The organism is Pseudomonas spelaei (assembly GCF_009724245.1).
In the GTDB taxonomy this organism is placed as follows: Bacteria; Pseudomonadota; Gammaproteobacteria; order Pseudomonadales; family Pseudomonadaceae; genus Aquipseudomonas; species Aquipseudomonas spelaei.
The window spans coordinates 57,281-112,440 of record NZ_WNNK01000023.1 but is presented as its reverse complement, the minus strand read 5'-3'; the positions used below and the strand labels follow the sequence as shown (position 1 = coordinate 112,440).

The window sequence follows — 55,160 nt, the reverse complement described above, 5'->3', positions numbered from 1 at the left end:
AGGACTGGGGCTATTCTTCAGCCGAAACAAATACCGTCACCTGAAACCGGCACATTCTCCCCAACCATTCCTGCGTGCCGCCACCATGAAGCTCGCCCCCAACTTCCCCAATGACATCGTCATGCAGCAACTCCTGCAACTGCTGCACGAGGAAGTCGGCCTGCCCAGACACAAGACCCTCCACCTGGAAACATCCATCAACGTTGACCTGGACTGTAAGGGTGCGGATGCCAAACAACTCATGGATGCATTGGAGCAGGGCTTCGCCATCGACTTGGCCGACTATGATGCCTATCGCTACTTTGATCCCTACCGCTACTTCCAGCCAGCTGGTTACGACGTGTATTTCAACCAACGGGCCAAAGACCGCAGTAACAAAGTCCCGCTGACCATCGGCATGCTCTACAAAGCCATGAAGGACCGGCACTGGGATACACAGGCACTGGAAAACCTGGGCGAATACACAATCTAAACTGGGCGGGTGAAAAGTGCGGCATGGGTACCGGCGAATATTGAAGCCGTGCTGTGTGTTTATCGGGGGTTGGAGGCGATTTCTGAGCAGTGGATCAGTAGGCCACACCAGGATGCAGCCGCTGGTAACATTTCAACCGACATAGGCCCCATACGCAAACGCATTACGCCACAATTGAACCTCGCACCGGGAGGACGCTGTGATGAGCGAACTGACGGTTGAGCAAAAACAGGATCATTACGACAAGATCCGCCGTTCCAACTACCTGGCCAGCTTGCATCTGGAAGGGTTCAACACACGACCATCGGACGTCGACAAACCACTGCCGACCCGAGAAGCCGTCCTCGCCAAGTACCGCAACAGCCCACGCTGATGCTCGACAAATACGGGGCGGACCAGGATCCCTACTGCTACCCCGGTAGCAGCGTCCTGCGTAACCGCCTTGATCTGCACGACGAAGAAAGCCTCCACGAGGCCGAGCGGGAATTATCCGAAATTGCCGTCGGTAACCTTCGCCTCTACTCCCCTCCCTGAGTGCACAAAGCACTCAACCACAATGAAGATCAAAAACTGTGGGAGCCGGGCTTGCCCGCGATGAAGCCAGAACGGCCAACACACCTATAAACTGATACACCACAGCTCTCAAAAATAATAAGGACCTTACATGGACGTACTAATGGGCCTGCTAGCCGCTCTGCTCTGGGGTGGCACGGACTTCCTCGTCGGCCTCAACGCCCGAGCCGTAGGCGTCAAACGCGCGGTGTACTTCGGTCAGGCCTTGGGCTTCATGATCATGACTCTGCTGTTAATCATATTCCCTGCCTTCCTCATCAAATCCCTAGCAGCGCCTTTGAGTGTCTGGATTTTGGGCGCCGCAGCTGCCCTGCTGACCGTCTCCGGCGCACTTGCCCTGTCCAAGGCCTTCGCCTTAGGCAAAGCGGCCATCGTCGCGCCTCTGGTGACCTCCTACGGTGTTGTCACCACCCTTCTGTCGTGGGCCAACGGCGAGCATATCAGCCTGACCCAACTGGGCTGCATCGCCCTGTGCGTAGTCGGCGTGATCCTCTCCAGCATCCACAAGGACAACGGCGTTCCCCACAACAGCTCCAATCGCTCCATCGCCTACGCCATGCTCGCCGCGTTGCTCTACGGCACCAGCTTCTGGCTGCAAGGCCGCTACACCTTGCCGACACTGGGTCCGATCACGATGCTCTGGCTCGGCTACCTGGTGGGCCTGTGCGTGTTGGTGATGATGGTACTCAAAGTCAAAGACGGCCTGAAAATTCCACCCCTGAAAAATTGCGCGACGCTGACCAGCGCGAGCCTGATGAACCTTGGTGGTTTCTCGGCATTCTCCTGGGGTGCTATGGCGGGGTCGGTTTCGGTGGTAACCGTGATCAGCACGCTGTCCGGCGGTATTGCGGCGATTCTGGGATTTGTGTTTTTCAAGGAGCGGTTGTCAGCGGTGCAAGTGACCGGCGTTGCGCTGGTGTTGATCGGCGCGGTGGTTTTGCACTGGGTGGACTAATCCTGCGCCCACAAAAAAGCCGCCCACAAGGGGTAATGCCAGTCAGTTAAGCGAACGCGGTGCTCAAGCCAGAGAAGAACGAATGTGGGAGCTGGCTTGCCTGCGATTGGATCAACTCGATATACCTGAAGTATCGAGGTGTCTGCATCGCAGGCAAGCCAGCTCCCACACTGAATCTGCTTCGGTTGCTGGATCTCCACTCCTTAACTGATCGGCATTACCCACAAGGGGCGGCTTTTTCACAACGACCGAGTCTTACAACTTCGGACCCGCCGCCTTGATCGCGTCGCTCACTTCAAACTTCTTGAAGTTCTCAACGAACAGACCCGCCAGCGCTTTCGCCGCTTCGTCGTAGGCAGCCTTGTCAGCCCAGGTGTTACGTGGGTTCAACAGGCCAGTCTCGACGCCCGGTACAGCCAATGGCACGTCCAGGTTAACGGTATCGAGGTGTTCGGTTTCAGCACCGATCAGCGCGCCGCTCTGGATCGCTGCAATCACGCCACGGGTGGTCGGGATGTTAAAGCGTTTGCCCACGCCGTAGCCGCCGCCGGTCCAGCCGGTGTTGACCAGGTAGACCTTGGAGCCGAAACCGCGGATGCGCTTGATCAGCAGCTCGGCGTATTCGCCAGCCGGACGCGGGAAGAATGGTGCGCCGAAGCAGGTGGAGAAGGTCGACTTGATGCCGCTGCCCGAACCCATTTCAGTCGAGCCCACCAGAGCGGTGTAGCCGGACAGGAAGTGGTAGGCCGCTTGCTCTTCGCTGAGGATCGACACGGGCGGCAGTACGCCGGTCAGGTCGCAAGTCAGGAAGATCACAGCGTTTGGCTCGCCACCGAGGTTTTTCTCGGAACGCTTGGCAACATGCTCCAGCGGGTAAGCGGCGCGGCTGTTCTGGGTCAGGCTGACATCAGCGTAGTCGGCGTGTTTGGCATCGTCGATCACGACGTTTTCCAGCACCGCGCCATGCTTGATGGCTTTCCAGATAACCGGCTCGTTCTTCTCGGACAGGTCGATGCACTTGGCATAGCAACCGCCTTCGATGTTGAACACCACACCCTCGCCCCAACCGTGCTCGTCGTCACCGATCAGGTAACGGCTTTCGTCGGCGGAGAGGGTGGTCTTGCCGGTGCCGGACAGGCCAAAGAACAGGGTCACGTCGCCCGCTTCGCCAATGTTGGCGGCGCAATGCATCGGCAGGACGTCAGCGGCCGGCAGCAGGAAGTTCTGCACCGAGAACATGGCTTTCTTCATCTCACCGGCGTAACGCATGCCGGCGATCAGTACTTTTTTCTGGGCGAAGTTGAGGATCACGCAGCCATCGGAGTTGGTGCCGTCGCGCTCTGGCACGCACTCGAAGTTGGCAACGTTCAGCACTTGCCATTCTTCACGACCGGCCGGGTTGTACTGGGCCGGGTTGATGAACAGGCAACGACCGAACAGGTTCTGCCAGGCAGTCTGGGTGGTCATCTTCACGGCCAGGTAGTGCTCTTCGGCAGCACCTACGTGAACGTGGGAAACGAAATGCTCTTGCGCGTTGTTGAAAGCCTCGACGCGAGCCCACAGGGCGTCGAACTTGTCGGCCGGGAACTTGCGGTTGATCGGGCCCCAGGCGATGGCTGCCTGGGTGGAAGGCTCTTCAACGATGAAGCGGTCGACCGGCGAACGGCCGGTGCGGTGACCGGTTTCTACGACCAGCGCGCCAGTATCGGCAAGCACGCCTTCACCGCGCTGCAGGGCTTCTTTGACCAGATCGTCAACACTCAGATCGGTGTATACGGCGTTATTGGCTTGCGTCATGAGGTTCCCCGTCGGCCAGTGGCCGAGTGCTCCAAACGTTTTGTAGTAGAAAGTTGCGCACTACTACCGCGAAAAAAGTGGGCCGGATTATGCCAGAAAAGCCCAAAAAGAGTAGGGCCCTCCCGTCAGAACTGCGCTAATCCGGCGTTTGTCAGGTGAATTACCTGTGCTTAAACGTTTTAGTGGCGGGTGCCCGAAGGGGTGTCGACACCTGCCCCGGCGAACAATTGAGCGATATCAGCGGCGTCGAACAAGTAGCGCTGGTTGCAGAATTGGCAGTCGATTTCGATGTGGCCACCGTGCTCCACCACCAGATTCCTGGCATCTTCCAGACCCAGGCTCACCAAGGCATTGGCCGAACGCTCGCGCGAGCAGCTGCAACGGAAGCGCAGGCCCTGTGCGTCGAACAGGCGCACGGCCTCTTCATGGTACAGCCGATGCAGGATGGTTTCGTTGTCCAGGCCCAGCAGCTCTTCAGCGGTCAGGGTGCCGGCCAGGGCGGTCAGCTTGCGCCAGCTGTCGGTGCGTTCATCGTCGTCCTTGATACGGTCGGCCGGCAGTTGTTGCAGCAGCAGGCCGCGGGCGCGCTTGCCGTCGGCGTTGAGCCAGAACTTGGTGCCGACTTGCTGGGACATCACGAAATAGTTGGTGAAGCAGTCCGACAGGGTTTCGCCGTCGAGGTCGACGATGCCCTGGTAGCGCTGGCCTTCAGTCGGGTCGACGGTGATCGCCAGCACGCCATTGGCCATCAGGTCGGACAGGGTGGCGTCCGGGGTGATCAAGTCGGCGTCGTAACGGGCCAGGCCACGGATTTCGCGCTCACTGGAGCATTCGATCATCAGCATCGGGACCGGGCCTTCGGAACGGGCCTGCAGGATCAGCAAGCCATCGAACTTCATGGTACCGACCAGCAGCGAGGCGGCGGCCATCAGCTCACCGAGCAACTGAGCGACCGGCTCCGGATAGGGGTGCTTGGCGAGGACTTCGGCATAGCTACGCTCCAGGGCAACCAGTTCGCCGCGGGCGTCGCTGTCGTCGAAGATGAAGCGTTGGGTGAAGTCGGTATCCGGTAGATCAGTCATAGGTCTGGGTATCTGAATTGAAGAGTTTTAACGCGAAGATGCAACAGTTTATGAACAATCCGGGTTTGTTCCAAGCCAAGTGACGTCTTGGGCGATTACCGGTGACCTCAATCGTCGTTGCCACTGCCACGGAACTTGAACAGGTCCCGTCGTTGCTTCTTGCTCGGCTTGCCATCGGTACTGACGCCGAGAGATCCCGCCTTACGCATCGCCGCCGCGTTTTCGCGCTTGGCGATGCTGGCTTCGGTTTCGGCGTACAGCGCCTGGGCTTCAGGCGCCCCACGACGAACAATGGAGAGCGCCTGGACCACCACGGTCCGCTCATCAAAACCGACACGAATCTGGAACTCATCACCCAAACGGGGCTCCTTGCCCGGCTTGCAGCGCTCACCCCGGCAATGCACCTTGCCACTCTCAATAGCCGCCTTGGCCAGGGCACGTGTCTTGTAGAAGCGCGCCGCCCACAGCCACTTGTCCAAACGGACTTTTTCGTCCTCTTCCTGCTTTTGAGCCACTTGAATTCCTCGCTCTGAAAAATGCCGCAACTTTAACGTTGAAACCCTACGACGCATAAACCCTTGGGCTCACCTAAGATACGCCAGACATCACGCTGTTTCCGTGAGTTTCCCTTGAACCCACTGATTTACGAAGCCCGATAGATAACTGTCGCCATTTGCCGAATATTCTGCGTGAATACCGCGAAATCGGCGCGTCACCCTCCGTGACAGCTCAGGGATTGTCACAATCCTTGAGCAGTTGGACGTTACTGTCCTCGACGACTACGACATATTTCTGATTGCCGGTTATCCATATTGAAGACATTTGACCATTTGACCGTTGTCGGTCTGCGTGAGTGGGTGGCACTTCCCGAGTTGGGAGTGGCAGGCCTGCGCGCAAAAATCGACACCGGTGCCAGTACCTCCAGCCTGCATGCCACCGAGATCGAGCCGTTCGAGCGCAACGGTGAAAATTGGGTGCGCTTCACCGCGCACCTGGGCAGCGTGGTGCAACTGCGCCACCGGCGCTGCGAAGCGCCACTGGTAGCGATGAAAACCATCAAAAGCTCCAACGGCCAGGCGCAGGTGCGCTATGTCATCAGCACCACCCTGGCCCTGGGTGATCGGGTATGGCGGGTGGAGTTCACCCTCGCCTGCCGCAAAGCCATGCGTTATCGCCTGTTGCTCGGTTCCAAAGCCCTGATTGACGGCCAACTGGTGGTCAATCCAGGGCTCAAATACGTTCAAGACAAGCCGGTGTTCCCGGTCTCTACTACCTCTGCCACAGGTGTTGCATGAAGATCGCTGTGCTGTCGCGTAACCCGCGTCTGTATTCCACCCGTCGCCTGGTCGAGGCCGGCACCGAACGTGGCCATGAGATGGTGGTGATCGATACGTTGCGCGCCTATATGAACATTGCCAGTCATAAGCCGCAGATCCACTACCGGGGCAAGCCGCTGGAAGGCTTCGATGCGGTGATCCCGCGAATCGGCGCCTCGGTGACCTTCTATGGCTGCGCAGTGCTGCGCCAGTTTGAAATGATGGGGGTGTTTCCGCTCAACGAATCGGTAGCTATTGCCCGTTCCCGAGACAAACTGCGCTCGCTGCAGTTGCTGTCGCGGCGCGGTATTGGTTTGCCGGTGACCGGTTTTGCTCACTCCCCCGATGACATTCCCGACCTGATCGAGATGGTCAACGGTGCGCCACTGGTGATCAAGGTACTGGAAGGCACTCAGGGTATCGGTGTGGTGCTCTGCGAAACCGCCACGGCAGCCGAATCGGTGATCGAGGCGTTCATGGGCCTCAAGCAGAACATCATGGTCCAGGAATACATCAAGGAAGCCGGTGGCGCGGATATCCGCTGCTTCGTGGTAGGCGACAAGGTGATTGCGGCGATGAAACGCCAGGCCAAGCCGGGAGAGTTCCGCTCCAACCTGCACCGAGGCGGCAGCGCCAGTCTGATCAAGATCACCCCTGAAGAACGCATGACTGCACTGCGGGCCGCCAAGGTCATGGGGCTGAGTGTGGCGGGGGTGGATATCTTGCGCTCCAACCACGGGCCATTGGTGATGGAAGTGAACTCGTCACCGGGCCTGGAAGGGATTGAGACCACCACCGGCAAGGATGTGGCGGGGATCATCATTCAGCATCTGGAGAAGAATGGTGGACCGAATATGACGCGGACCAAAGGCAAGGGCTGAAAACACCCGACCTATAAAGCACCGCAAAACAAGTGTGGGAGCTGGCTTGCCTGCGATGAGGGCGGCACATTCAACAGCGTTGTTGACTGAGCCACTGTTATCGCAGGCAAGCCAGCTCCCACATTTGATTTCCGTTGTCGCTTACACCGCATCCCTCGGCAACATCAGCCCCAACGGCAAGCGCACCCGTGCCTCCAGACCGCCCTCGGTACGGTTGCGCAATTCAACATTGCCGCCGTGCATCGAAGCAATCCGCCGCACAATGGCCAGCCCCAGGCCCGTCCCCTTGCCACCTCGGGCACGGTCACCACGGGTGAAGGGGTTGAAGATGCCTTCCAGCTCATCGGGATCAATACCGGCGCCACGGTCCATGACGCTCAGCACCACATAAGGCGCGCTCGGGTCTCCTGACACGTAAGCCGCCACTTCCACGTCAGAACCCGCGTGGTGCAAGGCATTGCCGATCAGGTTGTTCAGCAGCCTTTTCATAGACACCCGACGCAACGCAAACGGCTGGATCGGTTCCAGGCGCATACGCACCTGCTCACCGTTCTGGTTGTACGGTGCCACCACTTCGCGCACCAGATCCGTCAGGTCGACCTCCTCCACTACCTCATCACGACCATCGCGGATAAAGGCCAGGAACTGGTCGAGGATCGCGTCCATGTCTTCGATATCACGAACCATGTCGTCGGTCAGGTCGGTGTGGTTGCCCATCAGCTCCAGGGAAAGCCGCAAACGTGTCAGTGGTGTACGCAGGTCATGGGACACGCCCGCAAGCATCAGCTCACGCTCACGCCCGGCCTGTTCGACGTCCTCGGCCATCTGGTTGAAAGCGCTGTACACCTCCGTCATTTCACTCGGCGTATCACTGATGGGCAGGCGCACACTGCGCCCCTGACCCAATTGGCGCGCCGCAAACACCAAGCGCTTGAGCGGTTGATTGAGCTGGCGCACAAAAATCCACGCCGATGCAGTTGAGAGCAAACCAATAGCCAGGAACCAGCCCAGCACGTTCCAGATCTTCTGCCCACGCAACGGATGCGGATACAGCGGCACTTTCAGCCAGCCATCCCCCAGGCTTGGCGCTCGGACCCACAATGCCGGCGACACATGCATACGCAGCCGTACCTCGGTGTCGTCACCCAGTTCGGCCTGCATCTGACGTTGGTAAATCTCACTGTAGGGCCAATGCTGTTCGCCTTCGGGCACACCAGCACCCACCACCCGGACAAGCGTCGCCGCCTTGGCGATCTTCTCACGGTTCTCGGGGTCCGCAGCCCAATAGGCGCGTAACGTCAGGGCGACGCCGTGGCTGTACTGTCGATCCACCAGCACGTCTTCGTTCATCAATAGATAAACCAGGGTCAGTGCCTTTGAAAAAAGAACGACGATCAGCACCAACCAAAGGGTGCGGGAGAAGAAGCTTTGCGGGAACCAGAGCGGGGTTTTCATAGAAGACAGCTAGACACCTTGCAGGAGCGAGCGGCGCTCGCAGAATTGCAGACGCCGGGCATCCAGTCGCCCCCAAGGGGCGAGCTTCAGAATACCCGGGTCTGCAAATCATCGATCACTTGGTCGCAGTGCCATCCGGCACAAATACATAACCCACACCCCACACCGTCTGGATATAGCGCGGTTTGGATGGATCCGGCTCGATCATCCGGCGCAGACGGGAAATCTGCACATCGATGGAGCGCTCCAGAGCGTCCCATTCGCGACCACGGGCCAGGTTCATCAGCTTGTCACGGGTCAACGGCTGGCGAGCGTTCATCACCAGGGCCTTGAGCACCGCGAACTCGCCGGTAGTCAGCATGTGGACTTCATCACCACGCTTCAGCTCACGGGTGGCCAGCGACAGCTCGTAGTCGCCGAAGGTCACGCTTTCGTCTTCGCTACCCGGAGCGCCCGGCACCGGAGCAGCCTGACGACGCAACACCGCCTTGACCCGAGCCATCAGCTCATCGGGGTTGAACGGCTTGGCCAGGTAATCGTCGGCGCCCAGTTCGAGCCCCTTGATACGACTCAGCTCATCGCCCTTGGCGGTCAGCATGATGATTGGAATCTGGTTGTTCGCGCCACGCAGGCGCTTGCAGGCGGTCAGGCCGTCTTCGCCGGGCAACATCAGGTCGAGTACGACCAGATTGAATACTTCGCGCCCCAGGAGGCGGTCCATTTGCTCGGTGTTCGGCACCGCGCGGGCACGATAGCCCTTGGAGTTGAAAAACCGTTCCAGCAGGCTGCTCAGCCCCGGATCGTCGTCAACGATGAGAATTTTTTCGCCTTCAGCAGTTTGTGCAGTGCTGCTCATTAGATGCTCCTCTTATCTCGGCGCGCATTATGGCGTAGCTGCCGTTATACGCACCGAGTGCATTGTTAGCAGATTTTTCCTCTACCGCCAGCGAACCCGAGCCCTACAACCAGCGGCGCAATCCCCCCAAGAGTAGAACGCTGGTTATAATGCGCCGCCTTTGTGCAGGGCAACGTCAGATCATTACTGTTTACTGCAGGGCATCTTTTTTTCGCGCCCTTGCAGTGATTTTCCGATTTCGAGGGTCAATAGGCAGCCTCTTGACCCAGGTAGCGGCGCCAGTCGGGCCGCTCAACCAGCCTCGCAGGGCCTTGTTTTCCGGGCCCGCGAGCTGCTTTCAGAATTTCAGGTGGTTTTATGGACAGCATCAACAGCCGCATCGCCGAGGAACTCGGTGTACGCCCACAACAGGTCGAAGCGGCCGTCGCCCTTCTGGATGAAGGCTCCACGGTGCCCTTCATCGCCCGTTACCGAAAAGAAGTGACCGGCAGCCTCGACGACATCCAGCTACGACATCTGGAAGAACGCCTGCGCTACCTGCGAGAACTCGACGAACGGCGCATCAGCATCCTCGCCAGCATCGAGGAACAGGGCAAGTTGACTCCACAACTTGAACGCGACATCAAGCTCGCCGACACCAAGACCCGCCTCGAAGACTTGTACCTGCCGTACAAGCAGAAGCGCCGCACCAAGGGCCAGATCGCCCTGGAAGCCGGCCTCGGCGAGCTGGCCGACGGCCTCTTCAACGACCCGTCCCTGGCCCCGGAAAGCGAAGCGGCACGTTTTGTCGATGCCGAAAAAGGCGTCGCCGACGTCAAGGCGGCCCTCGAAGGCGCCAAGTACATCCTCATGGAGCGTTTTGCCGAAGACGCCAACCTGCTGGAAAAACTGCGCAACTACCTGAAGCAGGAAGCCACCCTCAGTGCCCGCGTGATCGCCGGCAAGGAAGAGGAAGGCGCCAAGTTCCGCGACTACTTCGAACACGACGAACCGCTCAAGAGCATGCCGTCCCACCGCGCGCTGGCGATTTTCCGCGGGCGCAACGAAGGCATTCTCAGTTCCGCACTGAAAGTCGGCGACGAACTGCCGGGCACCATGCACCCGTGCGAAGGCATGATCGGTCAACAATTCGGCATCCAGAACCAGAACCGTGCGGCGGACAAGTGGCTGGGTGAAGTCGTACGCTGGACCTGGAAGGTCAAGCTCTACACCCACCTGGAAACCGACCTGCTGGGCGAGTTGCGCGACGGCGCCGAGACCGAGGCCATCAACGTCTTCGCCCATAACCTGCACGACTTGCTGCTGGCTGCGCCAGCTGGCCCACGCGCTACCTTGGGCCTGGACCCGGGCCTGCGCACCGGTTGCAAGGTTGCGGTGGTCGACGCCACCGGCAAGATGCTCGACCACGCCACGGTTTACCCGCACGTGCCCCACAACAAGTGGGACCAGACCATCGCCATCCTGGCCGCCCTGTGTGCCAAGCACTCGGTAGACCTGATCGCCATCGGCAACGGTACCGCCAGCCGCGAAACCGACAAGTTGGCTGCCGAGCTGATCAAAAAGTACCCAGGCATGCAGATGACCAAGGTTATGGTCTCCGAGGCCGGTGCTTCGGTGTACTCGGCGTCGGAACTGGCCTCCAAGGAGTTCCCGGACCTCGACGTGTCGATCCGTGGCGCGGTCTCCATCGCACGTCGCCTGCAGGATCCACTGGCAGAGCTGGTGAAGATCGACCCAAAATCCATTGGTGTCGGCCAGTACCAGCACGACGTGTCACAGCTGAAACTGGCACGCGGCCTGGACGCGGTGGTGGAAGACTGCGTGAACGCCGTGGGCGTCGACGTGAACACCGCCTCTGTCGCGCTGCTGGCGCGGATTTCCGGCCTCAACGCTACGCTGGCGCAGAACATCGTGACCCACCGCGATGAAAACGGTGCGTTCAAGACCCGTGCAGCGCTGAAAAAAGTCGCACGCCTGGGCGAAAAAACCTTCGAGCAAGCTGCCGGCTTCCTGCGGGTCATGAACGGCGACAACCCGCTGGATGCCTCGGCGGTTCACCCGGAAGCCTATCCGCTGGTGCAACGCATTGCCGCTGAAACCGACCGCGATATCCGCTCGCTGATCGGCGACGCGGCGTTCCTCAAGCGCCTGGACCCGAAAAAGTACACCGACGAAACCTTCGGCGTACCCACCATCACCGACATCCTGCAAGAGCTGGAAAAGCCTGGCCGTGACCCACGTCCCGAGTTCAAGACCGCCGAGTTCCAGGAAGGCGTCGAAGACCTCAAGGACCTGCAACCGGGGATGATCCTCGAAGGCGTGGTGACCAACGTGACCAACTTCGGCGCGTTTGTGGACATCGGCGTGCATCAGGACGGTTTGGTGCACATCTCTGCGCTTTCGGAGAAGTTCATCAAGGACCCACGGGAAGCGGTGAAGGCCGGTGACGTGGTCAAAGTCAAGGTCATGGAAATCGACATCCCGCGCAAACGCGTTGGCCTGTCGATGCGCATGAGCGACACCCCCGGCGAGAAAATCGACGGTGCCCGTGGCGCACGTCCAGGCTCGGCACCGCGCCAGTCGCAAAATACCGCACCACGCAAGGAAACCACCGCCGCAGCCCCGGCCAATAACGCCATGGCTTCGCTGTTCGCCAACGCCAAACAACTGAAGAAGCGCTAATGGAACTGCCAGCCGGCTTGACCCGCAGTGCTTTCAGCGACCTGATTGGCTGCCGCCTGCAAAGCCTTGAGCAAGGCGTTGCCGAGGTAGCCCTGACCCTGGAACCGCAGTTGCGCAACCGCGCTGGCAAACTCCACGGCGGGGCGATTTTCAGCCTGGTGGACATCACCATGGGCCTGGCGTGCTCCAGTTCCCATGGTTTCGACCAGCAGAGCGCGACCATCGAGTGCAAAATCAACTACATCCGCGCCGTTTCAGACGGTGACGTGCTGTGCACCGCCCGGGTGATTCACCCGGGCCGGCGCACCCTGGTAGTCGAGGCGGACGTGTACCAGGACGAAAAACTCGTCGCAAAAGCACAAGGGACCTTCGCTGTCCTATAGCTCCCCGTCATCAAATTGAGTTAATTTCGGCGCTGCGAAAGCGGCGTCGGAGTTTTCTTCCTGCGCGATAGCCAGATTCAAGGACTGAAGTCGGCACTTTCAGAACGAGCCAATTCGGCTCGAAAACCAGGCGATAACGCCAGTTTCAACTTCACCCTTGTAGACCGTCCTGCCCACCCCCATATTGGGGCGACTGACGCGTGAAGGAATCCAACTTGAGCGAACTTCTCAACCGCCGCCTGGCTCTGCTTGGCAAGCGCGAACACCTCTCCCTGCTGGAGCAGTGCCTGCATGGCATCGAGCGTGAATGCCTGCGTGTCACCGATGAAGGCCGACTGGCACAAACGCCGCACCCAGAAGCATTGGGCTCCGCGCTGACCAATGAACAGATCACCACCGATTACTCCGAGTCGCTGCTGGAGTTCATCACTCCGGCCCTGCCCAATCCGGCAGATACCCTGGGCAGCCTCGACAAGATCCACCGTTTTGCCTACAGCAAGCTCGGCAACGAGTACCTGTGGAGTCCATCGATGCCGTGCCCGTTGCCGGCCGAGGAAGATATTCCGATTGCCTACTACGGCACCTCCAACATCGGTCAGCTCAAGTACGTATACCGCAAGGGCCTGGCCCTGCGTTACGGCAAGACCATGCAGTGCATCGCCGGCATCCACTACAACTTTTCCCTGCCGGAAGCGTTGTGGCCATTGCTCAAGGAAAGTGAAGGCTTTGTCGGTACCGACCGTGACTATCAGTCGACGGCCTATATCGCACTGATCCGTAATTTCCGCCGCTACAGCTGGTTGTTGATGTACCTGTTCGGCGCCTCCCCGGCCCTGGACGCAGGCTTCCTGCGTGGCCGCTCCCACCAGCTGGAGCAACTCGACGCCGACACCCTGTACCTACCCTACGCCACCAGCCTGCGCATGAGCGACCTGGGTTACCAGAGTAACGCCCAGGCCGGCCTGACCCCTTGCTACAACGATCTGGCCAGCTACACCGACAGCCTGCGCGAAGCGGTAGCAACGCCTTACGCGCCTTACGTCGAAGTCGGTACCCATAAGGACGGTGAGTGGGTACAGCTCAACACCAACATCCTGCAGATCGAAAACGAGTACTACTCCAACATTCGCCCCAAGCGTGTGACCTATACCGGCGAGCGTCCGATCCAGGCGTTGATGGCCCGTGGCATCCAGTACATCGAAGTACGTTGCCTGGACATCAATCCGTTCCTGCCGATGGGCATCGACTTGCCGGAATCGCGCTTCCTCGACGCGTTCCTGCTGTATTGCGCGTTGAACGACAGCCCGCTGTTTGAAAACAACGAATGCGGCAACGCCACTTCCAACTTCCTCAGCGTGGTCAAGGAAGGTCGCCGTCCGGGCCTGACATTGCAGCGACGCGGTGAGACGGTGGACATGAAGAAATGGGCGGCCGAGTTGCTGGAGAAAATTGCTCCGTTGGCGGCGCTGCTGGACCAGAGCCACGGCATCACCGAGCACAGCCACGCGCTGGACGCCCAGTTGGCGAAGATCAAGGACCCGTCCCTGACGCCGTCGGCCCAGGTGTTGGCGGCCATGAGCGAGCGCAAGGAGAGTTTTGCGCAGTTCTCCCTGCGCCAGAGCCAGGTACACGCCGAGTTCTTCCGCAGCGAGCCGCTGACGGCTGACGACCAAGCACGCTTTGAGGAACTGGCGCGTCACTCGCTGGTGCAGCAGGCGGAGCTGGAGCAGAACGAAGTGGGGGATTTCGACGTGTTTGTCGGGTCGTACCAGGCGAGTATTCTGGCGATCAGTAACTAACCCCTGTGGGAGCTGGCTTGCCTGCGATGCAAACGACTCGGTATTTCAGGAATACCGGGTAGACGCTATCGCAGGCAAGCCAGCTCCCACATTTGATTTGTGCAGCGGCTACTTTTTGCATTCACACAACATCGCTTTCTGCTCATAAGCTAATGCGAAAATGTTATTTATTTTCGGATTCTTAGATCATTTAGTCTCCTCACACGCCGACCCTCGGCCGCCTGATGAGGAGCTATTTTTTAATGAAGCTGCATTTCCCCCTACGCCTCCTGGCGGCGCTTTCCCTGGCCGGTGCCAGCCTGTTTGCCCAGGCAGCCGACGTCACGATCGCCTACCAAACCACCGTTGACCCGGCGAAAGTCGCCCAGGCCGACGGCGCTTATGAAAAAGCCACCAACGCCAAGATCGACTGGCGCAAATTCGACAACGGTGCCGACATCATCGCCGCCATCGCTTCCGGCGACGTGCAGATCGGCTACCTCGGTTCCAGCCCGCTGACCGCTGCGGTCACCCGCAAAGTCCCAGTGGAAACCTTCCTCATTGCCACCCAGATCGGCGGTGCCGAAGCCCTGGTGGCGCGTAACGGTTCCGGGATCAACAGCCCGCAGGACCTGGTCGGCAAGAAAATCGCCGTGCCTTTTGTTTCCACCGGCCACTACAGCCTGCTGGCGGCGTTGAAGCACTGGAACATCGACCCCTCGAAAGTCACCATCCTCAACCTTGCGCCACCGGCCATCATTGCCGCCTGGAAACGCGGGGATATCGACGCCACCTACGTGTGGGACCCCGCCCTGGGCGTGGCCAAGGAAAACGGCAAGGTACTGATCACCTCCGGCGAGCTGGCCAAGTTCGGCGCGCCGACCTTCGATGCCTGGATCGTGCGTAAAGACTTCGCGGAAAAACACCCGGAGATCGTCACCGCGTTCGCCAAGGTCACTCTCGACGCCTACGCCGCCTACCGCAAAGACCCACAAGCCTGGCTCGCCGACAAAGGCAACGTCGACAAGCTGGTGAAACTCTCCGGCGCCAAGGCCACTGACATTCCTTTGCTGCTGCAAGGCAACGTCTACCCGCTGGCGGCCGACCAGGTCACCCTCCTCGGCGCACCGACCACCAAAGCCGTGACCGACACCGCTGCGTTCCTCAAGGAACAAGGCAAGGTCGACGCGGTGCTGCCGGACTACGCCCCGTACGTCAGCCCCAAGTTCATCACTAACTGATACCAGGAGTTAACCGCGATGGCCTTGCTACAACTGGAGCGCATCAGCGCACAGTACCCAGGCGCCACAACGCCCGTGCTGGCGGATATTTCCCTGAGCCTTGGGCCACAGCAATTGCTGGTCGCCCTCGGCCCTTCCGGCAGTGGCAAGACTTCGCTGTTGAACCTGATTGCCGGTTTCGTCGAACCCAGCGCCGGGCGCATCACCCTCGACGGTGTGCCGGTCCAGGGCCCGAGTGCCGAACGCGGCGTGGTGTTCCAGGACGACGCGCTGCTGCCCTGGCAGGACGTGCTGGCCAACGTCGGCTTCGGCCTGGAGTTGGCGGGTGTGCCCAAGGCCAAGCGCGAAATCCGCGCAAAAGAAATGCTCACACTGGTCGACCTGGCAGGCTTTGACAGCCGCCGCATCTGGCAACTGTCCGGTGGCCAGAAGCAGCGTGTCGGCCTGGCCCGTGCACTGGCCGCAGACCCTCGCGTATTGCTGATGGATGAACCCTTCGGCGCCCTCGATGCGTTCACCCGCGAACAGATGCAAGAGTTGCTGCTGCAAGTCTGGCAGCGTACGGCCAAACCGGTTTTCCTGATTACCCACGACATCGAAGAGGCGGTATTCCTCGCCACCGATTTGATTCTGCTGGCACCCAACCCGGGCCAGATCGTTGAACGCCTGAGCCTGGACTTCGGCCAGCGCTACGCCGCCGGTGAATCGGCGCGGGCGATCAAGTCCGACCCACGCTTTATCGAAACCCGCGAACACGTGCTGGGCAAAGTGTTCTCCCAACGGCAGGTGTGCGCATGAGCAGTTATGAACTACCGGCCACGGCCACCAAGCCAGTCGCCAACACCACAGCGCCCGTGCGCCGCAGCTTGAGCACCCGCTGGATCAGCGTGCTGACCCTGGTTACCTTGTTGGCCATCTGGTGGGCCGTCACCGCCAGCGGCCTGATCGAACCCCTATTCCTGCCACCGCCCTCCGCCGTCCTGCAAAAAGGCTGGCTGCTGGCGACCACCGGCTACATGGACTCCACCTTGTGGCAGCACTTGGGCGCAAGCCTCGGTCGAATCGGCCTGGGCCTCGGTTTTGCGGTGCTGACGGCGGTGCCGGTGGGCATCGCCATCGGTTCCAATCGCATCGCCCGTGGAATTCTCGATCCGCTGATCGAGTTCTACCGCCCGATTCCGCCGCTGGCCTACCTGCCGCTGATCGTGATCTGGTGCGGCATCGGCGAGCTGTCCAAGGTACTGCTGATCTACCTGGCGATTTTCGCGCCGATTGCCATTGCTACCGCTACCGGCGTGCGCACGGTTGACCCGGCCAAATTGCGCGCGGCGCAATCCCTGGGCGCGACTCGGGCACAACTGATTCGCCATGTGATTTTGCCGAACGCCCTGCCGGACATCCTCACCGGGGTGCGGATTGGCCTGGGTGTCGGCTGGTCGACGCTGGTGGCCGCCGAGCTGATCGCTGCCACCAGCGGCCTGGGTTTCATGGTGCAGTCGGCCGCGCAGTTCCTGGTCACCGACGTGGTGATACTGGGGATCCTGGTCATCGCCCTGATCGCCTTCGCCATGGAAATGGGCTTGCGTGCCCTGCAACGCAAACTGGTCCCGTGGCACGGCCAGGCGCACTAAGCACAACAGCACTGACCACGCCGACAACTCGGCGCCCAACACTCGCGAGAACAGCATGAGCAGCCTGACCGTAACGCCCCTCAGCACCGCCCTCGGCGCCCAGATCAGCGGCGTCGACATCACCCAACCGCTGAACATCGAACAACGTGACGCCATCGAGCAGGCGTTGCTCAAGCACTCGGTGCTGTTCTTTCGCGGCCAACCGATCACCCCACAACAACAAGCGCGGTTTGCGGCGAATTTCGGTGACCTGCACATTCACCCGATCTACCCCAACGTGCCGGAACAGCCTGAAGTACTGATCCTCGATACTGCCGTCACCGACGTGCGTGATAACGCGATCTGGCATACCGACGTAACCTTCCTGCCCACGCCTGCCCTCGGCGCGATACTCAGCGCCAAGCTGTTGCCGGAGTTTGGTGGCGATACCTTGTGGGCCAGCGGCATTGCGGCGTATGAAGCGTTATCGGAACCTTTGAAAGCCTTGCTCAATGGCCTGACTGCCACCCACGACTTCACCAAATCCTTCCCGCTGGAGCGCTTTGGCAATACGCCTGAAGACCTGGCCCGATGGGAAGAGGCCCGCCGGAAGAACCCACCGCTGTCCCACCCGGTGATCCGTACCCACCCGATGAGCGGGCGCAAATCACTGTTCGTCAGCGACGGTTTTACCACCAGGATCAACGAGCTGGAGCCTGCCGAAAGCGAGGCCATTCTTAAACTACTGTTCGCCCACTCCACCCGCCCGGAATTCACCATCCGCTGGCGCTGGCAGCAAAACGACGTGGCGTTCTGGGACAACCGCGTGACCCAGCATTACGCCGTCGACGATTACCGGCCGCAAAGGCGAGTGATGCATCGAGCGACGATATTAGGGGATGTACCTTTCTGATTGAACACCGCGAAACAACTGTGGGAGCGGGCTTGCCCGCGATAGCGGCGGGCCTGCCAATCAATAGGCCGCTGACCCACCGCTATCGCAGGCAAGCCAGCTCCCACAGTTGATGGTGTTGATTCAGAGACCGAGCACCTACCACTTACTCAGCCATCGACGGCTTCTCCCACAAGTTGATCCCACCCTCCTGGGCAAACCGATCAATCTCCGCCAGTTCCTGGGCACTGAAACTCAAGTTCTTCAACGCCCCGACGTTTTCAATGATCTGCTCCGGCCGGCTCGCACCGATCAGCGCACTGGTCACCCGCGGGTCACGCAACGTCCAGGCCAGGGCCATTTGCGCCAGGCTCTGGCCACGGCGCTTGGCGATCTCATTGAGGGCACGCGCGTGGTCGATGTTAGCGTCGGACAAATGCTTGGCCTGCAACGAACCACCCCCCGGACGATTCACCCGCGCGTCAGCCGGCACGCCGTTGAGGTACTTATCGGTCAGCAAACCCTGGGCCAGCGGCGTGAAGGCAATCACCCCGGCGCCGAGTTCGTCGGTGGTGTCCAACAGGTCTTTTTCCACCCAGCGATTGAGCAGGTTGTAGGCCGGCTGATGGATCAATAGCGGGACTTTCCACTCCTTGAGCAACGCCGCCATTTCCCGAGTCTTGGCCCCGGAGTAGGACGAGATGCCGATATACAGCGCCTTGCCCTGTTGCACGGCAGTGGCGAGGGCGCTGGCGGTTTCTTCCAGCGGGGTGTCGGCATCAAAACGGTGGGAGTAGAAAATATCCACATAGTCGACACCCAGGCGTTGCAGGCTCTGGTCGAGGCTCGCCAACACGTATTTGCGCGAACCACCGCCCTGGCCGTAAGGGCCCGGCCACATGTCCCAGCCGGCCTTGCTGGAGATGATCAGTTCGTCGCGGTAGTGCTTGAAGTCTTCGCGCAGCAAACGACCGAAATTGATCTCGGCGCTGCCATAGGGCGGGCCATAGTTGTTGGCCAGGTCGAAGTGATTGATCCCCAGGTCAAACGCTGTGCGCAGCAAGGCGCGCTGGGTGTCGATGGGGGTGCTGTCGCCAAAGTTGTGCCACAGCCCCAGGGACAGTGCCGGCAGCACCAATCCGCTGCGACCTACGCGGCGATAAGGAATAGATTCATAGCGGTTTTCGGCAGCAATGTAAGTCATCGAATCCTCTCTGGACTTGGGGCAAATAAGGCCTGGAAATAAGCATATTCCCAAGCCTTTTAAGCAGCTGAATCGCTTAAGTGTGCCCGTCCTTTTTACAGCAAAGACCTACCAGAGTGGAACGACATAGCTCACATAGAAGCGGTTTTCATCCTGGACGGTCGCACCGGTGATGTCCGGGCTGGCGTGGGCGTTTTTCCAGGTGACGCCCAGGCCCTTGAGTTTGCCGGTGGGCACTTCGTAGGCCAGGGAAATATCACGTTCCCATTCCTTGGCGCTGCTGTCCTGGGGAGTGCGGATCTGATCGCCATGAGCGTAAGTGGCGGCGAATTTCAGGCCGTCGAGGCCGACCTTGCCGAAGTCATATTTGTACTGCGCCAGCCAGGTACGCTCGCCGGCGTGCTGGAACTTGTTCAACTGCAGGTTGGTCAGCGCCGGTGTGTCGGCACCCGAGCCTGGGCCTTGGCGAGCGTCGCCGCTGTTGAGGCCGGAATCGAGGTATGGGAAGTCGCTGTTGCCGCTGTTCTTCTGCGCGCCGATGCCAACGGTGTGGCCGTCGAGGCTGTAGCTTTCCATCAGGCTGATGGTCGACTGGTTGATCCGGCCTTTGGTGCCGCCATCACCGTAAAAACCGGACGCTGCAAAGTCCTTGTTGCCGTCAGCGTTTTCGCCGGTGCCAAGGCTGCGGAACATGCGCAGGTCGCTGTCTATCGCGCCCACCGTCAAGCTGTCATGACGCTTGGCGCCAAGGAAGGCCTGCTGGTAGTAATCCTCAAGGTTGGAGTACCACAGGCTGACGGTGGTGTTCGGCAAACCGGTGTAGTCGGCGCCGCCGAAGAGGAAACGATCACTCTCCTTGGTACCGCCGGCGGTGATCATGCCGGTGTCGCCCGTTTCGTTGCGGATCTTGGTCTTGAAAATATCGCCGGCGGTGAAGGTGAAATCGGTCAGGTCCTTGGAGACCAGTTGCACGCCGGTGTTGGTCTGCTGGTACAGACGCCCGTCGGTGTTGGCCAGCACCGGGTTGTTCCCGTAGAGGGTGCCGACCCGCAATTCGTCCTTGAGGAAGCGCATCTTGAAGGTCGGGCTGAGCACACCAAACTGATCAGCTGATTTGCCGTTATCCAGCGGGAACATACTGCCGGGGTAGCGGCCCTGATGATCCTTGTCGTTGAGGTCGCCACCGGAGTCCAGCTTCAAACCGTAAAACGCCTGCAGGTCCAGGCCAAAGCCCACGGTGCCTTCGGTGTAGCCGGACTTGAAGTTGAACTCAAAACCCTGGCCCCAATCGCGGTAGCTCTTGGCCTTGGCACTGCTGCCGGCCACATCCCGTCCCTGCTGGTTGAGATAGCGGTTGAGCAGGGTCACATCGGCGTGGCTGTCGTCGATAAAGTCGGCATGGGCGGACAGCATAAAGCTCGCCATGGCGGCACCCACCATGGGGCTTAATAACGTCTTCATTGGTACCGGTCTCCGTCACTGTTCTGAAATGAAAGCGTCAAACGCTTCACACAATTAGGGAGTGGCCAGATGACAGTTACGCGTCAAACCGGGGGGTTGACGGATGAAATTAAATTTAAGAAAGCCCCGGTTCAGAGGCCTCGGCAAACACTTCGGCCAGCCAATCGACAAACACTCGTACCCTCGGCGACATGTGCCGGTTGTGCGGATAAAGCACCGAAACCGGCATCGGCGGCGGTGGCATATCGGTGAGGATTTCTTGCATCACGCCCTGAGTAATCAGGTCGGCCATCCGATAGTGCGGGCACTGGATGATCCCCAATCCCGCCACCGCGCTGGCGGAGTAAATTTCCGCGCCAAACACCGATAGCGCTCCTTCGATCGGCACCTCCTGCAACTGCCCATCAACCATAAATTCGAAGGGACACAACTTGTTGGTGACGCGGGAAATGTAATTCACCGCACGGTGTTCACGCAGGTCGGCAAGGGTTTTCGGCTCGCCATATTTGCGCAAATAAGCGGGGCTCGCACAGGTCACCTGTCGTAATGTCGCGACCCGCCTGCCGATCAGTGCAGAGTCCCCCAGGTTGCCGGCCCGCAGCACGCAATCCACACCCTCGGCGATCAGGTCGACAAAGCGGTCCGCCTCACTGATGGACAGCTCGATCTCCGGATAGCGCGCCATGAACTGCGGCAACGCCGGGACCACAAAGTACTTGCCCAAAGTGCCGTGCAAGTCCACCCGCAAGCGCCCCTTGGGTGCCACTGAACGAAAGGCCAGCTCTGCCTCTTCCAGCTCCGCCAGCAGTTGCACACAGCGCAGGTAATAGGCTTCGCCATCCAGGGTCGGGCGGACCCGTCGGGTGCTGCGTTCCAGCAAACGGGTGCCAAGCCAGGCTTCAAACTGGTTGAGGGTGTGAGTCAGGGTTGCCCGAGGCAGATTCAAGTCATCGGCGGCCTGGGTGAAGCTGCTGCGCTCGTAGATTCGTACGAAAACCCGCATCGCTTTGACTTGATCCACGCAGCACTCCTGGGCACCGATTGTTGGAGATTATTGAACAGTCAAGCCAACTCTGGCGTATTTATCGACCTGGGTAAACATGTGAATCTGCCGTCACACCCAACCACTTCCCCAAGGAAACCCCACATGACGACTCAAGTTGCCATCGTTACCGGCGCCTCCCGTGGCATCGGTGCAGTCATCGCCCGACAGCTGGCCGCTGACGGTTATGCCGTTGCCGTCAACTATGCCAACAGCGCCACCGAAGCCTCGAAACTGGTAGACGAACTTCACCAGGCGGGGCACCAGGCCATAGCGATCCAGGGCGACGTCGCCAGCCCCACCGACATCAAGCGCCTGTTCGACGAGACCGAAGCGCAACTGGGCAAGGTCGATGTGCTGATCAACAACGCCGGGATTCTCAAGATGCTGCCATTGGCCCAGCACAGCGATGAGCTGTACGACCAGACGTTCAACATCCACACCCGTGGCACCTTCAACGCCCTGCGTGAAGCCGCCACCCGCATGAACGACGGCGGACGCATCGTCAATTTCTCCAGCAGTACGGTTGGCCTCAACTTCCCGGGCTATGCGGTGTACATCGCCAGCAAGGCGGCGGTGGAATCCCTGACCCAAGTGTTCGCCAAGGAAATGCGCGGTCGGCGCATCACCGTCAATGCCGTCGCGCCGGGCCCGGTTGCCACCGAGCTGTTCCTTCATGGCAAGAGCGAAGAGCAGATTCAGACCCTCGCCAAAATGCCGCCCCTGGAACGTCTCGGCCAACCGGAAGATATCGCCCGCGTGGTGTCGTTCCTGGTGAGCCCGGCGGGCGCCTGGGTCAATGGGCAAATCCTGCGGGCCAATGGTGGGCTCGTCTGAAACGCGACTGAAAACAGCCCTGCCGGAACAAGCATGCTCGCTCCCGCAGGGTTTACGACAAGCGCCGCCGCTAGCGAACCAGATGCAGGAACTGCAAGTGCCGCTCGTACTGGTCGAGGATGTCGTTGATGATCTGCTCCTTGGTGTAGCCCACCAGGTCGTAGTCCTGGCTACCTTCACTCAGGTGCACTTCCGCCCGATAATAGCGACGGTTGTTGATCTCTTTGGAACCCATGCCACCGCGGGCAAACGACGGCGTGAAGTAGCCGCGCATCTGCACCTGATAAATAAACGGATGCTCTTCACCATGGCCGATCTCCAGGCTGACGCTGTCATTGACCGGGTCAGGCTGGGTGACCACGTTCAGGCCCTTCTCGACGAACACCGCCGTCACTTCTTCAATGGCTGGGCGCACGGTGGTTTCGAGGAAGCGGTACACCTCATCCCGTGACGGGAAGTGCACGGCCTGGCTCAAGCGCTGGCGCCAACCGCCACGCCCCTTGCGTGAGGCCGAGACCGGCGCCAGGGAATGCAGTTGCGCGATCTGCTTCTGGGATTCGAGGTGGAAGGCCTTGTGCAGCCCCCACATCATCAGCAGCAGAATCATCGAGAACGGTAGCGAGGTCAGCACGACCGCTGACTTCAGCGAATCAATACTGCCGGCAAACAGCAAGGCACTGGTAACCAGTGCGGTCATCGCGCCCCAGAACACCCGCAGCCACTTCGGTCCGTCTTCATCGGCGTTGCCGCCCTTGGCCGACAGGGTGGACAGCACCACGGTGCCGGAGTCGGCGGAGGTGACGAAGAACACGAAGCTGATAAACACCGTGACCGCGATCACCGTCTTGCTCCACGGGTAGGTTTCCAGCAGCAGGTAGAGGCTCATTGACGGGTCATCGATGGCCGACTGACCAAGGGCCGCCATGCCGTGATTGAGCACTTGGTCGATGGCGCTGTTACCGAAGATCGACATCCAGGCCAGGGTGAAACCCAACGGGATCAACAGCACGCCGAAGACAAATTCGCGGATGGTGCGACCACGGGAAATACGCGCGATAAACAGACCCACGAACGGCGACCATGCGATCCACCAGGCCCAATAGAACACGGTCCAGCCGCCCAGCCAGTCGCTGGGTTTGTCATACGCGTAGAGGTCGAAACTCTTGGTCGGCAAAGCGCCAAGGTAGTCGCCGACGTTCTGGATCAGGGTGTTGAGCAGGTGCTGGGTGGGACCGGCGAACAACACGAACAACAACAGCGCACAGGCCAGCAGCATGTTGATGTCGGACATCACCCGCACACCCTTGTCGACGCCGGCCACGGCCACCAGGATCGCCGCGCCCATCATCAGCGTGATCAGGCCGACCTGAACCCACTGGGTGTGAGCCACGCCGAACAAGTAGTCGAGCCCGGAGTTGAGGTGCAGCACGCCAAAGCCCATGTCGGCACCGAGGCCAAACACCGTGGCAATGATGCCGAAGCCGTCCACCGCGTAGCCGATGGGGCCGTTGATGCGCTTGCCGATCAGCGGGTACAGCGCTGAACGCAAGGCGAGCGGCAAGTTATGCCGGTAGGCGAAATAGGCCAGGGCCATGCCGACAAAAGCGAACACGCCCCAACCGTGCAAGCCCCAGTGCAGAAACAGGATCTGCATGGCCTGGCGCGCGGCCTCTGCCGTGCCGGCTTCACCCTGGGGCGGTTGCATCAGGTGCGTCAAAGGCTCCGAGACGCAGAAGAAAAACAGCGTGATGCTGATCCCGGCGGCGAACAGCATGCCGGCCCAGGACAGGTAACTGAATTCGGGCTCGTCGTGGTCGGCACCGAGTTTGATCTTGCCGTAGCCAGACAACGCGGTGACCACCACGAAGACCAGATACAGGGTCATCGCCAGCATGTAGTACCAGCCGACCGTGTTGGCCGCCCAGTTTTGTGCAGCCAATAGCCAGGCGCCGGCTTGTTCGGGAATGGCGATAACGGTCAGGCCGAACAACAGAATGAAGCTCGCGGCGAAGTAAAACACCGGCGGGTTCATGCGGATCAAGCCACTGGAAGGTGTGGACGATGCACTCATGAAAGGCGCACCTCAAGGGTGTGGGATGTGGCTGTAAAAAACGGACTCAGCAAAGGTAAGCCTCCTGTTGTGAGCGGGCAGCGAACCACCGGTTTAACTTGAACGAACAGTCAAGTTAAACATGGATAGGCGTTTTTGGACTAATCGCAGGGCCGAGTGGTAGGTTGTTCCTACACTAGCTCAAGGAAAGGTATGACGGGTGAGGATGGCAAAACGTTCAGCGATGGCTGAGCGAAAGAATGGCTAAATCCCCTGTGGGAGCTGGCTTGCCAGCTCCCACATTTAATCTGTGTTGCCTTGATATTCAGGTTCGCAAGCTACTTCTGCGTCCCATCATCATGCTGCAAGTTCGCCTGGGTCAGGTTCGCCCCCGCCGGCACGCTGCGGGTCAGCCACACATTACCGCCAATGGTCGAGCCCTTGCCGATGGTAATTCGCCCCAAAATCGTCGCCCCGGCGTAGATCACCACGTCATCCTCGACAATCGGATGACGCGGATGACCTTTCTGCAATTGTCCATCTTCATCCGCGGGGAAGCGCTTGGCCCCCAGGGTCACGGCCTGGTAGATGCGCACCCGCTCACCGATGATTGCCGTCTCACCGATCACCACACCCGTCCCGTGGTCGATAAAGAAACTCGGGCCAATCTGCGCGCCAGGGTGGATATCGATGCCGGTGGCCGAGTGGGCGATTTCCGCACTGATCCGCGCCAGCAGCGGCAGCCCGGCACGATAAAGATGGTGAGCCAGACGATGGTGAATCACCGCCAGGATGCCCGGGTAACACAGCAACACCTCATCAACACTGCGCGCCGCCGGATCGCCGTGATACGCGGCCAGCACGTCGGTGTCCAGCAGGCTGCGCAGCGCAGGCAATGCGAGGGCGAAATCCTGGATCAGGCGGATGGCCTTGGCATCGACCTCGATGTCCTGTTGCCCGCCTTGGCGTGCCGCATAACGCAGCTCCAGCCGCGCCTGGGCCAACAAGGCATTCAATGCCACATCCAGGGTGTGGCCGACGTAGAAATCTTCACTCTCCTCGCGTAAATCCACCGGCCCCAGGCGCATCGGGAACAACGCCCCACACAAGGCTTCGAGAATCTGCGCCACGGCGTCCCGCGACGGCAGCTCGCGCCCGCCTTGCTCACCGCTGACTCGGCCATTACGGGTGCGCCACTGGTCCCGGGCGCTGCGCAACTGGCTGACGATAGTCTGTAACTGCCAATGACTGGAACGATCACTCACGGTCTTCACTCCTGACGAAATGGCCATCACTTTACGGCATGAAACCTGAGCGTTCTTAAGAACCATTAGTGCGATGATAATAACTATTAGGAATAAGTGATTGACGGTTGCCCGATGAAAAGTGCCTGCCTATAGTCCCTCAATCTCTGACCATCCGTGCGTAGCCATGATCAAACAACAGCTCGACCGTTTTAACCGTCTGGAACTGCTGGGCGGCGCCACCGCCCTGGAAAAACTCGAGCGCCTGTCGGCTTGGCTGGGCCGTGATATCTACGTCAAGCGCGACGACACCACACCGCTGGCCATGGGCGGCAACAAGCTGCGCAAACTCGAATACCTCGCCGCCGATGCCCTCGCCCAAGGTGCCGACACCCTGGTGACCGCCGGCGCCATCCAGTCCAACCATGTACGCCAGACTGCTGCTTTGGCGGCCAAGCTGGGCCTGGGCTGCGTGGCCCTGCTGGAAAACCCCACCGGCACCGAAGACCCCAACTACCTGGGTAACGGCAACCGTCTGTTGCTGGAGCTGTTCGACGCCAAGGTCGAGCGGGTGGAAAACCTGGATAACGTCGACCAGCAGCTCAACGCCTTGGCCGACCGCTTGCGCAGTAATGGCAAGAAGCCCTACCTGGTGCCTATCGGCGGCTCCAACGCCCTCGGCGCCCTGGGTTATGTGCGTGCCGGGCTGGAGCTGGCCGGGCAGATTGAAGACAGCGGCATTCAATTCGCCGCCGTGGTCCTGGCATCCGGCAGCGCCGGCACCCACAGCGGCCTGGCGTTGGCGCTGAGTGAAGTATTGCCGGACTTGCCGGTGATCGGCGTCACCGTCTCGCGTACCGACGAGGCCCAGCGGCCCAAGGTACAAGGCCTGGCTGAACGCACCGCCGAACTGCTCGGCGTGGCTATCCCGCCAAGCTTCAAGGTGATCTTGTGGGACGAGTACTTCGCCCCCCGTTATGGCGAGCCAAACGCCGGCACCCTGGCGGCGATCAAACTGCTGGCGAGCCAGGAAGGCTTGTTGCTGGATCCGGTCTACACCGGCAAGGCCATGGCCGGACTGCTGGATGGCATTGGCCGCCAGCGTTTCGAGGACGGCCCGATCATCTTCCTGCACACGGGCGGCGCACCGGCGTTGTTTGCTTATGATTCGATGTTCTGAAAGTTCTCTGTATATTCCATAAGTGAATATCAGGGTTCTTTTATATTATTTTCAAGTCTTAAAACCCCGTTTTATAGTCACGCCGCAGGCGCAGACGCACACGGTGCTTTAAGGCAGGATACGTTTACTGCTGTCACCTGCTTCGCTCACATAAAAAACACAGGGGCTTGTCATGACTATTTCTGTATTCCGTCGCACGTTACTGGTCGGCACATTGGGGCTGGCACTGGGGGCTGGCTGGCTGGGCCAGGCGGTTGCTGGCGAGCAACTGGCTGATATCAAGAAAGCCGGCGTGCTCAAAGTCGGTGTGGAAGGCACCTACCCGCCGTTCAGCTTCGTTGACGAGAGTGGCAAACTCACCGGTTTTGAAGTGGAGCTTTCCGAAGCCCTGGCCAAAGAGCTGGGCGTGACGGTCAAGTTGCAGGCCACCCCATGGGACGGCATCCTCGCAGCACTGGAATCCAAGCGCCTGGACGCCGTGATCAACCAGGTGACCATCTCCGAAGAGCGCAAGAAAAAATACGACTTCTCCAAGCCCTACACCGTCTCCGGTATCCAGGCGCTGACCCTGACGAAGAACGTCGACACCATCAAGACCGCCGCCGACCTGGCCGGCAAGAAAGTCGGCGTAGGCCTGGGCACCAACTACGAACAATGGCTCAAGGACAACGCCCCCAAAGCCATCATCAAGACCTATAACGATGACCCAACCAAGTTCCAGGACCTGCGCATCGGCCGCATCGACGCCATTCTGATCGACCGTCTGGCGGCTCTGGAATACGCCAGGAAAGCCAAGGACACCTCTGCGGCAGGCGCTGCTTTCTCCCGCCAGGAAGCCGGTGTGGCGCTGCGCAAAGGCGAACCTGAATTGCTCGCCGCCGTGAACCAGGCCCTCGACAAACTGCGCGCCGACGGCACCTTGAAGAAGCTGTCCGAAAAGTACTTCAACGCTGACGTCACTCAATAATGGAAGCAGGTTTCCAACTCGCGCTGGACTCCGCGCCCTTTCTGCTCAAGGGCGCGTACTACACGGTGATTCTTAGCCTCGGCGGAATGTTTTTCGGTTTGCTGCTGGGCTTCGGCCTGGCCTTGATGCGCCTGTCGCGCTTCAAGCTGGTGAGCTGGACTGCCCGGGTCTACGTGTCATTCTTTCGCGGCACGCCACTGCTGGTGCAGCTGTTCCTGATCTATTACGGCTTGCCGCAGGTGGGTATCGAGCTGGACCCGATACCCGCGGCGCTGATCGGTTTCTCGTTGAACATGGCGGCCTACGCCTGTGAAATCCTGCGCGCCGCCATCAGTTCAATCGAGCGTGGCCAGTGGGAGGCCGCTGCCAGTATTGGCATGACCCGCGCGCAAACCCTGCGCAGGGCTATCCTGCCGCAAGCCATGCGCACGGCCTTGCCGCCGTTGGGCAACAGCTTTATTTCGCTGGTCAAGGACACCGCGCTCGCCGCCACCATCCAGGTGCCCGAGCTCTTCCGCCAGGCGCAATTGGTCTCTGCCCGCACCTTCGAAATTTTCACCATGTATCTGTCCGCCGCCTTGATCTACTGGATTCTTGCCAGTGTGCTCGCACACGTGCAGAACCGTATGGAAGCGCGGGTCAATCGGCATGACCAGGAGTCTTGAAGCATGATCGTGGTTGAAAAACTGACCAAACAATTCAAGGGTCAGGTGGTGCTCAATGGTATCGATCTGGAGGTCAAGGAAGGCGAAGTCATCGCCATCATCGGCCCCAGTGGTTCCGGCAAGACCACCTTCCTGCGCTGCCTGAACTTCCTCGAGGAACCCACCAGCGGCAGGATCAAGGTCGGTGATATTGAGATCGACAGCAGCCGCCCGCTCAACCAGCAACAGAGCCTGGTGCGGCGCCTGCGCCAACACGTCGGTTTTGTGTTCCAGAACTTCAACCTGTTCCCCCACCGCACCGCGCTGGAAAACGTCATCGAAGGCCCCTTGGTGGTCAAGAAGATGCCCAGGGAAGCGGCTGACGCCCTCGGCCGCAAGCTGTTGGCCAAGGTCGGCCTGGCGGGCAAGGAAGACGCCTACCCACGGCGTCTGTCCGGTGGGCAGCAGCAACGGGTGGCGATTGCCCGGGCGCTGGCCATGGAGCCGGAAGTGATCCTGTTCGACGAACCCACGTCAGCCCTTGACCCGGAACTGGTGGGTGAGGTGCTGGCAACCATCCGTAGCCTAGCGGAAGAAAACCGCACCATGGTGATCGTCACCCACGAGATGAGTTTTGCCCGGGATGTGGCCAACCGCGTGGTGTTTTTCGACAAGGGCGTCATTGTCGAGCAAGGCGAAGCCAAGGCACTGTTTGCCAACCCCAAGGAAGAACGCACACGGCAGTTTCTCAGCAAGTTTCGCAACAACTAACACACTGCAGGAGCGAGATTTCTCGCTCCTGCATTTCATAAGAAATTTCGCGTTATAAAGTGCCCACTCGATAACTTCCAGCCAAAGCCTCCTTTAGGAAAACCCCAACATTCATTGGGTAAAAATCGCCAAAAACCGCCCCAAACAAGCGCCCCACCAGTAAGAATATTCTGAATAAATCGTAACTTCTCCTTTAGCCATTTCGCCCCCTTGACGCCAACTAACCAACCCTCTTATCTAACGCCAAGAGGATTGGATCCTATTCTGGCTTTTCATTAAATCGTTCCTTTCGGACTACCGCGCCCACCCGCGCTTAACGTTCGGAACGCTGGCTGCTGGCTGCATCAAGGAGAGTACTTATGACGTGTATTTCAAACCGGGCCACGCTCGCCGCCCCGACCTTGCCCCAGGCACATCGACAAGGCATCAATGCCCTTGCGGCCACGCAGTTGCAGGTCGACATCGCGCCCTACCCCGGCATGGACGAAGGCGACCTGATCGAGTTGTTCTGGAACGATTGCTTTGCAGCCTCCCGGCGTATAACCGCCGGAAAAATCGGCACGCCGACTCGCTTGCGAGTCCCGCAAAGCTTTATCCACAGCGGGATGGCGCGCGTTCATTATCAAGTCATGCAGATCGGACAGGGTCCCGCCCGATCGGTAACCGCCCACGTGCGGGTGAAGACCGACTACCCAGGCGGCGAACCCAAGGCCATGTGCAACGATGAAAACCAGAACCTGGCACCGGTGAACCTGCCTGAAACGATCCGCCGTTACGGCGTCAACAGCAGCCAGATTCGGCGCGGCATACCGCTGGCCATCGAGCCGTACCTGAACATGGCGGCCGGCGATGAAATTACCCTGCGCTGGGGCGATGCACGTCTGGACCTGCCCGCTATCCACGCATGCGACGTCGGTCAACCGATACAGGTCTGGGTGCCCTCCGCGCTGATTCAGGACGCCGGGGACGATCACCGTCTGGAAGTCACCTATTGCATTCTCGACCGGGTCGGCAACAACTCACGCTGGGCACCCACCCGAACGTTGCGGATCGCCGCTGCCAATCCTCTGGCATCAACACGAACCGTGTTGACCTATCAACCCCGTCGCCCAGGTTCGCCCTGTGAGCCTGGGTAACAGACCTTCTATGCATATTCCTAAAAGTTAGTTTATTTAAAGAATTAACACGCTTAGGGTATATGTACCGGACCACCGGACATTCCTGATTCTTTTTTGTTTTTTCAACGGATGCGAGGTCGGTATGGTCAGAATTACCCCGGTGCGTAACGCCAGGGCATTGCGTGCAGCCAAGGAGCGGCACTGATGTCTAACTTGGCAGAAACACCCTTCCAGAGTGATCTGGACATTGCCCCGTTGTTGTTGCCGGCCAAGGTGCTGCGCAACAACGCCGAGGCCCTCGACGCGGCCCACACGCTGGCTCAGGCGGCGCGCCTGCAAGCAGCGCGGCGCGATCAGCAACGCAAATTACCCTGGGCCGAAATCGAACAGTTCACCGCCAGCGGCTTGGGCAGTATTTCCATTCCTCGTGAGTACGGCGGCCCACAGGTGTCCTTCGAGACCCTCGCCGAAGTATTCGCCATCATCAGCGCCGCAGACCCGGCCCTGGGGCAAATCCCTCAGAACCACTTCGGCATCCTCCACCTGCTGCAAGGTGTCGCCAGCGAACAGCAAAAAAAGCAGCTGTTCCAAAGCGTGCTGGACGGCTGGCGCATTGGTAATGGCGGCCCGGAACGCGGTACTAAAAACACCCTGGAACTCAAGACCCGCCTCACCGCCAACGGTGACGGTTTTTCCATCAGCGGCCAGAAGTTCTACTCCACCGGTGCACTGTTTGCCCATTGGGTGGCGGTCAAGGCACTGAACGATAACGGCCAACAAGTCATGGCCTTCGTGCGTCGCGGCACACCGGGGCTGCGCATCGTTGACGACTGGTCGGGCTTCGGCCAGCGCACCACGGCCAGCGGCACCTTGCTGCTGAACCACGTCCCGGTCGACGCCGAACTGGTGGTGGAGAACTGGCGCCTGGGGGAAACCCCGAATGTTCAGGGTGCCGTCTCGCAGTTGATCCAGGCCGCCATCGATGCCGGCATTGCCCGTGGCGCCCTCGACGACACCATCAGTTTTGTACGCGAACGCTCGCGGCCATGGATCGACGCCAAGGTCGAACGGGCCAGCGACGACCTCTACGTAATCGCCGATATCGGCAAGCTGAAAATCGAACTGCACGCGGCCGAAGCACTGCTGCGCAAAGCCGGCCAAGTGCTGGACCAAGTCAGCGCCGCACCGATCACTGCGCAATCAGCTGCAAGGGCGTCAATCGCCGTGGCTGAAGCCAAAGTGCTGACCACCGAGATCTCACTGCTGGCCAGCGAGAAGCTGTTCGAACTGGCCGGCAGCCGCGCCACCCTCGCCGAATTCAACCTCGACCGCCACTGGCGCAACGCCCGGGTGCACACCCTGCATGACCCGGTGCGCTGGAAGTATCACGCGGTGGGCGCCTATCACTTGAACGGCACTTTGCCTTCTCGCCACTCCTGGATTTAACCGACCAGACCTCTGGAGAAGTACATGACCCTTTCTCACCACGTCGCGGTTATCACCAGCGATGAACAAGCCCTTATTGTCGCCAGCGATCTGGCTGAAGACTTCCGCCGAGACAGCGCCCAGCGTGACCGCGAGCGCCGCCTGCCCCTGCCCGAACTCGATGTATTTTCCCGCTCCGGTTTGTGGGGCATCAGCGTGCCCAGGGAATACGGCGGCGCGGGGGTTTCCAATGTCACCCTGGCCAAGGTCACGGCACTGATTGCCCAGGCTGACGCTTCGTTAGGCCAGATCCCGCAAAACCATTTTTACGCCCTGGAAGTACTGCGGGTAAATGGCAGTCAGGAGCAGAAGAAACGTCTCTACGCCGAAGTACTGGACGGCCAACGCTTCGGCAATGCATTGGCGGAACTGGGCACCAAGACGGCCCATGACCGCGTCACCCAACTGACCCGCGACGGCGACGGATTTCGCATCACCGGCCGCAAGTTTTACTCGACAGGTGCGATCTACGCCCAACGCATCCCCACCTCGGTGGTGGATGAAAATGGCATTCAGCAACTGGCCTTCGTCCCTCGGGACAGCGAGGGCTTGACGGTGATCGACGACTGGAGCGGCTTCGGCCAACGCACCACCGGTAGCGGTTCGGTGGTGTTCGATAACGTGTGGGTCGCCGCTGGCGACGTACTGCCGTTTCAAAGCGCCTTTGAACGCCCAACCACGGTTGGCCCGCTGGCGCAGATCCTGCACGCCGCCATCGACACCGGTATCGCCCGCGCCGCCTTCGAAGATGCGCTGCACTTTGTGCGCACCAAGACCCGCCCATGGATTGATTCCGGCAGCGACAAGGCCACCGAAGACCCGCTGACGCTGAAGAGCTTTGGCCACTTGAGTATTCGCCTGCACGCCACCGAGGCCTTGCTGGAACGCTCCGGCGAATTCCTCGACCGCGCCCAGGCCGACAGCACAGCCGAGACCGTCGCAGCAGCCTCCATTGCGGTCGCCGAAGTGCGCGCCCTGAGCACCGAGATTTCCCTCGCCGCCGGCAGCGTGCTGTTTGAACTGGCCGGCAGCCAGGCGACCCTGGCCGAGCATGGCCTGGACCGTCACTGGCGCAACGCCCGGGTGCACACCCTGCACGACCCGGTGCGCTGGAAGTACCACGCGGTGGGCAATTACTACCTCAACGATGAAAACCCGCCACTGCGGGGGACGATCTAGTGAGCAAAAAGAAAATCCTGCTCAATGCCTTCAACATGAACTGCATCGGGCATATCAACCATGGCCTGTGGACTCATCCACGGGACAATTCAACTCAATACAAAACCATCGAATACTGGACCGAACTGGCACAACTGCTGGAGCGCGGGCTGTTCGACGGATTGTTCATCGCCGACATCGTCGGGGTGTACGACGTCTACCAGAACTCGGTAGACGTGCCTCTCAAGGAGTCGATCCAGCTACCGGTCAATGACCCCCTGCTGCTGGTCTCAGCCATGGCCGCTGTCACCAGGAACCTCGGTTTCGGCCTGACGGCCAACCTCACCTACGAGCCGCCGTACCTGTTCGCCCGGCGCATGTCCACGCTCGACCACCTGAGTCGCGGCCGGGTGGGCTGGAACATCGTCACCGGCTACCTGGACAGCGCCGCCAAGGCCATGGGCCTGCGCGAGCAAGTCGAGCATGACCGCCGCTACGACCAGGCCGACGAGTACCTGGAAGTGCTCTACAAGCTCTGGGAAGGCAGTTGGGAAGACGACGCGGTGCTCAACGATCCAAAGGCGCGGGTCTATGCCCAACCGGGCAAGGTGCACAAGGTCGAGCATCAGGGCGAGTTCTATCAGGTGGAGGGCTATCACCTCTGCGAACCGTCGCCGCAACGTACGCCGGTGCTGTTCCAGGCCGGCAGTTCGGAGCGCGGCTTGCTGTTTGCCGGGCGCCATGCCGAGTGCGTGTTTATCAGCGGGCAAAACAAGGCCTCAACCAAGGTTCAGGTCGACAAGGTGCGCGCCAGTGCGGTGGAAGCCGGACGCAACCCCGATGACATCAAGGTGTTCATGGGCCTGAACGTGATCGTCGGCGCCACCGAAGAAGCCGCCTGGGCCAAGCACGCCGAGTACCTGAGTTACGCCAGTGCCGAAGCCGGCGTGGCGCATTTTTCAGCGTCCACGGCGATCGACTTTTCCCAGTACGAACTGGATGAGCCGATCCAGTACGTGAAAAGCAACGCCATCCAGTCGGCCACCAAAAACCTGCAAAACAACGACTGGACCCGACGCAAGTTGCTGGAGCAACACGCCCTCGGCGGTCGCTACATCACGCTGGTGGGCTCGCCTGCTCAGGTGGCCGATGAACTGGAATCGTGGATCAGCGAAACCGGCCTGGACGGTTTCAACCTGACGCGCATCGTCACGCCGGAGAGCTATGTGGACTTCATTGAGCTGGTGATTCCGGAGTTACAGCGACGCGGGTCGTACAAGACCGCGTATGAGCCAGGGACGCTGCGGGAAAAAATTTTCCACAACTCAGCTCACTTACCCGAGCAACACACCGGCTCGACCTACCGCCACTGACCCCTGTGGGAGCTCTCGAGCCCTGGCGAGGCAGCGATGCAGGCGTCCGGCACACCGAGGTGATCCCATCGCAGCCTCGCCAGGGCTCGACAGCTCCCACATTAATTTGCGTCGCTCACCCCAATACTTATGACTGGAAATTCGATATGAAAACCACACACCTCACCCACCCAGTCAAAGCACTGGCCCTCGCCCTCGGGTTGTTCAGCTCGGCCGTGTTCGCCGCCGATGCACCGCTGAAAGTCGGCACCACCGCCGCCTTCGCCATTCCCCTGGAAGCAGCCGTCGAGGAAGCCGGCAAGCAAGGCCTGAAAGTCGAACTGGTGGAGTTCACCGACTGGATAGCCCCCAACGTCAGCCTCGCCGCCGGCGACATCGACGTGAACTACTTCCAGCACATCCCGTTCCTGGAAAACGCCAAGGCCGCCGCCGGGTTTGACCTCGTGCCGTTCGCCCCGGGGATCATCAACAACGTCGGTCTTTACTCGAAAAAATACAAAAGCTTCGACGAGCTGCCTCAGGGCGCCACCGTGGCGATTGCCAATGACCCGATCAACAGCGGCCGTGGCCTGCAACTGCTGGCCAAGGCCGGTTTGATTACCCTCAAGCCCGGCGTTGGCTACAAAGCCACCGAAGAAGACATCATCGCCAACCCGAAGAAACTGAAGATCCTGCAAGTGGAAGCCGTACAACTGGTGCGCGCCTATGACGACGCCGATCTGGTGCAGGGCTACCCGGCCTATATCCGCCTGTCCAAGACCTTCGATGCCGAGTCGGCGCTGCTGTTCGACGGCCTTGACCACAAGGAATACGTGATTCAGTTCGTGATCCGGCCGAAAAGCAAAAACGATCCGCGCCTGATCAAATTCGTCGACATCTACCAACACTCGCCGGCCGTACGCGCCGCCCTGGATAAAGCCCACGGCAAGCTGTATCAAGCCGGCTGGGAAGGTTAAGCATGAGCGCCGCCAATGCCCAATTGCGTCCCCTCGACACGCAGCCTGAGGACGCCGAACAGACCGAGTTGCACCCCGACCTGAATCGCGCCCATGTGCGGTTTATCAACCTGGGCAAGACCTACGACGGTCAAGCCGTGCCGGCACTGCAAGGCATTGACCTGGCGATCCAGCGCGGTGAAGTGTTCGGCATCATCGGCCGCAGCGGTGCTGGCAAGTCGTCGTTGATCCGTACCATCAACCGCCTGGAACAACCCAGCAGCGGTCGGGTGTTGATTGATCAGGTGGACATCGGTGACTTCGACGAAGACCACCTGGTGGCGCTGCGGCGGCGTATCGGCATGATCTTCCAGCACTTCAACCTGATGTCGGCCAAGACCGTGTGGCAGAACGTTGAGTTGCCGCTGAGAGTGGCCGGTGTGCCCAAGGTGCAGCGCGAAAAAAAGGTGCGTGAACTGCTGGAGCTGGTGGGCCTGCAAGACAAGCACACGGCCTATCCGGCGCAGTTGTCCGGGGGGCAAAAGCAGCGAGTGGGCATCGCCCGTTCGCTGGTGCATGACCCACAGATCCTGCTGTGCGATGAAGCCACATCGGCCCTCGACCCAGAAACCACGCAATCGATCCTCGGCCTGCTGCGCGAGATCAACAAACGCCTGGGCCTGACCATCGTTTTGATCACCCATGAAATGGCGGTGATCCGCGAAATCTGCGACCGGGTGGTGGTGCTGGAGCACGGCAAGATCGTCGAGCAAGGCCCGGTGTGGGAAGTGTTTGGCAACCCGCAGCACGAGGTCAGCAAAACCTTGCTCGCACCCTTGCAACACGGGCTGCCGGAGGAGTTGCAAAGCCGTTTGCAAGCCAAACCAACGTCCGCAGAAGCAGCGGTGGTGCTGCGCTTGCAATTTACCGGCGCCAGCCACGATGAACCGGACCTGGCCGCGTTGTTCAGCGCCCTCGGTGGCCGGGTGCGGCTGCTGCAAGGCGGGGTAGAAAGAATCCAGGGCCATGCCCTTGGGCAATTGCTGTTGGCAGTGACCGGTTCATCCCTGGGCGCCGAAGAACTGCGCACCCGCGCAGGGCGTTGGGCACAACAGGTGGAGGTGCTGGGCTATGTGGTTTGATCGTTTATTGCAGGGCGTCATCGACACGTTGTTGATGGTCGGTGTGTCGTCGCTGATCGCGCTGCTGGTGGGCATTCCGCTGGCGGTGTTCCTGGTGACCAGCGACAAGGGCGGCATCTACCAGGCTCCGGCCTTGAACCGGGTGCTGGGGGCGTTCGTCAATCTGTTCCGCTCCATTCCGTTTCTGATTTTGATGGTGGCGTTGATTCCGTTCACACGGCTGATCGTCGGCACCACTTACGGTGTGTGGGCCGCCGTGGTGCCGCTGACCATTGCCGCGACGCCCTTCTTTGCGCGAATAGCCGAAGTCAGCCTGCGTGAGGTCGACCATGGGTTGATTGAGGCTGCACAGGCCATGGGCTGCCGGCGCTGGCATATTGTCTGGCATGTGTTGTTGCCTGAGGCGCTGCCGGGGATTGTCGGGGGGTTCACCATTACGCTGGTGACGATGATCAATTCTTCGGCCATGGCCGGGGCGATTGGCGCGGGCGGGCTGGGGGATATTGCCTATCGGTATGGGTACCAGCGCTTTGACAGCCAGATCATGCTGACGGTGATCGTGCTGTTGGTGATGCTGGTGGCGGTGATTCAGTTGGGCGGGGATCGGTTAGCGCGGGGGTTGAATAAGCGTTGATGTATAGTCGGGCAATCTCTCTTTGCGGTGCCGCTTGCCATGAAACTCGCCCCCGACGACCTCGACCAGATCACCTCCACCACCCTCGGCCATTACAACCAGGTGGCCGAGGATTTCCGTGAAGGCACCCGCGATCATGATGTCAGCCAGAACATCGACGCGCTGTTGCGGCATATTCAGGGTGACGCACCCTTCACCGTGCTGGATTTCGGCTGCGGGCCGGGGCGGGATTTGCAGACTTTTACTCGCATGGGCCATATCGCTGTCGGCCTCGATGGCTCGGAGCGCTTCGCCCAGATGGCCCGGGACGACAGCGGCTGCGAGGTGTTGCAACAGGACTTCTTGAAGCTCGACCTGCCCGCCGAACGCTTTGACGGGATCTTCGCCAATGCGGTGCTGTTCCATATTCCCAAGCAGGAGCTGCCGCGCATTCTCGGGCAGTTGCAGGGCGCGTTGAAAGCGGGCGGGGTGTTGTTCAGCTCCAACCCACGGGGTGAAAACCAGGAAGGCTGGAATGGGCCGCGTTATGGCGCCTACCATGACCTGCAAGCCTGGCAAGGCTTGCTGACGGCGGCGGGCTTTGTGGAGCTGGAGCATTACTATCGTCCGGCCGGGTTGCCTCGGGAACAGCAGCCTTGGCTGGCCAGTGTGTGGCGCAAGGTTTAGCCTCCCATTGCCTGGCCTGATGCCATCGCGGGCAAGCCCGGCTCCCACATTTGACTGCATTCGGTCCAAACAACTCGGTCAAGTGTGGGAGCTGGCTTGCCTGCGATGACGGACTCAAAGCCACCGCTAATCCACCTGATACACCACCGGCGCCTCCCCCACCACCAACGCCGTCACACTGCGCGCCGCATACCCCTCTCGCACCTGCCCGGCAAAGTTCGCCACCAACCGCGTGCCATCGGCAAACGTGGTCTGCTGCACCTGCCGATCCGCCGTCAGCCAACGAAAATCCGTCATGGCCTGGGTCGCCAAACGCTGGTGCAACGGCCGGAAAAACCCGTCCTGGCGCTGGATCAGCGGCAAGCGCTGCTTAAGCGTCGCCGCACTCAAGTGATACAGCGGCGGCACGTTGTACAGCAGTTGGGTCAGTTCATTTTCGGCCTGCACATTGCTCAGTTTCAGGCTGTCGAACAACCAATGATGAGTGGTGATGACCGAGCCATGGAACACCGTCTGGTACAACGGCAGACGCATCGCCGGGTCGAAGTAGACCGTGCGAAACGGCTCTTTTAAAGGAACGGACTTGAAGAACACCGCAGGCTGTTCCGGCGGGTACCATGCGCCCACGTAGTAGGGCGATTGCTTGTCCTGGGTCATGTCCCGATCGCCCCACCCCATCACAGGTGTCTGCATGCCATGGGCAAACAGAACGCCTTGGGCGGTGACGGCGTTACCGTCTTCTGAACCTGCCGGCACTTTGAGCACGGTGTTGATCCAACGAGCGGCGTCGATATTGCCTTCGGCGTTCTGCGCCTGGGTCATGTTGAGGACGGAGCGGTAACTGTCGAACAGCATGCCGGTGGCGTAAGCATCGAGGAACCAGGCATTGAAGCCGGCCTTGGCCTGTACCGCCTTCACCCGTGCCTCCAATAGCGGTCGCACGCAGCGCGGGTCGGTGTAGTAACCGGACTTCTGGAAGCCGGTTTTGAGCTGGCCGTTTTTCAGCAGGATTCCACAGTCGCGATGAGCGTTGCTGCCCAGGTGCGCGGTAGTCCAGTCCGGGTTTTCCTTGGCGGATAACGCCGTTTCATAGGAGTCATAAGGCGCCATCAAGTAACCGGCATCAACGCCAGCACGTACCGCTTCCGGGTGCCAGAGCCCGCCTTCCCAGCCTTCGCCCAGGGTCAGCAGCAGGCGTTTGAGCCCGGCATCCTGCAAGGACTTGATGGTCGTTGCGGACAAGGTACTGCCCCAGGTTTGTGGGGTTTCAGTCAGGGCATTGGAAAACGCCGAAGCCAAGTCACCGCGTAACACACCATAGCCGTCGGCGAGTTTTTCCATGTCCGGTTCGGCAACGGCTTGCCAACTCTGACGCGCCTTTTTATTGATCGCTGCATTCAAACCGCGCAACAAGGTGGCTTGCTGATAGCAATCAAGAAACGGTTGAGTGACCTGCAGGACCTGCAGCGACTCCTTGTCCAGCAGGCCTCTCAGCTCCCCCGCCAGGCCGTGATCGCTGCGTAGCACCTTGCGTAATTGCGACCAGTCGCGCACATCGCCTGCGCCCAGCAAGTCATTGCCCCACAGGTAGATATGGCTGGCGCCCAGCAACTTCTCGGCGTCCGGCGTCTGCCGCAGCTTATCCGCCAGCGGCTCGTACTGCCCTTGCTCCACCAGCCACCCTCGGTAGCGCTTGGCCGCAGCCAACGGATCGGCATCGCCCAGGTGTAAAAGCAGTGTCATCGGTGCAGTGGGGTCCAGCGCCGTGAACTCGTGACGGGCGGACAACGCCAGCTGCTTACCCTCGGCTTGCCAGTGCAGGCGGTTGTTGTAGGGGTTGGTCAGCAGCCAGTTGAGGGTGAACGTGCCGTGATCAACACCCCACAACGGCAGGCTGAGGTCCTGCGTGGTGTTCACATCACCCTGTTCCAGCAAGAAGTCCTGCCAAAGCCTGTTGCCGGCGGGCACGTAATGCCCCTCGGCCAGAGGCCAGATCAGGCCTTTGCCCATCGCGCTGGCCGGTTGCTGGAGGATATCCAGTTCACTCGCTTCCCGGGCGGTGATGGTCAGGGCCAGGTCACGTTGGTCGAGGCTGGCGCTCAGGCGATAGGCACCGTCATTCCATTGCCAAGAGGCCTGCTGGGCGCTTTGAGTGAGTTGGCTGACAGAGTGAGCAGCGACACCCGTGGAGGCCTGCACAGGTTGCTTATCGGCGGGGATCACACGAATCGCCAGGGTTGCCGGGTCAAGCTCGACGCGCCACAGGGCGTTTTCCAACACGGCCCCTGCGTGAGCCATCGACGACAGCAACAGAGCGTAAACCAACAGGGTGTGGCGCAGACAACGGATCATGACACGGGCCTTGGGCAAATGAGATCAGGCCCGGAGGTTAACCCAATTGAGCCGAAGCCTGGCGCAAACCGACACTCTCAGGAGTATTCCCACATCCCTGTGGGAACGCATCAGGTCTATTCTTTCTTCGGCTCGCGAATCTTGTACCAGGCCACATACAGCGCCGGCAAAAACAGCAGCGTCAGCAAGGTGGCGATAATGATCCCGCCGATCATCGCGTAGGCCATCGGCCCCCAGAACACTTCCCGGGCGATGGGGATCATGCCCAGGCTGGCTGCCGCCGCCGTGAGCAGGATCGGCCGGCGCCGGTGTTCAGTGGCTTCCACCACCGCGTCCCACGGCGTGTAGCCGTCGCGCTCATAGTCGTCGATCTGGGTCACCAGGATCACCGAGTTACGGATGATAATGCCGATCAGCGCAAGGATCCCCAGGATCGCCACAAACCCCATGGGCGTGCCCGTGGGAATCAGCGCCAACACCACGCCAATCAGCCCCAGCGGCGCGACACTGGCCACCAGGAACATCTTCTGCACGCTGTGCAGCTGGATCATCAGGAAGGTCGCCATCAGGAACAGCATCAGCGGCACCACCTTGGCAATCGGGCCCTGGGCCTTGCCGCTTTCCTCTACGGTACCGCCGGTGGCGACCTTGTAGCCCACCGGCAAGTTGGCGCTGAATTTTTCGATATCCGGTGCCAGTTGCTTGACCAGATCCGTCGGCTGCATCTCGTCGCGCACCGCCGCCTTGATGGTGATGGTCGGTTTGCGGTCCCGACGCCACACCAGCGGTTGCTCCAGCTCGTAACGCACCGTGGCAAACGCCAACAGCGGAATCGAGGTGCCGCTGGGCGTGACAATCTGCAGGTTCTGCAAGGTCTCCGGTGTGCCGCGCTCGGCATCTTCGGCGCGACCGACCACATTGATCAGGTAGATATCGTCATGCACCTGAGTCACCGAGGCCCCGCTGACCACGCTGTTCATCAGTTGCGCCACGTCTTCGGAAGACAAGCCCAACTGGCGCGCCTTGTCCTGGGCGATGTCGATACGCAGGACTTTGCCCGGCTCGTTCCAGTCATAGATGATTTCGCCGAGGTGGGTGTTCTTGTCGAGCATCGTCGCCAGTTCGATCGCGTGTTTACGCACCTGGTCGATGTCCTTGCCGGACACCCGATACTGAATCGGCCGGCCCACCGGCGGGCCCATTTCCAAGGGCTGCACGAAGCTGCCCACACCGACAAAATCCTCCCGCAGGCGTTTCTGCAGCCGCTCAATCAACGCGCCACGCTCCTTCAGGCCCTTGCTGACAATCACCAGCTGCGCGTAGTACGGGTTCTCCAACTGCTGGTCCAGCGGCAGGTAGAAACGAATCGCGCCTTGGCCTATATAGGTGCTCCAGCGGGCGATATCAGGATCATCCTTGATGATCGCTTCCAGACGGTCCACGGCCTTGCGGGTCTCATTGATCGAGGCGTTTTGCGGCAGGTTGAGGTCGACGAGGATTTCCGGGCGGTCCGAGGACGGGAAAAACTGGTTCTGCACAAACTGCATGGAAAACACCGAGGCCACGAACAACGCCACGGTGATGCCGATGGCCCACCAACGATTGCGCATGGCCCAGAGCATGCCGCCATTGAACACCCGGCCAATGCGCCCAGGCTCGGCGCTGTGAGGTTTGACGTTGCGGCTGAGGATATGCACGCCGATCACCGGCGCGAACAGCACCGCCACCACCCACGACACCAGCATCGCCACGGCAATCACCGCGAACAAGGTGAAGGTGTACTCACCCGCCGAACTGGCGTTGAGGCCAATGGGCACGAAGCCGGCCACGGTCACCAGGGTGCCGGTCAACATCGGGAACGCGGTGGAGGTGTAGGCATAGGTCGCCGCCTGCTCCTTGGTCTCACCTTTTTCCAGCCGTGTGATCATCATCTCCACGGTGATCATCGCGTCGTCCACCAACAGGCCGAGGGCGATAATCAGTGCGCCCAACGACACCCGCTGCATGGTGATGCCGCTGTATTCCATGAACACAAACACCAGCGCCAACACCAGCGGAATCGAGCACGCCACCACCAGCCCGGCGCGCATGCCGAGGCTGATAAAACTCACCACCAGCACGATGATCACCGCCTCGAACAGCGCGCTGGTGAAACCGCCGACAGCCGCCTCTACCACTTCGGCCTGGTCGGAAACCTTGTGCACACCGACGCCCACCGGCAGGTCAGCGGTCGCCTCGTCCATGCGCTGGTGCAGGGCCTTACCGAAGGACTGGATATTGCCGCCCTTCTGCATGGCGATGGCCAAGCCGATGGCCGGCTTGCCGTTAAAACGAAACATCGGTGTCGATGGATCGACATAGCCGCGAGTGATTTCAGCCACGTCCGCCAGCCGATAGAACCGGTCATTGAGCCGCAGGTTGACGTTGGCCAGATCCTTTTCCGAGGCAAACTGCCCGGAGGTACGCACGGAAATCCGCTCCGGTCCCGCCTCGATCACCCCAGCCGGGGTCACCGCATTCTGCGATTGCAGGCTCTGCACTACCTGGCGCTGATCAATGCCCAGGGCCGCCAGTTTACGAGTGGAGAAATTCAGGTAAATCACTTCGTCCTGCTGGCCGATCATTTCGACCTTGCCCAGCCCCGGCACCGAGCGGATCTCGGTGCGTACCTGCTCAACGTAGTCCCGCAGTTGACGCATCGACAAACCATCGGCGGTAAAGGCATACACCGAACCAAACACGTCACCGAACTCGTCGTTGAATGCCGGCCCCTGCAACCCTTGGGGGAAGCTGCCGCGAATGTCGTTGATCTTCTTGCGTACCTGGTACCAGATCTCGGGGATGTCCTTGGCACTGGTGGTGTCCCGCAGGAACACGAATACCGTGGACTCGCCGGGCCGGGTGTAGCTTTTCACGTAGTCGAGGGAGTCGAGCTCTTCGAGTTTTTTCTCGATGCGGTCGGTAACCTGCTTGAGGGTTTCTTCCTGGGTCGCGCCGGGCCAACGGGTCTGGATCACCATGGTCTTGATGGTGAACGAGGGGTCTTCTTCGCGGCCAAGGTTCATGTATGAGAACACGCCCATCAGCAGCGCGACGAACATCAGGTACCAGACGAAGGACTGATGCTTGAGGGCCCAGTCGGATAAGTTGAAGCTCCCTTTCATCGCGGGCTGTCCTCGTCGATTTTGACTTTTTGCCCTGGCTTCAGGCTATTGACGCCGGCGCTGACCACCCGCTCACCGGGTTTGACGCTGCCGTCGAGCAACGCGCTGTCGGTGGTACGGCTGATGATCGTCACGTCTCGCGGCTGCACGGTCTGGCTTTGGGTGTCGATCACCCAGATGCGGGTTTTGCCATCGGCGTCCTGCAAAGCGCTCAGGGGCAGTTCGATACGCGGCGCGATGGCCGAACTCAAAGTCACGCTGATGGCGGTGCCCAGGCGAAAGGCCGCAGGCGTCTCGGCCAGGGTCAGGCGTGCGCGACGGGTGCGGGTGGCGCTTTGGGCCTGGGGCTCGATCTCGCGCACAATGGCGGTGGTGTTGACGCTCGGGTCCAGTTGCCCGGCGACGCGGAACACTACGTCCGGCGGCAAGCGCTCGGCCAGGCCGGCAGGCAGGTCGATCACCGCCTCCTTGATATCGGGACGGGCCAGGGTCACCACTTGTTGGCCGGCGCTGACCACTTGGCCAGCCTCGGCGTTCCAGGCAGTGATAATGCCAGCGTGGTCAGTGCGTAACTCGCTGTAGTTGAGCTGATCCTTGGCCTGGTTGACCGAAGCCTTGGCCTGGTCGAGAGAGGCCTGGGTGGTTTTCAGGTCGGTCTGGGCGACGTCCAGTTGCGCCTGCGCACCGACGCCACGGTTGAACAGTTCCTGCTGGCGCCGGGCATTCGCCTGGGCGTTGATCCACTGGGCCTCAACCCGGGCCAGATCACCTTGGGCAGCGCGTAACTGGTTCTGTTGATCCGTCGGATCGAGGACAGCCAGCAGAGCACCCTTCTCCACTTCACTGCCAACGTCAACGGCGCGCCGCGCGATGCGGCCAGGCACACGAAAGCCCAAATTGCTTTCGTAGCGCGCCTGGATGGTGCCGGCGAATCGGCCGAGGCTTTCCTGGTCTTCGGACTTCACTTCAATCGACAGCACCGGGCGTACCGGTTCGGGCGTCGGTTCTTCCTTGGAACAAGCCATCAGCAACACGCTGGACGCCACTAATACAGTCAGCCGCTTCATGGCTGAACTCCCTGCGCCTGGGCCTGATCCGGCGGCTGGGCGATTTCCACGATCATGCCGGGGTGCAACAACTGCCCCCCGGCCACCACCACTTTTTCGCCGCCCTTGAGGCCGTCGCCGATGATCACCTTGCCCGTGAGGTAACGGGCGACCGTGACCTTGTGCAATTGCACCTTGCCGTCGTCATCCACCCGCCACACGGCCGGCTCGTCGAGGTCTTTGGTCAACGCCGCCCAAGGCAACTCGACGCTGGCCTTGGCCGGTGCATTGGCCGTCGCGCTGACCACCGAGCCCAGTTGCATGCCTGCCGGCAACGCGCTCAGCGCGATCTTCACTTGCACGGTGCCGCTGTTGGCGGCCACGGCCGGCGTGACTTCACGGACCTTGCCCACGGCCTTGATGTCCGGATTGTCCAACAGGCTGACGGTAATCGGCGCGTCAGCCGGCGGCTCTACCAGCAAGGATTCATAGACGTTGAACACCGCATCGCGTTCACCGTCCCGGGCCAGGCTGAAAATCGGCACCGTGGCCTGCACCACTTGGCCGACTTCAGCCTGGCGTGCAGTGATCACCCCCGGCGCATCGGCGACCAACGCGGTATAGCCCAATTGCTCGCGAGCGTTGGCCAACTGCGCCTGGGCAGCGGTCAGCGCGCTCTGGCTGCTGCGCAAAGCGGCCTGGGCCGCATCGTATTCGCTGCGGCTGGTGTAGCCCTTCGGTAAAAGTTTTTCCTGGCGCACAAAGGCGGCGGCGGTCTGTTTGACCCGAGCCTGTTCGGCCACCACCTGAGCCTGGGCGGAATCGACATTAGTCTGCAAATCCTTGGGGTCCAGCTTGGCCAGCACTTGCCTGGCCGTCACCCGGTCGCCGACATCGACCATGCGCTGGATGATCTTGCCACCGACGCGGAACGACAGGTCGGTCTGCACCCGGGCCTGAATGTCGCCGGTCAAGGTTACGGCTGCGGCAAAATCGGCCGACTTCACGGTTTGCACAAAGACCCGGGAATGCTCCTTGGGCACGGCCTTTTCCTGGCCGCAACCGGTCAGCAATGCCAGGAGAGCAAGGCTGAAAATGAATGTCGAGGTGGGACCGCCCATGCAGGCTCCTTGCTTGGTTGACGCGTCGGTGATCATGCGACTGTGAGCTTAGATCAGGGTTCCTTATCTGCACCAAGGATCCCATACTCCAGGGGTTCCCCAGTAGACAAGATGACCATGCTCAAGACCCTCGCGGTGGCCAATTACCGCTCGATCAATAAATTGGTGGTGCCGCTGGATCGCTTGAACCTGATCACCGGCCCCAACGGCAGTGGTAAATCCAACTTGTATCGCGCCCTGCGCCTGTTGGCGGAAACCGCCCAGGGCGGGGTGATCAATGCACTGGCGCGGGAGGGTGGGCTGGATTCGACCTTCTGGGCCGGGCCGGAAAATATCAGCCGGCGCATGCTCAGTGGTGAGGTGCCGGTAGAGCTGGCTGTGCGGCAAACCGCCAAACGCTTGCGCCTGGGGTTTGCCGGGGAGGATTTCAGCTACGCGATCTCCCTGGGATTGCCGGAACCCAGTAGCTCATTTTTCTCTCTGGACCCTGAGGTCAAAAAGGAATGCATCTGGGCTGGTCACGTGTACCGCCCGGCAAGCCTGCTGGTGCAGCGCTCGGGGCCAATGGTCCGTGCCCGCGATGGTCGCGCCTGGGACGTACTGGCCCAGCACACACCGAACTACAACAGCCTGTTCGATCAGGTCGGCAGCCTGCGCGGTTCGCCGGAGGTGTTGCTGTTGCGCGAGAGTATTCGCGGCTGGCGCTTTTATGATCACTTTCGCAGCGACGTCGACGCGCCCGTGCGCCAACCGCAACTGGGGACGCGCACGCCCGTGCTGCATCACGATGGCCGGGATCTGGCGGCGGCGTTACAGACCATTCGCGAAATTGGCGACCCCGAGGCGTTGCAACAGGCGGTCAGTGATGCGTTCCCCGGTGCGCGATTGCATATCGAGCCGTTGCAAGGCGGACGCTTTGCCATCGAGTTTTATCAGGAAGGACTGCTGCGGCCATTATCAGCAGCGGAGTTGTCGGACGGTACCTTGCGCTACTTGCTGCTGGTGGCAGCGTTATTGACGCCACGGCCACCGACGATGATGGTGCTGAACGAACCGGAAACCAGCCTGCATCCGGACCTGTTACCGGCGCTGGCACGGTTGATCATCAAGGTGTCGCAGCAGTGTCAGGTATGGGTGGTGTCCCATGCCAGCCGCTTGATTGCGGCGTTGCAGCAGGATGAAGGGTGCAACTCGATCGTGCTGGAGAAGGTGATGGGGCAGACGCAGATTGTGGGGCAGAAGGTGTTGGATGAGCCGGCTTGGCATTGGCCGAGCTAAGCGGCGCCTGACAATGCCAATCGCAGGCAAGCCAGCTCCCACACTTGGAATGCATTTCCCTGTGGGAGCTGGCTTGCCTGCGATGACGCCAGCGCAGTCACTCCATAATTAACCCTGCCACTTACCCCCTTCCACAATCACACTCTCAGGCTTGGTGTCATCGCTCAGTTCCTTGCGCACATACTGGTCATACAGCTTGAGCAGATACTTCTCCTCACCCAGCTTCGCCAACTCGGCATTCACCCAATCACGCAGTTCGATATTGCCCTTCTTTACCGCCGGCGCAATCGGTGCCTCATCGCCCAACTTCTGCTCCAGCACCCGATAACCAGGGTTCTGCTTGGCCCAGCTGAACAGCACCAGGTTGTCTTGCGCGTAAGCATCACCACGGCCACCGGCCAAGGCTTGCAGCGACTCGGAGTTTTTCTCGAACTTGAGCAGCTTCCAATCCGGGTGATTCTTGGTCAGCCAGATATCAGCAGTAGTACCGGTCGTCACGATGGTGGTGCGGCTGGCCAGGTCGTCCAGGTTTTTCACTTCGCTGCCTTGGGGCACCAGCGCCTGTACCGCGACTTTCAGGTTGGGGTTGGTGAACTCCACCGCTTCCTTGCGCTCCGGCGTCACGGTCATGTTGGCGAGGATCAAGTCGACCTTGTCGCTTTGCAGGAACGGAATACGGCTCGCCGGCTCCACCGCAACGAATTCGACCTTGTTCTCGTCGCCCAGCAAGTCCTTGGCAAAACGACGGCCGATGTCGGTATCAAAGCCGACGTAGCGACCAGCTTCGTCGACAAAACCGAACGGCGGCTTGTCGGTGAACACACCCACAATCAGCTTGTCCCGGGCCTTGATCTTGTCGATGTAGCTCACCGCTGCCGGCGCTGCGGCCGCAGGTTTGGCGGGTTCTTCGGACTTGTTGCAGCCGGCCAGCAACGCGAGGCCGAACAATGGCAATAACAGCAGTGAAGACTTGGCAGTTTTCATAACAGCTCCAGTTCCTTGGTTTTTTTGGGCAGTGTTGAAACGAAGGAGAACTTCTCCAGGAACTGCTGCGCGCGTGCGGTTTGCGGGTTCGTAAAGAATGCCTCGGGGGTGTTCTGTTCGAGGATGCGGCCAGCCTCCATAAACACCACGCGGTCGGCGACGGCGCGGGCGAAGGCCATTTCGTGGGTGACAATCAGCAGCGTCATGCCGTCCCGGGCCAGGCCCTGGATCACCTCCAGCACCTCCTTGACCATCTCCGGGTCGAGGGCGGCGGTGACTTCGTCAAACAGCATGACCTGCGGGTTCATGCACAGCGAACGGACGATGGCGATGCGTTGTTGCTGACCACCCGAAAGCTGGCGCGGATAGGCGTCGCGCTTGTCGGCCAGGCCGACTCGCTCCAGCAGTTGCTCTGCCTGGGCACGGGCTTCACGCGGGGCACGCTTTTGCACTTTCAGCGGGCCCAACAGGATGTTGTCGAGCACGCTCATGTGGGGAAACAGGTGATAACTCTGGAACACCATGCCCACGTCCTGACGCACCTGGCGCCAGTCGGTGGCCTTGTTCAGCAGCTCTTTACCTGCGAAACGCAGATGCCCGCTGTGGGCCATTTCCAGGCCGTTGAGGCAACGCAATAACGTGCTTTTGCCACAGCCGCTGGGGCCGAGGATCACCACCACTTCGCCGCTTTCGACACTCAGGTTGATGCCCTTGAGCACCTGCTGCTCGCCGAAGAATTTGTTGAAACCCTGGAACTCGATCAATGCACTCATGCTTGGGCCCAGCGCCGTTCCAGCACCTTGGAGGCGGCTGACAACGGGTAGCAGATAAAGAAGAAAAACAGGAACAGCGCGCCGTAGATCAATACCGACTCGTAGGTGCGCTCGATGATTTGCTGGCCGACCTTGATCACATCCACCACACCGATCAGCACCGCCAACGAACTGGTCTTGATGATGCGGGTGTAGACGTTGATGGTCGGCGGGGTCATGCGTTTCAGGGCCTGGGGCAGCAGCACATAGCTGTAGAGTTGCGGATCAGACAAGCCAATCGACAAGCCCGCTTCGCGCTGGCCACGCGGCAAGGAATGCAACGCACCACGCACCACTTCGCCGACTTCACTGGCGCCCCACAGGGACAACACCAGCACCGCGCACCAGAAACTGGGAATGCTCAGGCCAAAGAAAATCGGCATGCCGAAAAACAGCAGGTACAACCAGACCAGCACCGGAATCGCGCGAAACAGTTCCAGGTAGATCCGCAGCGCTACGTCGATGGTTTTCACGTTCAGGGTACGCAATACGCCATACAACACGCCGCCGACGGTACTGAAGGCAATGCTCAAGAATGAAATCGACAGGGTTTGTGCAGCGCCCTTGCCCAGTTGCGGCAACGACACCCACAACAACTCAAGACCCGAACTGGCCATGCTGGAGCCTCCTTTCCAGGCGGCTGAGCAACAGCGACAGCGGCAGGAACAACAGCACGCAGATCAAGGTCAGCACCGCGAGCATTTCGTAGGTTTTGTAGTAAAGGGCGATGTAGCTTTTGGTGGTGTAGAGAATCTCCGGCACCGCCACCGCCGAGACCACAGTAGTCTCCTTGAGCAAGAAGATGAAGTTGGCAAACAGCGCCGGCAGGCTGAGGATCCCGGCCTGGGGCAGGATCACATGGCGCAACAGCTGCCAGTGGGACAAGCCGATGGATTTGCCAGACTCAATCTGTGCCAGCGGCACGGCCTCAACACCGGCGCGCAGTACTTCGGTGAGGTAGGCGCCACCGAGAAATGTCATGGTGATAATCGCCGCCCAGAATCCGGAAATATTCACGCCCAGGGCCGGCAAGGCGAAGTAGACGAAGAACAGTTGAATCAGCAACGGTGTGTTGCGGGCCAACTCCACATACAGCGCCACCAGGCGCCACAGGTATGGCGTGCGAAATACCAACAGCGTGGCGTTGATCAACGCCACCAGCAGCGACGTGCCGATGGCGATCAAGCCCACTTGCAGGGTCACGCCCACGGCCTTGAGAAACGCCGGTAGGGTGCTGAGGATAAAAGCGTAATCGAAGGTCATCTGAAAATCCCTGACGCCGCAGGGGTAATGCGGCGTTGGCGCGGTCCGAATCGACGTGGGTAACGTCGAGTAGCGCCGACTTTAAAGGTATAAAAAGTAAAATTTAAATACCTAAATAGCATATTGATATCACCCAAACAGCTAACCTGCAGATTCGCGGGATAAGCGGGTGACAGCTATCGCTCTCGGAGTTGTAGGAGCGTTCTTTTTATCGGCGCTGCACTACAGGGATGGGCAGCGGTTGGCCAGACTGACGGCCACTTAACAGGCGAGGGAATGACTGATGGCAGAGACTAAACCGATTGATCCGCAAGATTTGGTGAAGTGGTTGGTGGCGCTGCGACGGGCGATCAATAGCCGGGATCTCTGAAACCCAAAAAGATCTAATGTTGGAATGGGCTTGTGAGCGGGCTTGCCCCCACACTTGATCGTATTCCAACCATAAAAAACGCCGACGCTATTCAAGCCGTCGGCGTTTAAACCTTGAAGGGGTTTTGGGGTTCGATCAGAACGCCGGCACGACTGCGCCGTTGTACTTCTTCTCGATGAAAGCTTTGACTTCCGGGCTGGTCAGGGCCTTGGCCAGTTTCTGGATGGCGACGCTGTCCTTGTTGTCCGGACGGGCTACCAGGAAGTTCACGTACGGCGACTTGGCGTCTTCGATGATCAGCGCATCCTTGGCCGGGTTCAGGCCGGCTTCCAGGGCGTAGTTGGTGTTGATCAGGTCCAGGTCAACCTGGTCCAGAACCCGTGGCAGCAAGGCCGATTCCAGCTCTTTGAACTTCAGGTTTTTCGGGTTGCTGGCAATGTCTTTTGGCGTAGCCAGGGCATTGGTCGGGTCTTTCAGGGTGATCACGCCCGCCTTCTGCAGCAGCAAGAGTGCACGGCCGCTGTTGCTGCCTTCGTTCGGGATGGCCACGGTGGCGCCGTCTTTCAGCTCTGAAATATTTTTAATCTTTTTCGAATAACCACCGAAGGGTTCAACGTGCACACCGACCACGGTGACCAGGTTGGTGCCTTTGCCCTTGTTGAAGTTTTCCAGGTACGGCAGGGTCTGGAAGTAGTTGGCGTCCAGACGCTTCTCGGCCACTTGCACGTTCGGCTGTACGTAGTCGGTGAAGACCTTGATTTCCAGGTCCACGCCTTCTTTGGCCAGGGTCGGTTTGACCAGTTCAAGGATCTCCGCGTGCGGGATCGGAGTGGCCGCGACGACCAGTTTCTCGTTGGCCTGGGCAATGCCAGCAGTCAGGGCAGCCGCCAGTGCGGTGAACAACAGAACCTTTTTCATGCAGTGTCCTTATCGAAAATCCGGGTCGTCAGCGACGGCCGCTTCTTATGTGGTGTGCCAGCGAAATGCTATCGCGGCGTGGAACGGACAATACCGAGATTTTTTATTCCCGAACAATATCTTTTATTCACTTTGATATTCCATTTTGTTCATACAGACGCCAGCCCTTCCAATAGACGCTTCAACGCGCTGCGCTCGGCCTCGGTGCCGTGATTGAGGATCTGCCGGGCCTGGTGTTCGATCTGCGCCAGCGACGGTGGACTCACCGGCAAATTCAAATGCTCCGGCAAGATTTCATCGCCGCTGCTGACCAGCAACGCAAAGTGAATGACGTTTTCCAGCTCGCGGGTGTTGCCCGGCCAACTGTGGTGCTCCAGCACTCGCTGAGCCGCATCGCTGATCAGCGGCACAGGTAAATCCAGGCGCTGGCTGTAGATGCCGAGGAAGTACTCGGCCAGGGACAAAATGTCGCCCACTCGCTCGCGCAAGGCGGGCAATTCAAGCTGGCCTTCGTTGAGGTAATGGAACAGACGCTCGTGAAATTTACCCACCGCCACGGCCTGGGCCAGGTCGATGCTGGTGGCCGCCACCAACCGCACATCCACCGGGCTTGGCTGATGAGCACCAACGCGAGTGACTTCGTGATTCTCCAGGGCAGCCAACAGCTTGATCTGGATCGGCAGCGGCAAGTCGCCGATTTCATCCAGGTATAACGTGCCGCCATTGGCCGAACCGAACCAACCAGCACGACTACTGGCCGCGCCACTGTGGGCACCGGCGGCATAGCCAAACAACTCAGCGTCGGCGTAGGTGGGGCTGATGGCGCCGCAATTGACCGAGACGAACAAGCCGGTGCGATCACTGCCACGATGGATATGCCGCGCCAACAATTCCTTGCCGCTGCCGGTTTCGCCGCGAATCAGCACCGGTAACGCACGCGGGGCCAGGTTTTCCAGGTCTTCGCGCAGTTGCCGGGAACGTGGGTCGACAAATACCAGGGCCTTGGCACGAATGCTCAGGGGGCTTTTATCGGCGTCGGGAAAGGTCAGCAGTGGCTGACCATAGGTTTCATGCAAGCTCATGGCAGGCTCCCGCCCACATCCGCGCTGGGACGAGGCGTTGAAGAAAATTTATGCACGCCGCCGGAAGTGCTGTTCCAGGCGATTTTGCAGGCGATAGAGATAGGCAAATCCCTGTTCCCAGCGCTGGTGTCCGGACTTCACATTGATGTGCCCTGCACCCGCCAGAATCCCGACTTCGGCACCCCAGTTACGTGCCAGTTCCACCGCCCGAGAGGCGCTGACGGCGCTGTCGTTGTCGGAGCTGACGACTTGGGATGGAAATGGCAGCAGGGCAGCAGGAATCGGCGCAAAGTTACGCAAGGCCGGCGCGCAGGCAGGTCGTTCGACGTCAGCCGGCGCCACCAGCAAAGCGCCACGCACCTGGCGCAGAAACTCCACCGGCGCGGTGGCCGCCCAGTGGGCAACGGTGATGCAGCCCAGGCTATGGGCAATCAGGATCACCGGCGTGCTGTCGGCGGCGATGGCTTCGGCCAGTGCCGCTACCCAGTCTTCGCGACGCGGAGCCAGCCAGTCGGCCTGTTCCACACGGGCGCTGTTGGGCAGGCTGTTCTGCCAGTGACTTTGCCAATGATCTTCTGGCGATCCTTGCCAGCCCGGCACGATCAGGTAACGAATCGACTCGCTGTGCATGGGTGTGCCCTCCTGCAGCGTTTAACGTTGCTGGTCAGTATAGGGACGGGTTATATATTCGTTAAGGAATAAGAAGCTATTTATTAATAACCAAAAACTCAAAACACCACTCAACCAAATGTGGGAACTGGCTCCCACAGGGTCCTTCAGTGGTTTGTAAAATGTGTTCATTTCAGGCAAAAAAAAGGCCGCACCCTGCCAAGGAGACGGCCAAAAAATTGTCGCGGCTTTTGAAACTAACGTGCCGTAATCACCGACAGCTTGGTGATGCCCGCGCGCTCGATAGACGCCATGGCCCGGGCCACTTCGCCGTAATTCACACCATCATCGGCCTGCAGTTGCACCCGCACCTCCGGGTCCTTGGCCTTGGCCGCCTGCAAGTTGAACTCCAGCAAATTCGGCTGGATTTCATCCTTGTTGATAAACAGTTTGCCGGCCGCATCGATGCTCACCACCAGCGGATCTTTCTGCTCCACCGGCGCCACAGCTTCGGTCTTGGGCAAGTTGATCGGGATCGCGTTGGTCAGCAGCGGCGCGGTGACGATAAACACCACCAGCAGCACCAGCATCACGTCTACCAGCGGTGTGACGTTGATCTCGCTCAGCACCTCATCGGTGTCTTGTGTGGAGAAGGCCATATCAGGACGCCTCCTTCACTTTCTGCGTGCCGCCCTGGGTTGCGTTCTTGTGCAGCGCCGGATGGATCAGCACGCGGAACGCGTTCTTCTGCGCCAGGCTGTAGAAGTCGTGGGCGAAGTCGTCCAGGTCGGCGGCAGTCAGCTTCAGGCGGCGCAGGAAGTAGTTGTAGACCAGCACCGCCGGCACCGCGACGGCGATCCCCACGCCGGTCGCGACCAATGCAGCACCGATAGGTCCGGCCACGGTTTCCAGGCTGGCAGAACCGGCGGCACTGATGCCTTTCAACGCTTCCATGATCCCCCACACAGTGCCGAACAGACCGATAAACGGCGAGGTGCTGCCGATACTGGCGACCACAGCCAGGCCGGTTTCCAGGGAGCGGCGCTCACGCACGATCTGCTGGCGCAAGGCGCGCTCCAGACGGTCTTGATGATTGATCGCCTGGCTCAGGTCGGCGGCGTGAGGCGCCTCACCCACCTGAATCGCGGCGTAACCGGCCTGGGCCACACGAGCGGCGGCGCCGGGCTGGGTTTCGCTCAATTCAGCGGCCGAGTCGAGGCTCGATGCCGCCCAGAACTGTTTGTGGAATTTGCGATCCTGGGCCTTGAGGCGGCCGAATTGCACACCCTTGAGCAGGGCCAAACCCCAAGTGGCGACAGAAAAAACCACCAGCAGCCAGATCACCGCGCTTTCGATGGATTCAAGTGGAGATGCCAATAACGTCATGATGTGTTCCCTCGGTGTAAGCGATGTGGTGTTGAGCCCGTGCTCAATGAATCTTGAAGTCGATCGGTACGCTGACCCAGCCATCCTGGGCGACGTCGCCTTGCTTGGCCGGCACGAAGCTCCAACGCTTCACGGCGGTCAATGCGGCGTCATCGAGTTGCTGGCGACCGCTGCTCTTCTGAATCTGGATCTCCCCCGGCTTGCCGCTGGCCAGCACATGCACCCGCAACAGCACCGTGCCTTCCCACCCCCGGCGCTGGGCCAGTGACGGGTACTCGGGCGCCGGGTTCTTCAGGTACGCGGCGTTAGCCGAGGCCGGTGTGACCGGAGCCGGCGCGGCGGGTGCCGGCGCAGGAGCAGGCGGTGCCGGTTGCGGTGGCGCGGGCGGTTGCTCGACGGCTTTGGGTGCAGGCTTGGGCTCGGGTTTTGGTACCGGCTTGGGCTCGGGTTTTGGTACCGGCTTGGGCTTGGGTTTCGGAATCGGTTTGGGTGGAGCCGGTTTGGCTGCCAACTCATCCACCACCGGCGGCGGCGGCTCGACCACAGGGGGAGGCGGTGGTGGCGGCACCGGCGGTGGCGGCTCCACAACCGGGGGTGCCGGTTGAGAAAACTCAATGGTCATCGGTGGAATTTCCGGCGGCACAATCGGCAGCACCGGCGTTTCTTTCTGGCTGACCCAATAGATCACCGCGCCATGCAGCGCGAGTACGAGAATCCCCAGCAGAATCCCTTCACGCCGGCTCAGGATGCGCTTGGGGGTTCTCTGCAAACGCAACTGCCCCAACGGTACGCGGTGCGGCCGGCCAAGGTCGACCAACTCACCACCCGGTGCCTGGCGCCATAGCGCCTCTTGTGCACTGGCGGCGGTCTGGACATTGCCCATTGATTAAC

At 60.3% G+C, this 55,160-nt stretch carries 50 protein-coding genes and 1 pseudogene; 27 read left to right on the top strand and 24 right to left on the bottom strand.

The annotated features are described in order from the left end of the window. From GNF76_RS23665 to GNF76_RS23655, 4 genes and pseudogenes are all read left to right on the top strand, one after another. Positions 1–472: DUF1493 family protein (locus GNF76_RS23665; protein ID WP_246211968.1), on the top strand; the 472-nt coding region annotated here is incomplete at its 5' end. Between the two features lie 202 nt (positions 473–674). Beyond that, the gene (locus GNF76_RS23660; protein WP_155585497.1) at positions 675–845 is read left to right on the top strand and encodes a YhfG family protein; all 171 of its coding nucleotides are present in this window, start codon (positions 675–677) and stop codon (positions 843–845) included. After that, a pseudogene (locus GNF76_RS29675) lies at positions 845–1,003 on the top strand (cell filamentation protein Fic); the annotation flags it as partial. The gene GNF76_RS23660 and the pseudogene GNF76_RS29675, both read left to right, overlap by 1 nt. A gap of 145 nt (positions 1,004–1,148) precedes the next feature. Beyond that, positions 1,149–2,000, top strand: coding sequence for a DMT family transporter (locus GNF76_RS23655; RefSeq protein WP_155585503.1), 852 nt, complete (start codon positions 1,149–1,151; stop codon positions 1,998–2,000). A 255-nt stretch (positions 2,001–2,255) separates the two neighbouring features. Here the strand turns inward: GNF76_RS23655 and GNF76_RS23650 are convergent, their stop codons facing one another. The 3 genes from GNF76_RS23650 to GNF76_RS23640 form a co-directional block, all read right to left on the bottom strand. Then, positions 2,256–3,797 (bottom strand): phosphoenolpyruvate carboxykinase, encoded by a 1,542-nt coding sequence (locus tag GNF76_RS23650; RefSeq protein ID WP_155585496.1) that lies wholly within the window; start codon positions 3,795–3,797, stop codon positions 2,256–2,258. Positions 3,798–3,976: 179 nt separating this feature from the next. Continuing rightward, a complete protein-coding gene (gene hslO, locus GNF76_RS23645; RefSeq protein ID WP_155585495.1) occupies positions 3,977–4,879 on the bottom strand; it encodes an Hsp33 family molecular chaperone HslO in 903 nt (300 codons plus the stop codon). Between the two features lie 107 nt (positions 4,880–4,986). Further along, positions 4,987–5,394 (bottom strand): RNA-binding S4 domain-containing protein, encoded by a 408-nt coding sequence (locus tag GNF76_RS23640; protein WP_178123521.1) that lies wholly within the window; start codon positions 5,392–5,394, stop codon positions 4,987–4,989. 297 nt (positions 5,395–5,691) lie between these two features. Between GNF76_RS23640 and rimB the strand changes: the two genes are divergently transcribed. Next, positions 5,692–6,174: a retropepsin-like aspartic endopeptidase RimB gene (rimB, locus tag GNF76_RS23635; protein ID WP_155585493.1), complete on the top strand. Its 483-nt coding sequence runs from the start codon at positions 5,692–5,694 to the stop codon at positions 6,172–6,174. Next, a complete protein-coding gene (gene rimK / locus GNF76_RS23630) occupies positions 6,171–7,076 on the top strand; it encodes a 30S ribosomal protein S6--L-glutamate ligase (protein ID WP_003187674.1) in 906 nt (301 codons plus the stop codon). Before rimB ends, rimK begins: the two co-directional genes overlap by 4 nt. Positions 7,077–7,217: 141 nt before the next feature. Here the strand turns inward: rimK and GNF76_RS23625 are convergent, their stop codons facing one another. Continuing rightward, a complete protein-coding gene (locus GNF76_RS23625) occupies positions 7,218–8,531 on the bottom strand; it encodes an ATP-binding protein (RefSeq protein ID WP_155585492.1) in 1,314 nt (437 codons plus the stop codon). Between the two features lie 115 nt (positions 8,532–8,646). Further along, entirely contained in the window at positions 8,647–9,387 is a 741-nt protein-coding gene (gene ompR / locus GNF76_RS23620; protein ID WP_003213175.1) for an osmolarity response regulator transcription factor OmpR, read from the bottom strand. A gap of 357 nt (positions 9,388–9,744) precedes the next feature. On the opposite strand from ompR, the gene GNF76_RS23615 reads away from it, so the two are divergent. The 7 genes from GNF76_RS23615 to tauD all read left to right on the top strand — a co-directional run bounded on the left by GNF76_RS23615 (position 9,745) and on the right by tauD (position 17,994). Then, entirely contained in the window at positions 9,745–12,069 is a 2,325-nt protein-coding gene (locus GNF76_RS23615; RefSeq protein ID WP_155585491.1) for a Tex family protein, read from the top strand. Further along, on the top strand, positions 12,069–12,452 hold the full coding sequence (locus GNF76_RS23610) for a PaaI family thioesterase (RefSeq protein ID WP_155585490.1): 384 nt from the start codon (positions 12,069–12,071) through the stop codon (positions 12,450–12,452). The genes GNF76_RS23615 and GNF76_RS23610 overlap by 1 nt, the downstream gene beginning before the upstream one ends. 215 nt (positions 12,453–12,667) lie before the next feature. After that, entirely contained in the window at positions 12,668–14,251 is a 1,584-nt protein-coding gene (gene gshA / locus GNF76_RS23605) for a glutamate--cysteine ligase (RefSeq protein WP_155585489.1), read from the top strand. A 242-nt stretch (positions 14,252–14,493) separates the two neighbouring features. Further along, positions 14,494–15,471, top strand: a complete 978-nt coding sequence (gene tauA / locus GNF76_RS23600; protein ID WP_155585488.1) for a taurine ABC transporter substrate-binding protein — start codon at positions 14,494–14,496, stop codon at positions 15,469–15,471. Between the two features lie 18 nt (positions 15,472–15,489). Then, positions 15,490–16,269, top strand: coding sequence for a taurine ABC transporter ATP-binding subunit (gene tauB, locus GNF76_RS23595; RefSeq protein WP_155585487.1), 780 nt, complete (start codon positions 15,490–15,492; stop codon positions 16,267–16,269). Then, positions 16,266–17,102: a taurine ABC transporter permease TauC gene (tauC, locus tag GNF76_RS23590; RefSeq protein WP_155585486.1), complete on the top strand. Its 837-nt coding sequence runs from the start codon at positions 16,266–16,268 to the stop codon at positions 17,100–17,102. Before tauB ends, tauC begins: the two co-directional genes overlap by 4 nt. 55 nt (positions 17,103–17,157) lie before the next feature. After that, positions 17,158–17,994 (top strand): taurine dioxygenase, encoded by an 837-nt coding sequence (gene tauD / locus GNF76_RS23585; RefSeq protein WP_155585485.1) that lies wholly within the window; start codon positions 17,158–17,160, stop codon positions 17,992–17,994. Positions 17,995–18,139: 145 nt separating this feature from the next. Here the strand turns inward: tauD and mgrA are convergent, their stop codons facing one another. The 3 genes from mgrA to GNF76_RS23570 all read right to left on the bottom strand — a co-directional run bounded on the left by mgrA (position 18,140) and on the right by GNF76_RS23570 (position 21,659). After that, on the bottom strand, positions 18,140–19,177 hold the full coding sequence (gene mgrA, locus GNF76_RS23580) for an L-glyceraldehyde 3-phosphate reductase (RefSeq protein WP_155585484.1): 1,038 nt from the start codon (positions 19,175–19,177) through the stop codon (positions 18,140–18,142). A gap of 108 nt (positions 19,178–19,285) precedes the next feature. Next, on the bottom strand, positions 19,286–20,617 hold the full coding sequence (locus tag GNF76_RS23575; protein ID WP_155585502.1) for an OprD family outer membrane porin: 1,332 nt from the start codon (positions 20,615–20,617) through the stop codon (positions 19,286–19,288). 136 nt (positions 20,618–20,753) lie between these two features. Beyond that, positions 20,754–21,659 carry a LysR family transcriptional regulator gene (locus GNF76_RS23570; protein WP_178123520.1) on the bottom strand — a complete coding sequence of 302 codons (906 nt, stop codon included), beginning with the start codon at positions 21,657–21,659 and terminating at the stop codon, positions 20,754–20,756. A gap of 126 nt (positions 21,660–21,785) precedes the next feature. Here GNF76_RS23570 and GNF76_RS23565 point away from each other — a divergent pair, with 126 nt between their 5' ends. Continuing rightward, a complete protein-coding gene (locus GNF76_RS23565) occupies positions 21,786–22,517 on the top strand; it encodes an SDR family oxidoreductase (RefSeq protein ID WP_155585483.1) in 732 nt (243 codons plus the stop codon). Between the two features lie 70 nt (positions 22,518–22,587). Here the strand turns inward: GNF76_RS23565 and betT are convergent, their stop codons facing one another. Together betT and epsC are read right to left on the bottom strand one after the other, a co-directional pair. Beyond that, positions 22,588–24,549 carry a choline transporter BetT gene (gene betT, locus GNF76_RS23560; RefSeq protein ID WP_178123523.1) on the bottom strand — a complete coding sequence of 654 codons (1,962 nt, stop codon included), beginning with the start codon at positions 24,547–24,549 and terminating at the stop codon, positions 22,588–22,590. Between the two features lie 356 nt (positions 24,550–24,905). Beyond that, complete coding sequence (gene epsC, locus GNF76_RS23555) at positions 24,906–25,832, bottom strand: serine O-acetyltransferase EpsC (RefSeq protein WP_169357350.1); 927 nt, start codon at positions 25,830–25,832, stop codon at positions 24,906–24,908. A 166-nt stretch (positions 25,833–25,998) separates the two neighbouring features. Here epsC and GNF76_RS23550 point away from each other — a divergent pair, with 166 nt between their 5' ends. The 12 genes from GNF76_RS23550 (at position 25,999) to GNF76_RS23495 (ending at position 37,884) form a co-directional block, all read left to right on the top strand. Then, complete coding sequence (locus GNF76_RS23550) at positions 25,999–26,991, top strand: D-cysteine desulfhydrase (RefSeq protein ID WP_155585480.1); 993 nt, start codon at positions 25,999–26,001, stop codon at positions 26,989–26,991. A gap of 172 nt (positions 26,992–27,163) precedes the next feature. Further along, positions 27,164–27,958, top strand: coding sequence for a cystine ABC transporter substrate-binding protein (gene tcyJ / locus GNF76_RS23545; protein ID WP_155585479.1), 795 nt, complete (start codon positions 27,164–27,166; stop codon positions 27,956–27,958). Beyond that, complete coding sequence (gene tcyL, locus GNF76_RS23540; RefSeq protein WP_155585478.1) at positions 27,958–28,623, top strand: cystine ABC transporter permease; 666 nt, start codon at positions 27,958–27,960, stop codon at positions 28,621–28,623. The genes tcyJ and tcyL overlap by 1 nt, the downstream gene beginning before the upstream one ends. A gap of 3 nt (positions 28,624–28,626) precedes the next feature. Next, entirely contained in the window at positions 28,627–29,373 is a 747-nt protein-coding gene (gene tcyN, locus GNF76_RS23535; protein ID WP_155585477.1) for an L-cystine ABC transporter ATP-binding protein TcyN, read from the top strand. Between the two features lie 359 nt (positions 29,374–29,732). After that, positions 29,733–30,509, top strand: a complete 777-nt coding sequence (locus tag GNF76_RS23530) for a hypothetical protein (protein WP_155585476.1) — start codon at positions 29,733–29,735, stop codon at positions 30,507–30,509. Positions 30,510–30,695: 186 nt separating this feature from the next. Then, on the top strand, positions 30,696–31,937 hold the full coding sequence (locus GNF76_RS23525) for an SfnB family sulfur acquisition oxidoreductase (protein WP_155585475.1): 1,242 nt from the start codon (positions 30,696–30,698) through the stop codon (positions 31,935–31,937). 24 nt (positions 31,938–31,961) lie between these two features. Next, complete coding sequence (locus tag GNF76_RS23520; RefSeq protein WP_155585474.1) at positions 31,962–33,155, top strand: SfnB family sulfur acquisition oxidoreductase; 1,194 nt, start codon at positions 31,962–31,964, stop codon at positions 33,153–33,155. Beyond that, on the top strand, positions 33,155–34,507 hold the full coding sequence (locus GNF76_RS23515; RefSeq protein ID WP_178123518.1) for an LLM class flavin-dependent oxidoreductase: 1,353 nt from the start codon (positions 33,155–33,157) through the stop codon (positions 34,505–34,507). The genes GNF76_RS23520 and GNF76_RS23515 overlap by 1 nt, the downstream gene beginning before the upstream one ends. Positions 34,508–34,653: 146 nt before the next feature. After that, the gene (locus tag GNF76_RS23510; RefSeq protein WP_155585473.1) at positions 34,654–35,463 is read left to right on the top strand and encodes a MetQ/NlpA family ABC transporter substrate-binding protein; all 810 of its coding nucleotides are present in this window, start codon (positions 34,654–34,656) and stop codon (positions 35,461–35,463) included. Between the two features lie 2 nt (positions 35,464–35,465). After that, positions 35,466–36,584: a methionine ABC transporter ATP-binding protein gene (locus tag GNF76_RS23505; RefSeq protein ID WP_155585472.1), complete on the top strand. Its 1,119-nt coding sequence runs from the start codon at positions 35,466–35,468 to the stop codon at positions 36,582–36,584. Next, a complete protein-coding gene (locus tag GNF76_RS23500) occupies positions 36,574–37,218 on the top strand; it encodes a methionine ABC transporter permease (protein ID WP_155585471.1) in 645 nt (214 codons plus the stop codon). The genes GNF76_RS23505 and GNF76_RS23500 overlap by 11 nt, the downstream gene beginning before the upstream one ends. Positions 37,219–37,257: 39 nt before the next feature. Next, on the top strand, positions 37,258–37,884 hold the full coding sequence (locus GNF76_RS23495) for a class I SAM-dependent methyltransferase (protein ID WP_155585470.1): 627 nt from the start codon (positions 37,258–37,260) through the stop codon (positions 37,882–37,884). A 126-nt stretch (positions 37,885–38,010) separates the two neighbouring features. Here GNF76_RS23495 and GNF76_RS23490 read toward each other — a convergent pair whose 3' ends face one another. The 4 genes from GNF76_RS23490 to GNF76_RS23475 form a co-directional block, all read right to left on the bottom strand. Further along, positions 38,011–40,236: a glycoside hydrolase gene (locus GNF76_RS23490; RefSeq protein ID WP_155585469.1), complete on the bottom strand. Its 2,226-nt coding sequence runs from the start codon at positions 40,234–40,236 to the stop codon at positions 38,011–38,013. Between the two features lie 116 nt (positions 40,237–40,352). Further along, on the bottom strand, positions 40,353–43,400 hold the full coding sequence (locus GNF76_RS23485; protein WP_155585468.1) for an efflux RND transporter permease subunit: 3,048 nt from the start codon (positions 43,398–43,400) through the stop codon (positions 40,353–40,355). Further along, positions 43,397–44,467 (bottom strand): efflux RND transporter periplasmic adaptor subunit, encoded by a 1,071-nt coding sequence (locus GNF76_RS23480; RefSeq protein WP_155585467.1) that lies wholly within the window; start codon positions 44,465–44,467, stop codon positions 43,397–43,399. The genes GNF76_RS23485 and GNF76_RS23480 overlap by 4 nt, the downstream gene beginning before the upstream one ends. Further along, positions 44,464–45,567 carry an efflux RND transporter periplasmic adaptor subunit gene (locus GNF76_RS23475; RefSeq protein WP_155585466.1) on the bottom strand — a complete coding sequence of 368 codons (1,104 nt, stop codon included), beginning with the start codon at positions 45,565–45,567 and terminating at the stop codon, positions 44,464–44,466. The genes GNF76_RS23480 and GNF76_RS23475 overlap by 4 nt, the downstream gene beginning before the upstream one ends. A gap of 117 nt (positions 45,568–45,684) precedes the next feature. Between GNF76_RS23475 and GNF76_RS23470 the strand changes: the two genes are divergently transcribed. Next, a complete protein-coding gene (locus tag GNF76_RS23470; RefSeq protein ID WP_155585465.1) occupies positions 45,685–46,845 on the top strand; it encodes an AAA family ATPase in 1,161 nt (386 codons plus the stop codon). Positions 46,846–46,953: 108 nt separating this feature from the next. Here the strand turns inward: GNF76_RS23470 and GNF76_RS23465 are convergent, their stop codons facing one another. The 10 genes from GNF76_RS23465 to GNF76_RS23420 form a co-directional block, all read right to left on the bottom strand. Continuing rightward, the gene (locus GNF76_RS23465) at positions 46,954–47,829 is read right to left on the bottom strand and encodes a transporter substrate-binding domain-containing protein (protein WP_155585464.1); all 876 of its coding nucleotides are present in this window, start codon (positions 47,827–47,829) and stop codon (positions 46,954–46,956) included. Next, a complete protein-coding gene (locus tag GNF76_RS23460; RefSeq protein ID WP_155585463.1) occupies positions 47,826–48,602 on the bottom strand; it encodes an amino acid ABC transporter ATP-binding protein in 777 nt (258 codons plus the stop codon). Before GNF76_RS23460 ends, GNF76_RS23465 begins: the two co-directional genes overlap by 4 nt. Continuing rightward, complete coding sequence (locus GNF76_RS23455; protein ID WP_155585462.1) at positions 48,599–49,258, bottom strand: amino acid ABC transporter permease; 660 nt, start codon at positions 49,256–49,258, stop codon at positions 48,599–48,601. Before GNF76_RS23455 ends, GNF76_RS23460 begins: the two co-directional genes overlap by 4 nt. Beyond that, the gene (locus GNF76_RS23450) at positions 49,239–49,904 is read right to left on the bottom strand and encodes an amino acid ABC transporter permease (RefSeq protein WP_155585461.1); all 666 of its coding nucleotides are present in this window, start codon (positions 49,902–49,904) and stop codon (positions 49,239–49,241) included. Before GNF76_RS23450 ends, GNF76_RS23455 begins: the two co-directional genes overlap by 20 nt. Before the next feature lie 505 nt (positions 49,905–50,409). Further along, positions 50,410–51,192, bottom strand: coding sequence for a MetQ/NlpA family ABC transporter substrate-binding protein (locus GNF76_RS23445; protein WP_155585460.1), 783 nt, complete (start codon positions 51,190–51,192; stop codon positions 50,410–50,412). A 149-nt stretch (positions 51,193–51,341) separates the two neighbouring features. Then, positions 51,342–52,274, bottom strand: coding sequence for a sigma 54-interacting transcriptional regulator (locus GNF76_RS23440; RefSeq protein ID WP_155585459.1), 933 nt, complete (start codon positions 52,272–52,274; stop codon positions 51,342–51,344). Between the two features lie 48 nt (positions 52,275–52,322). Next, complete coding sequence (locus GNF76_RS23435) at positions 52,323–52,904, bottom strand: alpha/beta hydrolase (RefSeq protein ID WP_155585458.1); 582 nt, start codon at positions 52,902–52,904, stop codon at positions 52,323–52,325. Positions 52,905–53,140: 236 nt separating this feature from the next. Next, positions 53,141–53,542, bottom strand: coding sequence for an ExbD/TolR family protein (locus tag GNF76_RS23430; protein ID WP_155585457.1), 402 nt, complete (start codon positions 53,540–53,542; stop codon positions 53,141–53,143). 1 nt (position 53,543) lies between these two features. After that, on the bottom strand, positions 53,544–54,269 hold the full coding sequence (locus GNF76_RS23425; RefSeq protein WP_155585456.1) for a MotA/TolQ/ExbB proton channel family protein: 726 nt from the start codon (positions 54,267–54,269) through the stop codon (positions 53,544–53,546). A 43-nt stretch (positions 54,270–54,312) separates the two neighbouring features. Then, positions 54,313–55,152 carry an energy transducer TonB gene (locus tag GNF76_RS23420; protein WP_155585455.1) on the bottom strand — a complete coding sequence of 280 codons (840 nt, stop codon included), beginning with the start codon at positions 55,150–55,152 and terminating at the stop codon, positions 54,313–54,315. Between the last annotated feature and the right edge of the window lie 8 nt (positions 55,153–55,160).

Bases quoted from the DNA above. Each gene is read 5' to 3' on its own strand.
- tauA (WP_155585488.1), top strand. From the start codon at position 14,494: ATGAAGCTGCATTTCCCCCTACGCCTCCTGGCGGCGCTTTCCCTGGCC.
- GNF76_RS23510 (WP_155585473.1), top strand. From the start codon at position 34,654: ATGAAAACCACACACCTCACCCACCCAGTCAAAGCACTGGCCCTCGCC.
- rimK (WP_003187674.1), top strand. From the start codon at position 6,171: ATGAAGATCGCTGTGCTGTCGCGTAACCCGCGTCTGTATTCCACCCGT.
- GNF76_RS23430 (WP_155585457.1), bottom strand. From the start codon at position 53,542: ATGGCCTTCTCCACACAAGACACCGATGAGGTGCTGAGCGAGATCAAC.
- mgrA (WP_155585484.1), bottom strand. From the start codon at position 19,177: ATGACTTACATTGCTGCCGAAAACCGCTATGAATCTATTCCTTATCGC.
- betT (WP_178123523.1), bottom strand. From the start codon at position 24,549: ATGAACCCGCCGGTGTTTTACTTCGCCGCGAGCTTCATTCTGTTGTTC.
- GNF76_RS23440 (WP_155585459.1), bottom strand. From the start codon at position 52,274: ATGAGCTTGCATGAAACCTATGGTCAGCCACTGCTGACCTTTCCCGAC.
- GNF76_RS23615 (WP_155585491.1), top strand. From the start codon at position 9,745: ATGGACAGCATCAACAGCCGCATCGCCGAGGAACTCGGTGTACGCCCA.
- tcyN (WP_155585477.1), top strand. From the start codon at position 28,627: ATGATCGTGGTTGAAAAACTGACCAAACAATTCAAGGGTCAGGTGGTG.
- GNF76_RS23520 (WP_155585474.1), top strand. From the start codon at position 31,962: ATGACCCTTTCTCACCACGTCGCGGTTATCACCAGCGATGAACAAGCC.
- GNF76_RS23525 (WP_155585475.1), top strand. From the start codon at position 30,696: ATGTCTAACTTGGCAGAAACACCCTTCCAGAGTGATCTGGACATTGCC.
- tcyL (WP_155585478.1), top strand. From the start codon at position 27,958: ATGGAAGCAGGTTTCCAACTCGCGCTGGACTCCGCGCCCTTTCTGCTC.
- GNF76_RS23575 (WP_155585502.1), bottom strand. From the start codon at position 20,617: ATGGTGGGTGCCGCCATGGCGAGCTTTATGCTGTCCGCCCATGCCGAC.
- GNF76_RS23660 (WP_155585497.1), top strand. From the start codon at position 675: ATGAGCGAACTGACGGTTGAGCAAAAACAGGATCATTACGACAAGATC.
- GNF76_RS23565 (WP_155585483.1), top strand. From the start codon at position 21,786: ATGACGACTCAAGTTGCCATCGTTACCGGCGCCTCCCGTGGCATCGGT.
- GNF76_RS23490 (WP_155585469.1), bottom strand. From the start codon at position 40,236: ATGATCCGTTGTCTGCGCCACACCCTGTTGGTTTACGCTCTGTTGCTG.
- hslO (WP_155585495.1), bottom strand. From the start codon at position 4,879: ATGACTGATCTACCGGATACCGACTTCACCCAACGCTTCATCTTCGAC.
- GNF76_RS23465 (WP_155585464.1), bottom strand. From the start codon at position 47,829: ATGAAAACTGCCAAGTCTTCACTGCTGTTATTGCCATTGTTCGGCCTC.
- GNF76_RS23450 (WP_155585461.1), bottom strand. From the start codon at position 49,904: ATGACCTTCGATTACGCTTTTATCCTCAGCACCCTACCGGCGTTTCTC.
- GNF76_RS23530 (WP_155585476.1), top strand. From the start codon at position 29,733: ATGACGTGTATTTCAAACCGGGCCACGCTCGCCGCCCCGACCTTGCCC.
- GNF76_RS23495 (WP_155585470.1), top strand. From the start codon at position 37,258: ATGAAACTCGCCCCCGACGACCTCGACCAGATCACCTCCACCACCCTC.
- GNF76_RS23625 (WP_155585492.1), bottom strand. From the start codon at position 8,531: ATGAAAACCCCGCTCTGGTTCCCGCAAAGCTTCTTCTCCCGCACCCTT.
- GNF76_RS23420 (WP_155585455.1), bottom strand. From the start codon at position 55,152: ATGGGCAATGTCCAGACCGCCGCCAGTGCACAAGAGGCGCTATGGCGC.
- GNF76_RS23470 (WP_155585465.1), top strand. From the start codon at position 45,685: ATGCTCAAGACCCTCGCGGTGGCCAATTACCGCTCGATCAATAAATTG.
- GNF76_RS23550 (WP_155585480.1), top strand. From the start codon at position 25,999: ATGATCAAACAACAGCTCGACCGTTTTAACCGTCTGGAACTGCTGGGC.
- GNF76_RS23505 (WP_155585472.1), top strand. From the start codon at position 35,466: ATGAGCGCCGCCAATGCCCAATTGCGTCCCCTCGACACGCAGCCTGAG.
- ompR (WP_003213175.1), bottom strand. From the start codon at position 9,387: ATGAGCAGCACTGCACAAACTGCTGAAGGCGAAAAAATTCTCATCGTT.
- tauB (WP_155585487.1), top strand. From the start codon at position 15,490: ATGGCCTTGCTACAACTGGAGCGCATCAGCGCACAGTACCCAGGCGCC.
- GNF76_RS23485 (WP_155585468.1), bottom strand. From the start codon at position 43,400: ATGAAAGGGAGCTTCAACTTATCCGACTGGGCCCTCAAGCATCAGTCC.
- GNF76_RS23425 (WP_155585456.1), bottom strand. From the start codon at position 54,269: ATGACGTTATTGGCATCTCCACTTGAATCCATCGAAAGCGCGGTGATC.
- GNF76_RS23480 (WP_155585467.1), bottom strand. From the start codon at position 44,467: ATGAAGCGGCTGACTGTATTAGTGGCGTCCAGCGTGTTGCTGATGGCT.
- tauC (WP_155585486.1), top strand. From the start codon at position 16,266: ATGAGCAGTTATGAACTACCGGCCACGGCCACCAAGCCAGTCGCCAAC.
- GNF76_RS23445 (WP_155585460.1), bottom strand. From the start codon at position 51,192: ATGAAAAAGGTTCTGTTGTTCACCGCACTGGCGGCTGCCCTGACTGCT.
- GNF76_RS23610 (WP_155585490.1), top strand. From the start codon at position 12,069: ATGGAACTGCCAGCCGGCTTGACCCGCAGTGCTTTCAGCGACCTGATT.
- GNF76_RS23455 (WP_155585462.1), bottom strand. From the start codon at position 49,258: ATGGCCAGTTCGGGTCTTGAGTTGTTGTGGGTGTCGTTGCCGCAACTG.
- GNF76_RS23500 (WP_155585471.1), top strand. From the start codon at position 36,574: ATGTGGTTTGATCGTTTATTGCAGGGCGTCATCGACACGTTGTTGATG.
- GNF76_RS23460 (WP_155585463.1), bottom strand. From the start codon at position 48,602: ATGAGTGCATTGATCGAGTTCCAGGGTTTCAACAAATTCTTCGGCGAG.
- GNF76_RS23435 (WP_155585458.1), bottom strand. From the start codon at position 52,904: ATGCACAGCGAGTCGATTCGTTACCTGATCGTGCCGGGCTGGCAAGGA.
- GNF76_RS23475 (WP_155585466.1), bottom strand. From the start codon at position 45,567: ATGGGCGGTCCCACCTCGACATTCATTTTCAGCCTTGCTCTCCTGGCA.
- GNF76_RS23650 (WP_155585496.1), bottom strand. From the start codon at position 3,797: ATGACGCAAGCCAATAACGCCGTATACACCGATCTGAGTGTTGACGAT.
- tcyJ (WP_155585479.1), top strand. From the start codon at position 27,164: ATGACTATTTCTGTATTCCGTCGCACGTTACTGGTCGGCACATTGGGG.
- tauD (WP_155585485.1), top strand. From the start codon at position 17,158: ATGAGCAGCCTGACCGTAACGCCCCTCAGCACCGCCCTCGGCGCCCAG.
- GNF76_RS23655 (WP_155585503.1), top strand. From the start codon at position 1,149: ATGGGCCTGCTAGCCGCTCTGCTCTGGGGTGGCACGGACTTCCTCGTC.